The sequence below is a fragment of the Pseudomonas sp. DTU_2021_1001937_2_SI_NGA_ILE_001 genome (assembly GCF_032463525.1).
In the GTDB taxonomy this organism is placed as follows: Bacteria; Pseudomonadota; Gammaproteobacteria; order Pseudomonadales; family Pseudomonadaceae; genus Aquipseudomonas.
Map to the genome: position 1 here is coordinate 5,157,724 of NZ_CP135971.1, position 56,505 is coordinate 5,214,228.

Sequence of the window (56,505 nt, forward strand, 5' to 3'; positions counted from 1 at the left end):
TGGGCGCCGGGACCCTGACCCAGGCGTGCCTGAAGTTCCTGCCGCTGGAAGATGTCGAGGCCATCGAATTGCGCCCTGACGTGCCGCGCCTGGCCATGCAGTACCTGGGACTGGACGACGATCCGCGGCTGTATGTGCGCATCGGTGACGCGGTGACCCTGCTGGACAGCGCCGAGCCCGCCGACCTGATCTTCGTCGACCTGTACACCGACGTGGGGCCTGCACCCGGCCACCTGGCGTGGAATTTCCTGGAAAGCTGCCAGAAGCGCCTGAATCCCGGTGGCTGGCTGGTCATCAACCAGTGGGCCACCGATGACGGTCGCCCGTTGGGCGCCGCGTTGCTGCGGGGCCTCTATCACCGCCATTACTGGGAGCTGCCGGTGAAGGAGGGCAATGTCATCCTGCTGGTCCCTGCCGACCTCGACCAGGTCCTGGATACCGACGGCCTTCTGGATCGCGCCCAGGCGCTGGCACCGCGCCTGGGCTACAGTCTGGAGTCGCTGATCCGGGACATAAGGGCGGCCACCTGACGAGCGGGCGAGACGGAACGTCGCACCCCGGCCAGCGTCGCGACAGAAAATTGTCAGCGAACATGAATCGATTTAGCGGCGATGTCCGCGCAATCGATTGCGCAGTGCACAAAAGTGGCGAAAATGCCGGTTGTTGGGTGTTTGCAGCGAGACATGTTTCATAAAAAAAACCATCACCTGTGCGGTCAATTCCGGTATAGTGCGCGCCGGCCTTTTACAGGGCCGTCGTTCAGAGGGATGCAATTGCCGGAGCCTGCTTCGGTCGCTGGTTCGCAAGCCGAACCATCCTGAACGATCCATTCATTCATTGTTTTCGCAAATCCCCGCCACAAAGCAGCCAGGGTGACTCTTGAGTCGTACACGGCACGCGCAGCTTTGCAGCATGGGTCTTTGCGGATGCACCAGAGGCAGACCCATGACCCAGGAAACCGGCGGCTTCGCCGCTCTCGACCTTCATCCGAATATTGTTGCTGCGGTAATCGCCACCGGCTACGAAGAGCCATCGGCCATCCAGCAGCAATCGATCCCGATCATCCTTGCCGGTCACGACATGATCGGTCAGGCGCAGACCGGTACCGGCAAGACTGCAGCGTTCGCGCTGCCGATCCTCAACCGTATCGATCCGAGCAAGCGTGAGCCCCAGGCCCTGATCCTGGCGCCCACCCGCGAGCTGGCCCTGCAAGTGGCCACTGCCTTCGAAACCTATGCCAAGCAGATGCCGGCGGTGAACGTCGTCGCCGTCTACGGTGGCGCCCCTATGGGCCCACAGCTCAAGGCCATCCGCAACGGCGCACAGATCATCGTCGCCACACCGGGCCGCCTGTGCGACCACCTGCGTCGCGACGAGAAAGTCCTGGCTACCGTCAACCATCTGGTACTCGACGAAGCCGACGAAATGCTCAAGCTGGGCTTCATGGATGACCTCGAAGTGATCTTCGACGCCATGCCGGAAAGCCGCCAGACCGTCCTGTTCTCGGCGACCCTGCCGCCGTCGATCCGTGCCATCGCCGAGCGCCATCTGCGCAACCCGCAGCACGTCAAGATCCAGACCAAGACCCAGACCGTCACCAAGATCGAGCAGGCCCACCTGCTGGTCCACGCCGACCAGAAGACCAACGCGGTCCTGAGCCTGCTGGAAGTCGAAGACTTCGACGCGCTGATCATGTTCGTGCGTACCAAGCAGGCCACCCTGGACCTGGCCAGCGCCCTGGAAGCCAAAGGCTACAAGGCTGCCGCGCTGAACGGCGACATTGCCCAGAACCAGCGTGAGCGGGTCATCGACTCTCTCAAGGATGGTCGCCTGGACATCGTCGTCGCCACCGACGTCGCCGCCCGTGGCCTGGACGTACCGCGTATCACCCACGTGTTCAACGTCGACATGCCGTACGATCCCGAGTCCTACGTGCACCGTATCGGCCGTACCGGCCGTGCCGGTCGTGAAGGTCGTGCCCTGCTGCTGGTGACTCCACGCGAGCGCCGCATGCTGCAGGTCATCGAGCGTGTCACCGGCCAGAAGGTCGCCGAGGTTCGCCTGCCCGATGCGCAGACCATCCTCAGTGCGCGCATCAAGAAGCTCACCAACGGCCTGGCGCCGCTGGTGGCCGATGCCGAAGCCAGCCATGGTGAACTGCTGGATCGCCTGACCACCGACATCGGCTGCTCGCCGCGTGCCCTGGCTGCTGCGTTGCTGCGCAAGGTCACCATGGGTCAATCGCTGACTCTGGCCGACATCGAGCGTGAGCGTCCGCTGGTGCCGAACAGCGCCCCGCGTGCCGATCGTGGCGAGCGTGGTGATCGTCCTGAGCGCGAGCGTCGTGCACCTATGCCGCTGGGCGAAGGCCGTGCGCGCTGCCGTACTGCCCTGGGCGCCCGTGATGGTATCGCCGCCAAGAACCTGCTGGGCGCGATCCTCAACGAGGGTGGCCTGGCACGTGATGCCATCGGCCGCATCCAGATCCGCGACAGCTTCAGCCTGGTGGAACTGCCTGAAGAAGGTCTGGATCGTCTGCTGGCCAAGCTGAAGGACACTCGTGTGGCCGGCAAGCAGCTCAAGCTGCGCCGCTATCGCGAAGACTGATCCGTCAGGTACGAAAAATCCCCGAGCGATCGGGGATTTTTTTTGCCTGTTCGGCAGGTGGCGGTAACGAGCCTGTGCGAGCAGCCTCAACCGAAGCGATAGATGTCCATGCCCAGTGCGCCGAGGGTGAAACCCTGGTGGGCGATGCTGAATGCACCGCCTGCGCCGCGGGCGAAGTACAGAGGCAGCAAGTGCTCGTCGCTGGGGTGATTGCGCTGTGCATGCGGCGCCTGGCGGCGGTAGTCGTGCAGGGCGCTTTCGTCTTCGCTGGCCAGCTTGTCGACCATCCAGTCGCGAAACTCCAGCGCCCAGCCGGTGGCGTTCTCGGGGCCGGCCTGCCAGTCCAGTTCGCGCAGGTTATGGGTGATGCTGCCTGAGCCGACCAGCAGGGTGCCCTGCTCGCGCAGGCTGGCCAGGGCGCGCCCTATACGTGTCTGCAGAGCGGGGCCGTGCTGGCTTGGCAGCGATACCTGGACGATGGGGATGTCGGCCTGCGGATACATCAGGCCGATCGGCACCCACACACCATGATCGAAAGGTCGTCTCGGGTTCAGCCGGGTCGGCAGGCCGTGGGCTTCGAGCAGGCTGGCGACTTCGGCAGACACCTCGGGTGCACCCTGGGCCGGGTACTCTACCGCGTAGAGGGCTGGGGGAAAGCCGCCGAAGTCATGCCAGGTCTCCGGTTGCGGGTTGACGTTCACTTCCAGCTGCTGGCTCTCCCAATGCGCGGAGACGATGACGATGGCGCGCGGGCGTGGCAGGCTGGCCGCCAGGCGTGCCAGGGCCGGACCGCTGGCGCCCGGCTCCAGGGCGAGCATGGGGGAACCGTGGGAGATGAACAGGCTGGGCAACATGAGCGACACTTCCTGAAAAACGTGATGGCTCATCTTCCGGCAAACGACTCATCAAAATCTAATATAAGTTTTTCGGCTTTTTCATCGAATTCATTGGAGGATCCATGGAGCCCGAATTCTGGCACCACCGCTGGGCCATCGAGCAGATCGGCTTTCACCAGCCTTTGCCCAGTGCCCACCTGCAACGCTATTGGCCCGCCCTCGGGCTGCTGCCTGCTAGCCGGGTGCTGGTGCCCTTGTGCGGCAAGAGCCTGGACATGACCTGGCTGGTGGAGCAGGGCTATCAGGTGGTGGGTGTCGAGCTGTCGGACAAGGCGGTACTGGGCTATTTCGCCGAGCGGCAGGTGGAGCCGGTCGTTTCGCGTCGCGGCGCCTTCGACGTGTATGAGGGGGGTGGCTGCCAGCTATGGTGCGGTGACTTTTTCGAGCTGACACCTGAACTGCTCGGCCCTTTGCATGCCCTGTACGATCGTGCGGCGATGGTCGCCTTGCCGCCGGCCATGCGCGAGCGTTATGTGGCTGTGCTGGATCGCTTGCTTGCGTCGAGCTGCCGCGGCCTCTTGGTGGCCCTCGATTATCCGCAGGAGCAACTGGAGGGGCCGCCTTTTGCGGTATCTGCCCAGGAGGTCGGGCAGCTCGCGCGCTGGGGGTGGGAGGTCAGCCTGCTGGAAAGCCTGGATGACCTGCCGAATAACGCCAAGGCGCGCCAGGCTGGGGCGACGCACTTCAACGAGCAGGTCTACCGCCTACAGCGTTGAGCGGGCAAGGCAGCGTGCAAAAGAAAGGGCGACCCGTGGGTCGCCCTTTTTCTGTACGCCTGGCATCAAGCGCGGCGGCGCAGCGCCTCGATACGTTCTTCCAGCGGCGGGTGGCTCATGAACAGGCCAGCCAGGCCATGCTTGAGGCCTGCGTTGATACCGAAGGCGCTCAAGGTCGCCGGCATCTGCACCGGCACGCCCTGTTCGGCCTGCAGGCGCTGCAGGGCGCCAATCATCGCCGGGGTGCCGGCCAGCTGTGCACCGGCTTCGTCGGCACGGTACTCGCGCTTGCGCGAGAACCACATGACGATGGCGCTGGCCAGGAAGCCCAGGACCAGCTCGGCGAAGATGGTGGTGATGTAGAAGGCGATACCCTGGCCGTTTTCGGTCTTGAAGATCACCTTGTCGACGAAGTTGCCGATGATGCGGGCGAAGAACATCACGAAGGTGTTCACCACGCCCTGGACCAATGCCAGGGTGACCATGTCGCCGTTGGCGACGTGGCCGATCTCGTGGGCCAGCACGGCCTTGACTTCATCGGGCGAGAAACGCTCCAGCAGGCCCTGGCTGACTGCGACCAGGGCGTCGTTGCGGTTCCAGCCGGTGGCGAAGGCGTTGGCTTCGTAGGCGGGAAAGATGCCGACCTCCGGCATCTTGATACCGGCCTCGCGGGACAATTGCTCGACGGTCTGCAGCAGCCACTGTTCGTGACGGGTGCGCGGCTGGGTGATGACCTGGGTCCCCGTGCTCATCTTGGCCGACCATTTGGAGATCAGCAGCGAGAACAGCGAACCGGCGAAACCGAACACGGCGCAGAACACCAAGAGCTGATTGAGGTTCAGATCGACCCCGTTGGCCGCCATGAACCCGTTGAAGCCGAACAGGCTCAAGGTGATGCTGGCAATCAGCACTACCGCCAGGTTGGTGGCCAGAAACAGCAAAATGCGCATCATGATCGAAAGGTTCTCCTCGGATAAATATGCAGCGCGATGCCGGGTATATAAGGTGCCGTCTGTTGCTATTCAACAGAGGGACTATTTCAAACTGTGTCGCCCCCTCTCACTCCAGAGTAAAAGCGTCAAGCTGAACGCTGGCTGAGTCAGGCAGCAATGCACGGGGCTGGCTGGCAGATGTGAGGCGTGGTGAGGGTAGGGCGGTCCGATGCGGGGCCGGGCCGCCCTGGCAGGCTTACTGGCGGTAGCCCTTGAGGAAGTTGCCGATGCGGCCGATCGCCTGTTCCAGGTCATCGACGCGAGGCAGGGTGACCACGCGGAAGTGGTCAGGCCACGGCCAGTTGAAGGCGGTACCCTGAACGATCAGCAGCTTTTCCGAGAGCAGCAGGTCGAGCACGAATTTCTCGTCGTTGTGGATCGGGCAGACCTTGGGGTCGATACGCGGGAAGGCGTACAGCGCGCCCATGGGCTTGACGCAGCTGACGCCAGGAATGTCGTTGAGCAGTTCCCAGGTGCGGTTGCGCTGTTCCAGCAGGCGGCCCGGGGGCAGTACCAGGTCATTGATGCTCTGGTAGCCGCCCAGGGCGGTCTGGATGGCATGCTGGCTCGGTACGTTGGCGCACAGGCGCATGTTGGCGAGGATGTCGATACCTTCGATATAGCTTTGCGCGGCCTGCTTGGGGCCGGAGATCGCCAGCCAGCCGGAGCGGAAGCCGGCCACGCGATACGACTTGGACAGGCCGTTGAAGGTCAGGCACAGCACGTCGGGGGCCAGCGAAGCGGTGCTGATGTGTACGGCCTCGTCGTAGAGAATCTTGTCGTAGATCTCGTCGGAGAACACCACCAGGTTGTGCTGGCGGGCCAGTTCGAGCATGCCCAGCAGTACTTCCTTCGGATAGACCGCACCCGTGGGGTTGTTCGGGTTGATGATCACCATGGCCTTGGTGTTCGGCGTGATCTTGGCCTTGATGTCGGCCAGGTCAGGCCACCAGTTGGCCTGCTCGTCGCACAGGTAATGCACCGGGTTGCCGCCGGCCAGGCTCACCGCCGCCGTCCACAGCGGGTAGTCGGGCGCCGGGATCAGCACCTCGTCGCCGTTATTGAGCAGGGCCTGCATCGACATCACGATCAGCTCGGAAACGCCGTTGCCCAGGTAGATGTCTTCGATGCCGACGCCTTCGACCTGCTTCTGCTGGTAATACTGCATGACCGCCTTGCGGGCGCTGAACAGGCCCTTGGAGTCGCTGTAGCCTTGTGCGGTTGGCAGGTTGCGGATGACGTCCTGGAGGATTTCCTCGGGAGCTTCGAAACCGAATGGCGCCGGGTTGCCGATGTTCAGCTTGAGAATGCGGTGGCCTTCTTCTTCCAGGCGTTTGGCGTGCTTGAGCACCGGCCCGCGAATGTCGTAGCAGACGTTGGCGAGCTTGTTCGATTTGCTGAACTGCATGTTGAGGATCCTGAAGATGGACGTGCGGCAACGAAAGACGGCATCGAGGGCCATGAACCCGGCTCGGCGTGCCGGCTGGACAGGCTGGACCCGGGGCCGTGAAAAAATCGGTTTGTCTGCCTGGGATGCGGGTGACAGACTGATGACTGATGAGGCGCAATCATACGTGCCACCTGATCGGTGGAAAAGACACAGATCGGGCTTTTTCGGATCCGGAGGTGTACCCGTGGACAAGTTGCACAAGACCTTTGAAGAGTGGCGGGCGATGCTCGACCCGCAGCAGTACCAGGTTTGCCGGTTGAAGGCGACCGAGCGGCCCTTTACCGGCAAATACAACGACACCAAGACCCCTGGCATCTACAAGTGCATCTGCTGCGGCCTGCCGTTGTTCGACTCCCAGACCAAGTTCGATTCCGGCTGTGGCTGGCCGAGCTTCTACGCGCCGATTGATGGTGCGGCCGTGGTCGAGGTGCGCGATACCAGCCATGGCATGATCCGCACCGAGGTGGTCTGCGCCAAGTGCGATGCACACCTGGGCCACGTGTTCCCGGACGGCCCGCCGCCTACCGGCCTGCGTTATTGCATCAACTCGGTGTGCCTGGACCTGGAGCCGGCCTGAGTATCATCGCTGCTTCCCCTCTGACTTGGAGACCGCCATGTCCCAGAACCTGCTGGATATTCCCTGCACGACCCTCGACGGCCAGCACAAGACCCTCGGCGACTATGCCGGCAAGGCACTTCTGGTGGTCAACACGGCCAGCCAATGTGGTTTTACGCCCCAGTACAAGGGGCTGGAGCAGCTCTGGACGACCTATCGCGAGCGGGGGCTGGTGGTGCTGGGCTTTCCGTGCAACCAGTTCGGCGCCCAGGAGCCTGGCGATGCCGGGCAGATCGCGGCTTTCTGTGAACGCAACTACGGGGTCAGTTTCCCGATGTTCGCCAAGGTCGAGGTCAACGGCAGTGACGCGCATCCGCTGTTCGTCGAACTCAAGCGCCGCGCACCGGGCGTGCTGGGCAGCCAGCGGATCAAATGGAATTTCACCAAGTTCCTGCTCAGCGCCGATGGGCGCCAGGTCCGGCGTTTTTCGCCAATGACCAAGCCCGATGCGTTGCAGAAGGATATCGAGGCTTTTCTAGACTGACGTCTGATGCGCCTGGGCATCGCTGGCCAGTCCCGGCAGCCACTGTTCGAGCAGTCCGAGCAGCTCGGCCTGGCGAAACGGCTTGGCCAGGTAGTCGTCCATGCCGGCAGCACGGCAGCGTTCACGCTCTTCGGGCATGGCATTGGCGGTCAGTGCGATGATGGGCAGGTGGGGCCAGCGGCCACTCTGGCGGATCTGCCGGCTGGCTTCATAGCCGTCCATCACCGGCATGTTGCAATCCATCAGCACCAGGTCGAAGCGCTGGTGTTCGAGGCGTTCCAGCGCTTCGGCACCGTGGCCGCAGATGGTCACCTGGCAGCCGAGGCGAGTGAGCATGCCTTTGGCGACCATCTGGTTCACCGAATTGTCTTCGACCAGCAGGATGCGCGCCCGGTGTGAGGCATCTGTCGTACGCGGCTGCTGCTCTGACATTTCCGGCAGTTCCGGACGCATGACCCGGCGCAGCGTTTGGTACAGGGCGTGGCGCGCCAGCGGCCTGGCCTGTTGCTGCAGCGGAGCCAGGACGCTGACCTGCTCGGCGGGCATGAAGTTGCCATAGGCGGTGACCAGCAGGATCGGAACGCTGGTAACGCGTCGGATCTCGAACAGGCATTCGGGGCAGTCGGTGATCAACAGCTGTGGTGGCTCGCTGCACTCCAGAAAGGTGGGGGCCTCGTCTATGCCATGGCGCTCCATCTCGATGCCCCAGCCCGGCAGCAGGCTCCCCAGCAGCTCGACCAAGCCGCTGCCGGCGGCGCTGATCACGGTGACCCGGCCATTCAGGCGCCCCAGGGCGAGTGCCTGGGTGTGCCAGGGCAGTGGCAGCTCGGCCTGGAAGCGGCTGCCGAAGCCTGGCTGCGAGTCGATGCTCAGCTGACCCTGCATCGCATCGCACAGGTTGTGGGTCAGTGCCAGGCCCAGCCCGGTGCCGCCGAACTGCCGGGTGATTGCCGTTTCGGCCTGGGTGAACGGCTGGATGATCTTGGTCTGGGCTTCGCGGGGGATGCCGATGCCGGTGTCACGCACCTCGATGCACACCCGCTGCTGCTGCGCGCCAGCATCCAGATAATGGCTGAGGCGTACGTCGACGCGCCCGAAACGGGTGAACTTGAGTGCGTTGGACAGCAGATTGCTGACGATCTGTCGCACTCGGGTCGGATCGCCCAGCACCAGTGCCGGGAAGTCCGCAGCGATCAGGCAGGTCAGCTCGACGCTGGGCGCCGCGTTCTGCGACAGCAGGGTCGCGGTTTCCTCGGCCAGGCGGCCGAGGTCGAAGGGGATGCGCTCGAATTCCAGGTGTCCGGCATCGAACTTGGACATGTCGAGGACATCGTTGAGCAATTCCACCAGGACCTTGCCCGAGTCGTGGGCGATCATCAGCTGCTGGCGCTGTTCCGGGCTCAGCGTGCCGTCCAGCGACAGGGCGAGCATGCCCAGCAGTCCGTTGAGCGGAGTACGGATCTCGTGGCTCATGTGGGCGAGGAAAGCAGCCCTCGCCTGAGCCATTTCCAGGGCCGTGCTGCGGGCCTGTTGCAGTTCTTCGTTGTACTGGCTCAGGCGCAGGTTGCTCGCCTCCAGCTCGCGGGTGCGGGTCGAGACGATACCTTCCAGCTCATCCAGATGACGGGTCAGGCGGTTCTCGGCATTGCGGCGCCGGGCAAATTCGTTGGCGACGATCTCGATCTGCAGGTTGAGGGTGTCTACCAGCACGCCGATTTCATCGGTCTCGTGCCCGGATGGGCAGATGAGTTTCTGCTGTTCCCGGCGCCGTGGGTCGTGATAGGTCAGGTCGCGGATCACGCCGACCAAGGGCTTGGTCAGGGTGAGGTAGAACAGGATGCAGAGAATCGCTGCCAGCGCCAGGCTGCGAACGAAACCGCTGATCAGGGTGATTTCCGAACGCTGCAGGAAGGCACTGCCGAAGACGTAGGTGTCGACCGTCAGGCTCAGGGTACCGATCCGTTCGTCCGGAGCGTTGTCCAGCCGCAGCGGCTGACTGAACTGGCGGGTCTCGCCGAACAGGAAATCGCTGAGCAGGCGCAGGCGACCCTGGTTGATCGGGCGTTCGACGCTGGCCAGCACCATGCCGCTGTTATCGGTGAGTCGTGCGCTGATCACGGCGGGGGACTGCAACAGGCCCAGGGTCAGTTCCTGGGCGAGTATGGCGTCGATGTTATAGGCGATTCGTGAGGCCGGATTGTGGCTGATTTCCAGCAGCGAACGAATTTCACGGTCGATGGCCGCGTCTTCGCTGGCATAATCCAGGCCTATCTGCAGCGCACTGAGCAGTGTTCCCAGTATGAAGCCGACCACTACGGCCAGGCGCGCCTGCTTGAACGACAACCTGTTAGTGAAGGCTATATCCATTGCGTACTGCCACTTCCCGTGAGGTGCGCACGTAGCATAGCCGATTGCGAGGCGGGATAAATTGGTTGATACCCAAGGAGATACCGTGGATTCCCGGTTGAATGCTTTTCTCGAACGCGCCGAAGCCGTACTGGCCCGGCTGGAGCCGCTGTTGCCGGCCCTGCGCGAGCCGGTGGACTGGTCGCAGGCCCTGGCGGCGCGCTGGGTGCGCGAAGGCCGCACGGGCTACCTGATGCCGCTGGAAGTGAGCCTGGACATGCGTTTGTTCGACTTGATCGGGGTGGATCAGCAGCGTGACCAACTGGCCCGCAATACCCGCCAGTTCATCGATGGCCTGCCGGCCAACCACGCGCTGTTGTGGGGCTCGCGGGGTACCGGTAAATCCTCTCTGGTGCGCGCGCTGCTCGCCGAATACGCTCAGGCCGGTCTGCGCCTGATCGAGATCGAGCGTGATCACCTCGGCGACCTGCCGCGGGTGGTCGAGCAGCTGCAGGCGCTGCCGCAGCGCTTCGTGCTGTTCTGCGACGACCTGTCGTTCGAAGCCGGGGAGGGCGACTACCGGGTGCTCAAGAGCGTGCTGGATGGCTCGCTGGAGCAGGCCCCGGACAACGTCCTGCTTTACGCCACCTCCAACCGCCGCCACCTGGTGCCGGAGAAGGAAAGCGACAACGCCAACTGGCAACGCGTCGACGGCGAACTGCACCCCAGCGAGGCGGTGGAAGACAAGATCGCCCTGTCGGACCGCTTCGGCCTGTGGCTGTCGTTCTATCCCTTCACTCAGCCGCACTATCTGAATGTCGTCGAGCACTGGATCGGCCAGCTCGCCGCCCAGGCCGGGCTGCAATGGCAGCGCGACGAAGCGCTGGACGTGCTGGCGGTCCGCTGGGCCACCGGGCGCGGCAATCGCAACGGCCGCTGTGCCTATCAGTTCGCCCGTTACTGGGTGGGCCTTCAATTGCTGGAGCAACAACCATGATCGATCTGAACGAGGCGGGCGCGGGCCTGCAGGGTTATGAACTGCTGGCTGCCCAGCTCGAGGCGCTGCTGGCTGGCGAGCGGGACTTCATCGCCAACGCGTCGCAGTTCTCGGCCTTTCTGTATAGCCAGGTGGACGACCTGAACTGGGCGGGTTTCTACCTCAACCGTAACCAAGAGCTGGTGCTCGGCCCGTTTCAGGGGCAGGTGGCCTGCGTGCGCATTCCGTTCGGGCGTGGTGTGTGCGGGGCCGCCGCGCAAAGCCTGCAGACCCAGCGGGTCGAGGATGTGCACGCGTTCCCTGGGCATATCGCCTGTGACAGCGCGTCGAACAGCGAGCTGGTGGTGCCGTTGGTCAAAGCGGGGCGTCTGATCGGGGTGCTGGACCTGGACAGTCCGAAGCTGGCGCGTTTTGGTGTGGAGGATCAGCGGGGTATCGAGCGGCTGGCGGAAATCTTTCTGCAGTCCAGCGACTGCTGAGGCGGGCAGAGCCGGTGCGCAGCCAGGCTGCGCACCGGTGAACGGTCAGTCGTAGATGACCTTCTTCTTCCATTCGGTTTCTTCGGCGTCCGCCTTCAGGCCTTCGGTCAGGGCGTTTTCGTCATTTTCGGTCGGTGCGGTGTTGGTCAGCACGATCGAGTTGACCCGCGCCAGGGATTTCTCCATGGCCGCCAGCTGCGCCTGGTAGGTCACCGGGTCTGGCTGGCTGCGCAGGTACTGTACGCCACGCTCGAATGCCAGACGCGCCTGGCCAGGTTGATCCTGGTTCATGGCTTCCTGGCCGAGGGTGTTGAAGAACTCGATGTGCAACATCACCAGAATATGACGAATCTCGCGGATCCAGTGCTTGGCTTCGCTGGTGTGCAGAAAGCCGTCGTGGGCCGCGCGGGTTACCTGGCCATGCAGGGCTTCGAGCAGAAAACGCACGTCCTTGGCCTTGGCTTCGGTCTGGATCGGGGTGGCCTGGTTGGTCACCGGGATGGCCTCGCCCTTGGCGACCAGCTCCTTGAGTTCCTCGGCGCGGAACTTGAGCTGGGCGTTGGTCTTGTCCAGGTTCAGCATGCGTTGCACGACGTTGAGTTCAAGGCGCGTGAGCAGCAGCTTGAGGGCAGGGGACATCAATTGGCCAGGAAACGTCTCGGAGATTTCCGAACAGCGACGCAAGCGGTCGCTGAGCTCGACCTTGGTGCGGGCCGTATCCAGTTTCTTGTTCTCGGCCACGTGGTTCAGGTAGCCGATTGCTATAAGCAGTGCGATACCGACCAGTATGAGCACCGTGATCATGATAGGTGTCACTGTGCAAACCTCTATAAGTCCAGATGTGATGGGGCGAGTGTAGTGGCTAAGCACTACTGCGCCTAGTAGCTACGCTTGTTTCAGTGCATGTCGCGCCGAGGGCCAGGGCTCCGGCCTGGGGGCGCACCATGCCGACAATGTCTGCATTGAAGTCACGGATGCTCCTTAGTTGAGCTTATCTGCCAATTCCCACAAAACTTGATGGCGACGTCTTACAAACCGACCTACGGTGAGGATTCCTTTGTTTAGGGCGAAGTGGTTGATTTCAATAAATTTTCACTAGGGGCTTGACGCTCTCCCAAAGCATCCCTAGAATGCGCGCCACTTGCAGCGATAAGCCCACAACGCTACGCAGCAGGGAGTGAATGTTGTAGTGTGTCCCCTTCGTCTAGTGGCCTAGGACACCGCCCTTTCACGGCGGTAACAGGGGTTCGAGTCCCCTAGGGGACGCCAATAAGCGGGAATAGCTCAGTTGGTAGAGCACGACCTTGCCAAGGTCGGGGTCGCGAGTTCGAGTCTCGTTTCCCGCTCCAGATTTGGCGTTTGAAGCCTTGCGGCTTCAGGGCAAAGAAGCCCCGAGCATATCGGGGTTTTTTTATGAGCCTTGCGAGGCTCATGAAGGTTCAACGACTCGTCGCTCTCGACGGGTCGTCATAAGCGGGAATAGCTCAGTTGGTAGAGCACGACCTTGCCAAGGTCGGGGTCGCGAGTTCGAGTCTCGTTTCCCGCTCCAAATTCAGGTTTCGCAAGCATCATTCGGCTTGGTAAACCATAGATAAAAGGGACTTCGGTCCCTTTTATCATTTCTGCCTTCCATACAAAGAACCCTTCCTGGCGATGATTCCGGCGCTGCGCGATGCTTTTTCATCCGCGGCTCACGCGCTCGTCCGAGTGCTGATCAAGGTCGACGGTATACGGCGACCGGCCTGGCGGGGCGGGACACCTTCCGGGCGGGCGACGTTGACGTGCGCGGCCAGGCTGCATGCCTGGAAGGCCTGCTCAAGATGTGTTGCGCAGGCGTTCGGTGCGTTTTCGGCCCTGTGCCTCGCATGTTCGCGTTGCAAGCCTTCCTGGTCATGGGGTCGCCTGCCTGCGCAGGTACTTAGAAGTGTGCCTTGAGCAGGAAGCTGATGGCGCTCTGGTCGGTGGCGAAGGCCTGGCTGTCCTTGATGCCGTACTTGTCGCTCCAGTAGTCGTATTCCACGCCCACATAGAACTTCTTGCCCAGCCCGAGGCCCTTGGCCAGGTCGTACTTGATCTGCGGGTTGAAGTGCAGGTTGGCGTGGTAGCTCTTGTCGTTGTCCACCACCCAATCCATGAAGCCGTCGATGACCAGGTCGGAGTTGCCCACGGGAATGGTGTAGCTCCACACCGGGGTGATCTGCCAGACCCCGCTGCCATGGCGCTTGCCATCGGTCTCGCGGTAGTAGGTGTTGAGCTGGAAGTAGTCGAAGCCGGGAATGTTCAGATCCACCGCCGGGCCGAGCAGATAGCTCTCGGTGTCGTCTTCACCGAATTCGTAGGTGGCGGCCAGCAGCACGTCCTTGATCGGGCCGAACGACAGGTCTTTGCCGCTGATCTTGCCGAACGACAGGCGCGGGCTGATCTCGCCGTAGAAGTTCCGGTCATCACCGGCGGCGTTGGTCGCTTCGGTGTTGTAGTGGATGCCGTCGACGAACAGGAACAGGTCGCCGAAGCTCCAGCCGCTGGCGTGTTCGAAGGTCACGGTCTGTTGCCGGGGCGGGTCGACCTTGAAGTCGATGCCGTTGAGGTAGGTCAGGCTGTTGTCCTGCCAAAGCAACAAGTTGCCAGCCAGGCTGTGTCCGGTCATCAGCATGCCGCCGGCCAGCATCAGGGGAGTTGCGTTGCGCATCATAAAGGGGATTCTCGAATCGCGTGGTGAAGTGTGGGTCTTTACAGGTGTCGGGTCGTGCAGGCCGTCTCGGCATGCCGTCTGGCGGGACGGCGCCCGCTCATCGGCGTTGCGGTGCAAGTCGCGTAATGGTTCGAGCACGACGAGTGCGAAGCCGAATGCTGCTGGCCCGCAGCGAGGATGCGCTGCGCTTGGAATGGCATAGGTCGCTATGACGCTCTGTAGCGAATTCGAGACACGTGCCGGTCTTCTGTGGCGGCGTTGTGCGTGAAGGAGAGGCTCGCTCGACCGCAGAATCGGTGTCGCGGTGGTGCGCAGCGCAGCTCGCTGATGTTTGGCGGTGCGCTGGCTGATGCACGAGGTGGCTGGGGTGGTCTGGTGGGAGGAGGGCGGTCTGGGTGACCGCCTCCGGCTTGCGAGAGGGGCGTGGTTTCAGTCGAAGGGCCCTGCAGCGGTGAACGGGCCGCCTTGCAGCAGGGCGGTCGGGTCATCCGCAGCCGATCTGGGTTGCTGTTCCAGCTTCTCGCGGAAGCGCTCGGAACTGTCTTGCGGATTGAATCCCAGGTGCGCGGCATAACGGTTGTTCCACCACAGGTCGCGGTTTGCCGACATCCCGTACACCACGGTGTGGCCGACATGCTCCGCCAGCAGGGCGCGTTCGATCAGGTGAGCCAAGTCGCGGTAGCTCAGCCAGGTGCTGAGCATGCGCAGGTTACGCGGTTCGGGAAACGATGAGCCGATGCGCAGGCTTACGGTCTCGATGCCGTAGCGATGGAAATAAAAGGTCGCCAGGTCTTCGCCGAACGATTTCGACACCCCGTAATAGCAGTCCGGGCGGCGAAGGGAGTGCGCATCGACTGGCTCGTCCTGGCGATAGAAGCCGGTGACGTGGTTGGAGCTGGCGAAGATCACGCGCTTGATGGCGTGTTTGCGGGCCGCTTCATAGATGTGGAAGGTGCCGCGGATATTGGCTTCGAGAATGGCCTCGAAGGCACGTTCGGTGGAAATGCCGCCCATGTGCACGATGGCATCCACACCTTCGGCCAGCGCCAGTACGCCGGCCTTGTCGGCCAGGTCGCAGGGCCGGACCTCTTCGTGTTCACCGGCAGCGGGCGCCAGCGGGCTGATGTCGGAAACCCGCACGATGTCGGCATGTGCCTGCAGCGCCTCGCGCAGTATCTGGCCCAGGCCGCCGGCGGCGCCGGTCAGCAGGAGGCGGTTGAAGGGTTTGCTCGTGGCGGTCTGAGTCATGGCGGAACCTTTGCGCAGTGGCGGGGAAGCGAAACGGTGCCGGGCCACCCTGAGGGCGGCCCGGCGGCGAGGTGTCACAGGAAGTTGTACTGGATGCCGATCCGCCAGCGGGCCTGGCGATCGTCGGTGGTGGAGTTGACCTTGATGTCGCCCACCTCCATGAAGGGCGACCACTGCTTGTTGAGCCTGTACTTGACGATCAGGTTCTGCTCGTAGTCGCTCTTCTTGTTGTCGTAGCGGATGTAGTCTGTCTCGAAATGGATGTACTGGTATTCGAATGCCCATGGGCCCTGGGGCGTATAGCCCAGCCAGCCTTCCAGTCGCGTGGTGTTCTGGTTGTCCTTGGCGCGGTCATCCTTGCTGCGGTCGATCAGGTCGCGGTCGAGACTCCGGGCGTCCTGGCGTACACGTGTGGCGACGTACCAGGTGTCGGAGATCTTGTAGCTGTACTTGAGACCGAACTTGTAGGTGGTGGCGTCCTTGGAGCTGTCCATCTGGAAGGCTGGAGTCAGCGTCGACTGGGGGCTCAACTTGTAGTTGTAGTCCACCGTGAATTCATGGCCGTTGTTGACCATGTTGTCGTACGCGACGTCTTCGCGGTCGCCCGCGGTCTTGTATTTGATCTCGGCGGCGAACCCCAGACCGCTGTCCATGCGGTAGCTGAGCTTGATCCGGTCGGAGTGCATGCTGTCGTCTTCGGTGAAGCCGTGGCGGTAGTTGATGCTCGCGGAATCCGCGCAGGCATAGAAAGACAGGCTGAGGGTGCTGACAGCGATGAGGCTGCGAAGTGTTGTGTTCATGCGATCTTCTTTTTTGTTGTTGTTGAGGACGTTATGAGACAGAGCGGCGAGTCGGGCGGTTGTAGGTCTTCTCCGTGGGAAATTTCGCGATAAGTTATCGTACAACCATGGGGTTGTCTACGATTTCTTGAGATGTTGTCATACCACGTGAAGAATGGCTCTATTTAGCGTGTTTTGTGGGTTTTGTTTGGTTTGGCTGGGACGAGTGACCACTGGTTGGCCACATTTTTGTGCGTGAGAGGGCGTTTTTGAAAAGTTTGCGAGGGGCGCTTTTCAAAAGTTGTATGATGACGTAGGATCCGTCGCAGAGCGTGACACACCCGCCACAAATCCAAGAAAAAGGCTCAATGTCCATGATCATCACTGCTGTGAACGTCCAGATCTTCTCCTACCCCACGCGTCGTGCAGTCGACAGCGCCGGGCATGCCCACCCCGGCGATGTCACCCAGGCCAGGATGGCCCTGCTGCGTATCCGCACCGAATGCGGCAACGAAGGCTACGCACTGGGTGCGCCGGAGCTGATTCGCCCCTACGTGCTGGATAACTTCGTGCGCAAGGTGCTGGTGGGCGCCAATGCCTTCGATCGCGAAAGGATCTGGCACGACCTGGCGCACTGGCAGCGCGGCAGCGCCAGCCAACTGACCGATCGCGCTCTGGCGCTGGTCGAACAAGCCTTGTGGGACTGGGCCGGGCGCAAGCTCAAGCTGCCGGTCTACAAGTTGATCGGGGGCTACCGCGACAAGGTGCCGGCTTACGGTTCGACCATGTGTGGCGACGAGCTGCCCGGTGGTCTGTCGACACCGGAGGAGTACGGCCGCTTCGCCGAGACCCTGGTCAAGCGTGGCTACAAGGCCATCAAGCTGCACACCTGGATGCCGCCGGTGTCCTTCGCGCCGAGCGTCAGCATGGACATCAAGGCCTGCGCCGCCGTGCGTGAAGCCGTGGGCCCGGACATCGCACTGATGATCGATGGTTATCACTGGTACAGCCGCACCGAAGCCCTGACCATCGGCCGGGCCCTGGAGAAGCTGAATTTCGCCTGGTTCGAAGAACCGATGATGGAAGACTCGGCCGAGTCTTACGCCTGGCTGGCCAGCCAGCTGGATATCCCGATCCTTGGTCCGGAAAGCCTGGGCGGCAAGCACCTCAGTCGTGCCAGCTGGGTGAAGAACGACGTCTGTGACATCCTGCGTGCCGGCGTGGCCGGTGTCGGCGGCATCGCTCCGTGCCTGAAGGTCGCGCACATGGCCGAGTCGTTCGGCATGGATTGCGAGATCCACGGCAACGGCGCCGCCAACCTGACAGTGGTCGGTGCGATCAAGAACTGCACCTGGTACGAGCGCGGCCTGTTGCACCCGTTCCTGGACTACGACGAGGTGCCGGCCTACCTGAATCGCCTGGTCGACCCGATGGATGCCGACGGTTTCGTGCACCTGTCCGACCAGCCTGGCCTGGGTGAAGACATCAACTTCAACTACGTCGAAACCAACACCCTGGAAAGCTTCTGATTCGTCCATGGCGACACGCGCCAGATGCGTGTCGCCCGAGAGTCCAATAACTATAAAAAGGCTACTCACATGAACGTTATCCCGAAACTCTGGGCGGGCGCCTTTGCCGCATCGCTGGCGTTGACTTCGCTGCCTGCCGCGTTCGCCAAGACGCCTGCCGACCAGCTCATCGTCGGCATGAGCATGATCAACCTGTTGTCTCTCGACCCGGCCGCGGCCACTGGTCTGGACGTCTCCGAGATCAACGCCAACCTGTACGACATGCTGCTGGTTCAGGACGTCAGGCAGCCAGACACCCTGAAACCCGCACTGGCAGAAAGCTGGCAGGTCAGCGATGACCGCAAGACCCTCACCTTCACGCTGCGCAAGGACGTGAAGTTCCAGTCGGGCAACCCGCTCAGTGCGCAGGATGTGGCCTGGTCGCTGCAACGCGTGCTCAAGCTCAACCTGGCCCTGGCCTCGACCTGGAAGGCCTACGGTTTCACCGCCGCCAACGTCGAACAGCACATGCGCGCCACCGACGACTCCACCTTCGTCGTCGAACTGCCGCGCCCCACCGACCCGATGCTGGTGCTCAACACCCTGGCCACCTCGCCCAGTGCGTTCATCCTCGACCGCAAGGAAGTGCTCAAGCACCAGAAGGGCGATGACCTGGGCGCCGCCTGGCTGACCACCCATGCCGCCGGCAGCGGCCCGTTCATCCTCAACGACTGGCGCGCCAACGACGTGCTGCTGATGAGCCGTTTCGAGGGCTACTGGGGCGGGCCGGCCAAGCTCAAGCGCATCGTCATGCGCAACATGACCGAGTCGCAGTCGCTGCGCCTGATGATCGAACGCGGCGACCTCGACCTGGCCAAGGGCATGGCGGCGCCGGACATCGCCGCCCTGGAGAAATCCGACAAGGTACGCGCCGAGACCGTCCAGCGCGGCACGCTCTACTACGTGGCGCTCAGCGTGAAGAGCAAGCCGTTCGACGATGCCCGGGTGCGCAAGGCGGTGCGTTCGCTGATCGACTACCAGGGCATCAACCAGACGGTGATGCCGCACTATGGCCTGCTCAACCAGCGGCCGCTGCCACTGGGCCTGCCTGCACGCCTGGACGATCCCGGCTATACCCTCAACGTCGCCGAGGCCAGGAAGCTGCTGGCTGAAGCCGGCTACCCCGAGGGCTTCAAGACCACCATCCGGGTGCTCACCGAGCCGCCGTTCGTCAACATCGCTTCCAGCCTGCAGGCGACCCTGGCACAGGCCGGCATTCAGGCCAGCCTCATCACCGGCACCGGCAACCAGATCTACGGCGCCATGCGCGATCGCAGTTTCGACATCCTGGTCGGGCGGGGCGGCGGAGGGGCCGAGCGGCATCCGCATTCGAGCCTGCGTACCCTGGTGTACAACCCGGACAACCGTGACGAAGCCCGCCTGAGCAATTTCCAGGGCTGGCGCACCTCGTTCTACAGCCCGGAACTGAACCAGCTGATCGAAACCGCCGAGGTCGAACCCGACAAGGCCCGGCAACGGGCGCAGTACCAGCAGATCCAGGAAAAGCTCGACGAGCAGGTCGGGGCCATCATGCCGGTGTCGCAGATGACCGACACCGTGATGGTCTACCACGACGTGCAGGACTATCAGGGCCACACGGCGGCCACCACTCGTTACAAAGACGTCTACAAGTCGCGTTGAGCGGGCAGGGGCGTGCGCGCCCCTCACGCCCTGGTGACCGATAACGCTTTTTCAGGAGCCTGTTATGTTTGTTTCGACTGCCTCTGCCCTGGGCACCCGCGTATCCGGGACCGCCCGCCGGGCCAGCACCGTCCTGGTGACCTTGCTGGGCCTCTTGGCGCTGACCTTTTTCATCGGCCGGGTGATGCCGCTGGACCCGGTGCTGGCCGTGGTCGGTCCGGACGCCGACAGCTCCACCTACGAGCAGGTGTACCGCTCGATGGGCCTGGACAAGCCGATCTGGGCACAGTTCGGCCTGTACCTCAACGACCTGGCCCACGGTGACTTCGGCAATGCGCTGCTCACCGGCCATCCTGTGCTGGAGGACATCAAGCGCGTCTTCCCCGCCACCATCGAGCTGGCGACCCTGGCCATTCTCTTCGGCATCCTCATCGGCCTGCCACTGGGCGTCGTAGCGGCCAGCAATCAGGGGCGCATCGGCGATCACGTGGCTCGCGTCATCACCCTGTTCGGCTATTCCACGCCGATCTTCTGGGTGGGCATGATGGGCCTGCTGATCTTCTACGCCTGGCTGGGTTGGGCCGGCGGCGCCGGGCGCATCGACCTGGCCTACGACGGTATGGTGACCGAAGTCACCGGGCTGCTGCTGATCGACACCGCGCTGGCCCGCGACTGGGAGGCTTTCTCCAGCGCCCTGCGGCACATCGTGCTGCCTGCGCTGATCCTGGGCCTGAACTCGGTGGCCTATATCAGCCGCATGACCCGCAGTTTCATGCTCGAACAACTCTCGCAGGAGTACATCATCACCGCCCGGGTCAAGGGCCTGTCGCGGCGCCAGGTGGTGTGGGGGCATGCGTTTCGCAACATCCTCGTGCAACTGCTCACGGTGGTCGCGCTGGCCTACGGCTCGCTGCTCGAAGGCGCGGTATTGATCGAGACGGTGTTTGCCTGGCCCGGTTTCGGCCAGTACCTGACCAGCAGCCTGATGCTCGGCGACATGAACGCGGTGATGGGCTGTGTCCTGCTGATCGGCCTGATCTTCGTCGCCCTCAACCTGATCAGTGACGCGCTCTACAAGGTGTTCGACCCACGGACCCGCTGAGCCCCGCGCCAGCCCGAACACACCAATAACTATAAAAAGAAGGACGACTCCATGAAGACTGTATTCCCCTCCCTGCGCATGAGCCTGTTCGGTGCGATGCTGGCTCTGGGGCCGATGGCTGCCGTACAGGCCAAGACCCCGGCTGACCAACTGATCGTCGGCATGAGCATGGTCAACCTGTTCTCCATTGACCCGGCCAACGCGCCCGGCCTGGATGCTTCCGGGATCAACGCCAACCTCTACGACACGCTGATCAAGCGTGACAACGGCAACCCCGACCGGCACCTGCCACAACTGGCCGAGCGCTGGAGCGTCAGCGAAGACGGTACGCAGATCACCTTTCACCTGCGCAGCGACGTCAAGTTCCACTCCGGCAACCCGCTCACGGCCGAAGACGTGGCCTGGTCGTTGTACCGGGTGATGAAACTCAACTTCGGCCTGGCCACCACCTGGAAGGCCTATGGCTACAGTGCCGAGAACATCCAGGGGCTGATCCGTGCCACCGATGCGCACACGCTGGTGATCGACCTGCCGCAGCCGGTCAACCCGCTGCTGGTGATCGATTCCCTGGCCGTATCACCCAGCGCCGTGGTGGTGGATCGCGTGCTGGCGCTCAAGCACGAGAAAAACGGTGACCTCGGTGCTGCCTGGCTGGTCACCAACGAAGCGGGCAGCGGTCCCTTCACCCTGAGCAAATGGAGCGCCAACGACGCGCTGGTGATGACCCGCTTCGACGGCTACTGGGCCGGCGCGGCGAAGATGAAGCGTGTGCTGGTGCGGCACATGACCGAGTCGCAGTCGCTGCGTCTGATGCTCGAACGCGGTGATCTGGACCTGGCCTATGGCATGGCTGCGCCGGACATCAAGGCCATCGAAGGGTCGGACAAGCTGCAGGTGCAGGCTTTGCAGCGCGGCACCATGTACTACGTGGCGATGAGCATGAAACAGCCGGAGTTCGCCAACCAGAAAGTGCGCGAAGCGGTGCGCAGCCTGATCGACTACCAGGGCATCGACGAGCAGGTGATGCCGCACTACGGCAAGCTCAACCAGCAGCCGATGCAACTGGGCCTGGAGGCGCGCCTGCCCGATCCCGGCTATCGCCTGGACGTCGCCAAGGCCAGGACCCTGCTGGCCGAGGCAGGTTACCCGCAGGGCTTCACCACCACCATCCGCACGCTGTCGGAGCCGCCGTTCATCGACATCGCGGCGCGCATGCAGTCGACCCTGGCCGAGGGTGGCATCAAGGCGAGCATCGTCACCGGCACCGGCAACCAGGTCTATGGCGCGATGCGCGCCCGCAACTTCGAGATGATCGTGGCCCGCGGTGCGGAGCGATACCCGCATCCGTACTTCAGCCTTCGCACCTTCGTCTACAACCCCGACAACAGCGACAACGCCGGGCTGCCCAACTTCCAGGGCTGGCGCGCCTCGTTCTTCGATCGCCAGCTCAACGACCTGATCGACCGCCTGGGCGTGGAGCGTGACGCCGCCAAGCGCCTGACCCTGTACCACGAAGCGCAGCAGCGCTACGACCAGTTGGCCGGACCGATCATGATCATTTCGCAGATGACCGACACCGCGGTGAGCGCCAGAGACGTCAAGGGCTTCACCGGCGATGACGCCGAGGCGACCCGTTACCTGGGCGTGTACAAACAACGCTGAATCCCGCCGGGCGCGCCTGCGGGCGCTTCCGGTGGCCATGATTCCCCATCGAGAGCATGCCGATGATTGCCAACATGTCTTCTTCCGAATCAGCTGCCAAGCACAAGAACGAACACGCACCGTCCTCCAGCATGGAGGCGCTATACAAGAGCAGCCTGCGGGTGTTCAACCACCTGCTGCGCAACCCCATGACCCTGGCCGGGCTGCTGGTGGCGCTGCTGCTGATCGTGGTCGCCACCTTTGCGCCATGGATCGCCACCCACGACCCGGTGGTCCAGAACCTCGGCGCGGCGCTGCAGGCGCCTGGGGCCGCGCACTGGTTCGGCACCGACGAATACGGCCGCGACATCTTCAGCCGCCTGGTGTATGGCGCACGCATCACCCTGTACATCATCGTGCTGGTGACCGTCATCGTCGGCCCTATCGGGTTGTTCATCGGTACGGTCTCGGGGTACTTCGGCGGTTTCGTCGACACGCTGTTCATGCGCATCACCGACATCTTCATCTCGTTCCCCAGCCTGGTCCTGGCCCTGGCCTTCATCGCCGCCCTCGGCCCTGGCCTGGAGCATGCGGTGGTCGCCATCGCGCTGACCTCCTGGCCGCCGATCGCGCGCCTGGCGCGGGCCGAGACCCTGTCGCTGCGCAAGGCCGACTTCGTGGTGGCGGTGGAGCTGCAGGGCGCCTCGTCGACGCGCATCATCCTGCGCCACATCGTGCCGATGTGCCTGTCGTCGGTGATCATCCGCCTGACCATGAACATGGCCGGCATCATCCTCACCGCCGCCGCCCTGGGCTTTCTCGGCCTGGGCGCGCAGGCGCCGCTGCCGGAGTGGGGCGCGATGATCTCCACCGGTCGCCGCTACATGCTCGAATGCTGGTGGCTGGTCGCCGTGCCGGGGGCCGCGATCATGCTGGTCAGCCTGGCGTTCAACCTGCTGGGCGATGGCCTGCGGGACATCCTCGATCCACGTAGCGAATGACCGGAGGCCCCATGTCCAATCCAAAACTGATCGTCGATTCGCTCAACGTGCGCTTCGTCAACGGCAAGAAAGTCATGCATGCGGTGCGTGACGTGTCCTTCACCCTGGGCCGCGAGAAACTCGCCATCGTCGGCGAGTCCGGTTCGGGCAAGTCGACGGTCGGGCGCAGCCTGCTCAAGCTGCACCCGGCCAGTGCGCAGATCACCGCCAACACCCTGCAGTTCGGCGACGTCGACCTGCTGACCGCCAGCGAAAAGGCCATGCAGAAGATCCGCGGCCAGCGCATCTCGATGATCATGCAAGACCCGAAGTACTCGCTGAACCCGGTGGTGCGTGTCGGCGAGCAGATCGCCGAAGCCTACCTGGCCCACCACAAGGCCAGCCGCAGCGAAGCCCGCGAGCGGGTGCTGCTGATGCTGGAGAAAGTGCACATCCGCGACCCCAAGCGGGTCTATGACCTGTACCCGCACGAAGTCAGCGGCGGCATGGGCCAGCGCATCATGATCGCCATGATGGTGATCACCAACCCGGAAGTGATCATCGCCGACGAGCCCACCTCGGCCCTGGACGTTTCGGTGCGCCAGCAGGTGCTCAACGTGCTCGAAGAGCTGGTGGTCGAGCAGCAACTGGGGCTGATCTTCGTCAGCCACGACCTCAACCTGGTGCGCAACTACTGCGACCGCGTGCTGGTGATGTACGCCGGGCGTGTTGTCGAGTCGCTGGCCGCCAGTGACTTGCATCGCGCCGAACATCCCTATACCCGTGGCCTGCTGGCCGCCTTGCCGAGCATGGACAACCGCCGTCCGCGCCTGCCTGTGCTGCAGCGCGACCCGCTCTGGCTCACCTGCTGAGGAAACTGACCATGTCCATGATCCAAGCCCAATCGTTGAACCTGAGCTTTGGTGTCGGCCCGGCGCTGAACCAGGTGCTGCATGACGTCAACCTGAGTGTCGAGGACGGCGAGTCGTTCGGTCTGGTCGGCGAGTCCGGTTCCGGCAAGACCACCGTGCTGCGCTGCCTGGCCGGTCAGTACCGGCACTGGAGCGGGGCACTGAGCATTGCCGGCGTACCGCTGCAGCACAAGATTCCCAAGGAGCACTTTCGCAAGGTGCAGATGGTCTTCCAGGACCCCTACGGTTCGTTGCATCCACGCCACACCATCGATACCGCGCTGCGCGAGCCGCTGGCCATCCACGGCATGGGCGAGCGCGACGAGCGCATCAACGACATCCTGCACAAGGTCGGCCTCAACGACAGCTTCCGCTATCGATACCCGCACCAGTTGTCCGGCGGTCAGCGCCAGCGCGTGGCCATCGCCCGGGCGCTGATCCTCGAACCCCGGGTGCTGCTGCTCGACGAACCCACTTCGGCCCTCGATGTGTCGGTGCAGGCCGAGATCCTCAACCTGCTGTCCGACCTGCGCCAACGCGAGAAGCTCACCTACCTGATGGTCACCCACGACCTGGGGGTGGTCAGCCACCTGTGCGACAAGGTCGCGGTGATGCAGCACGGGCGTATCGTCGAGCGCCTCGACAGCCAGGCCCTGAGCCAGGACCAGGCGAGCCACGAGTACACCCGCATGCTGGTGCAGGCCAGCCGCGACTTCAGCGCCGAGCCGGTGCGCGCCGCCGTCTGAACACCCCTGTCCCTGTGCGGGGATGGCGTCACGCGCCGGCCCCGCCCATCGGCGGATCGATGACGGTCCGCGAGGAAAGCGTATGCCTCATTGCATCATCGAATGCCCCGCCGGCCTGGCCCGGGCGGTGGGCGAGCAGACCCTGCTGAGCACCGTCCACGACGCCATCGACGCCAGTGGGCTGTTCACCCCCGGTGACATCAAGGTCCGTCTGGCCCTGTACGAACACTACCGCTGCGGCGCCACCCAGGACGATTTCGTCCATGTGACCCTGCAGATTCTCTCGGGGCGCAGTGCGGATCAGCGCCGTGCCCTGGCACTGGACACCGTCGGCGCGCTGGTGGCACGCCTGCCGCAGGTGCAGGCGGTATCGATGGACGTGAGGGGAATGCCGCGCGAGACCTTCGTCAACCGCCGTCATTACCTCGCACACGCCGCCGGGCAAGGCTGAAGCGGATTCGGCCCAACCCCGGTGCGATGACTGGCAACCACAAGGAAAACAACAACATGCCGATAGCAACACCCCTCACTGCATTCCTTGCCAGGCGCGGCCTGGCTGGTTCGATCGTCGCCGCCCTGGCCATGGGCAGCAGCCTGCCGCTCTGGGCACTGGAGGCGCCGGCCAGGCTGCAGGTGCCGACCCTGGCCTTCGATGACCGGCAGATCATCCTGGTCTGGGAAAAGCCCGAAGCCCATGCCGATATCCAGGACTACCACGTCTATGCCAACGGCCAGCGGCTGGGCAGTGCCAATGCCAACAACGACCGGGTGTCGCCAGCCAAGCCCTATATCGACCGCTTCTACGAGCAGGACACGCGCGGCTTTCATCACCGCATCGCCATCCACAGCTACACGGCCGAGGGCCTCACGCCTGACACCGAGTACCGCTTCACCGTGCGTTCGGTCGGCCGTGACGGCAAGGAGTCGGCCGACAGCCCGGTGCTGGTGCAGCGCACCACGCCGGTTCCTGCAGTGTTCGACGTCAGGCGCTACGGCGCCAAGGGCGACGGCAGCACCCTGGATACCGCCGCGATCCAGCGCGCCATCGATGCTTGCACACGCGGTTGCAAGGTGCTGCTGCCGGCTGGCACCTACAAGAGCGGTGCGCTGTACCTCAAGAGCAACATGACCCTGGAGATCGCCGAGGGCGCGACCCTGCTCGGGTCGGAGCGTGCCGAGGACTACCCGCGTGAGGGTTACATTCAATACCCGTATTCGACCACCGTGCGCCCGGCCTCGCTGATCAACGCGCTGCCACGTGACCCGCGCAGCCACCAGGCCTTCGAGAACATCCGCATCGTCGGCAAGGGCACCCTCGACGGCAACGGCTGGAAACGCAATGACGACGTGGTCGACGAGCGCGGCCAGCGCCTGCCGTTCTATCTGCCCAGCGACAACAGCCGCTACCTGCACGACGGGATACTGGCCAAGGCCCAGGTCGAACGTGCGGTGGCTGAAGGCATGAACGTCAAGGATGCCTACGGTCAGATGCGCTCTTCGCTGATTACCCTGCGCGATGTGAAGAACGTCTTCTATGGTGGCTTCACCGTGGTCAACCCGGCGTTCCACGGCATCATGAACCTGGAAACCGAAAACGTGGTGCTGGCCAATACCACCCACAAGACCTATGACGCCAACAATGGTGATGGCATCGAGTTCGCCAACAGCCGTGGCGCGATGGTCTTCAACAACTTCTTCGACACCGGTGACGACTGCGTCAACTTCGCCGCTGGCACCGGCGCCGAGGCGGTGAAGCAGAAACCCCAGGAAGATGCCTGGATCTTCAACAACTACTTCCGCAAGGGCCATGGCATGGTGGTCGCCGGCAGCCATACCGGTGCGTGGATCCAGAACATCCTGGCTGAAGACAACGTCTCGGACGGCACCGATGCCGGGCTGCGCATGAAGAGCACCAACTTCATGGGCGGCGGCGCACGCCATGTCACCTTCCGCGACTCGGCAATCCGCAACACGGTCAAGCAGGCGTTCATCTTCACCCTCGACTACCACGACCCCAACGCCAAGCTCGACTACCAGCGCTCGACCATCGCCGGGCAGTTCCGCGACATTCGGGTCAGCGACGTGAGCGTGGAGAATGCGCGTGGCGCGGCCATCGAGGTCAAGGGTGACAGTGCCCACGACGCCTTTCACCAGGGCCTGGTGTTCGAGCGGGTGCGCTTCAGTGGCCCGGCACAGGCGAAAATCGATGGGTTGAAGGACTCGCGCTTCGACGCGGTGCGCTTCAGCGAAACCGGCGATGTGCAGCCCTGGCAGGTGAAGAACAGCCAGGGCCTGAGTTTCAGCCAGGTGGAACCGGCGGCGCCCTGAGCCGTCCGCGGCCTCACTCGTTGTAGAAGGCCTGGCGCTGCTGGGCCTCGCGCAGGCGAGTGCGGCTGTTGCTCAGGTGCAGGAACATGGCCGCGCGCGCTGCATCCACGTGACGGCTGGCGATGGCGTCGAAGATCTGCTGGTGCTCGGCGTTGATGCCTGCCAGGTAGGTGCTGCGATTGCTCTGGCCGATGTAGGCCGAGTTCATCCGCGTACGCGGAATCAGCTTGGTACCCAGGTGCTTCATGATGTCGATCAGGTAATGGTTGCCCGAGGCCTTGGCGATCTGCAGATGGAACTGGAAGTCGGCGTAGGTGGTGCTGCCGGATTTTTCCGGGCCTTCCAGCAGGGCGTGCAGCGCCTGCTCGACTTCTGCCAGGGCTTCAGGCGTAGCGCGCTCGGCGGCCATGCCGGCGGCCTGCACCTCCAGGCTCAGGCGGAACTCCAGCAGGTCGAGGACGTCGGAGAGCTGCACGATGGTCGCCGGTCCCAGGGCGAAGCCTTCCGGGGCGGGCATGTCGAGAATGAAGGTGCCGACGCCGTGGCGGGTCTCGACCAGCCCGGCCGCCTGCATGCGCGACAGCGCGTCACGCACCACCGTGCGGCTGACGCCTTCGTCCTGCATGATGGTGGCTTCGGTCGGCAGCTTGTCGCCACGCTTGAGAGCGCCATCGCGCATGCGCTGGGCAAAGCGTTCGACCAGGGCTTCGGCGAGCCGGCGAGGTTTGTTGGCAGCTGGGGCGGAGAGGTCCGGCATGGGTATGCTCTGGCTGGTTTGGACAAGGATTATAGTGCGAACGGACGCGAAGCTGCGCTTATACTGCTGACAATTTGATATCTCAATGGATCCTTCCCATGGACAGTTCTCCCCCCGAGCGACGCCTGAGCCTGGCCCAGCAGCTGGTCCTCGATCTGTCGCGTCGAATCCTCGCCGGTGAACTGCCTGCTGGCAGCAAGCTGCCCACCGAGCAGGCACTGACCCAGGAACGCGGGGTCAGCCGCACGGTGGTGCGTGAAGCCATGTCGCGGCTCCAGGCCGAGGGGCTGGTGGAAACCCGGCGCGGCATCGGCACCTTCGTGGTCGATACCACCGGCCCCGGCGCGTTTCAGGTCGGGCGTCATGACCGTGATCCGGCCTACGACGAAGTGGCTTTCATCGAGCTGCGCATGAGCCTTGAAGTGGACGCCGCAGCCATCGCCGCACAGCGCGCCAGCGCCGAGCAGCTGCAGACGCTGCGCACCGCGCTGGACGAGGCCAATGCGCTGCCGCGTATCGCTCAGGACAGCATCGCCACGGACTTCCGCTTTCATCTGCTGATCGTGTTGTGTACAGGCAACAGTTTCTTCATCGATGCCATGACCCACATGAGCAATACCCTCAAGGTCGGCGTGACCCCGCCGCCCGAGCTGGCCGAGGCGCATCGCCAGGCGTGTCGTCGCGAGCGCGAGCAGATCTACACCGCCATCTCGCACCGCGACCCCGACGGGGCCCGCGCGGCGATGCGCCTGCACCTGATCAATTGCCTGCAACGCGTGCGGGTGGCTCAGGCGACGACGGGCTGACCCTCTGCCAGGCGCGTGCGGGCCCGTTCGCGGATCTGTGTTGCCAGTTGCTCCTCCAGTGCCGCATAGCCGCCCGCCACATGGTTGCGCGCCAGTTGCAAGGCCCTGGCCAGATGGCGCTCCATGCTCGGCACATCGCCCTGCAACGCGGCGCGCAGGGCGTCGCAACGCGGTGCCAGGGACGGGGCGAACCAGTCCACATCCCGGTTGCGGCCGTAGGCGTCCAGCGCCGAGGCATCCTGGGTGTAGTAGGCGCGGCTGTAGGCCAGGTCGCGCTGCATGATCGCGATGCTGGTGGCCACGGGCAGCAACTGCTTGCTATGGGCGTCAAGCATCGCTTGCAGCTCGCTGTCCAGTTGCTGGATACCCGGCCAGTCTTCAAGTGCTTGCCGGGCATAGATCTGATAGGAGAGGGCGATCAGCGGCATGGGCATCGGCTGTTCGGCCAGTGCCTGAATGTCTTCGACCGGTAGCCGTTCGGCCGGCACGCCAGCGACGTAATGCGCCAGCAGACGGGTGTAGGCCAGGTCGGCGGCGTTTTCGTCCGGCCGCTGCCACCAGGTCAGCAGCTTGAAACCGTCGCTCTGGCTACGCCCCCAGGTCGGCACCAGGTTGGCCAGGCCCATGCCCAGGTTGATCAGCGCGAAGCCCGGCAGCACGCCGATCAGCGAGCCACCCAGCACGGCGAGGATCAGGCACAGGGCGGCGGCGACCAGGTTGGCCAACGGCCCCATGACGACGAACAGCAACAGCGACTCGCGTACCGGTTGGTCCGGACGCTGCGCGGCGAACACGTAGCCGCTCAGTCCCAGGCTTCGCGGCACGCCCTTCAGGCGCACCCGCAAGCCTCGACGCTGGGGCTGGATCGCCAGGTGGAAGACCTGCACCTGCAACACCGGCATCCCGGCCAGGCGCGCTCCCAACCAGTGCCCGGCTTCGTGGATCAGCGTGGCAAGCATGATCAGCACGGTGACCAGCAGCACGCTGACGAACGGTCCATGCCTGAAGATACCGCCCATGCCCATCAGCACGCCGGCCCAGGCGCAGGCGCCGATGAACAGCGCCACCTGGATCAGCACCATCAGGCGGTTCAAGCCGCGCTTTGCAGTATTGCCCATGGCATGTCTCTCGTGAACGATGCCCAGCAGACCATGGTGGGGCGCCTGGGTTCCGGCTTAGCCCTGGCTCGGCCGCACCAGGTCGAGCAGGTTGTCCCGCGACTTGAGGCTTTGCAGGATGATGTCCGAGCGAATGTCGGTGACCCCCTGGCTGGCGTGCAGGCGGTTGACGATGAAATCGGTGTAGTGCGCCAGGTTGCGCGCGCGCACGCGCAGCAGGTAGTTGCTGGAGCCGGTGACGATGAAGGCGTCGGCCACTTCAGGCCAGTGCTGCACGGCTTCGATGAAGCGTTCGTGCCAGCCGTCCATGTCCTGGCGCACGTTGACACTGACCATCGCCTGCACTTCGATGCCCAGCTTGGCGGTGTCCAGGCGCACGCCGTAGCCGGCGATGATGCCTTCACTTTCCAGGTTGCGCAGGCGACGCAGGCAGGCCGAGGGTGACAGCGCGACTTTTTCCGCCAGGTCCTGGTTGCTCATGCGTCCGTCCTGGCTGAGGCAGGCGAGGATGCGCAGATCGATGCTGTCCAGTTTCATCCTTTGCAGACTCCTTCGTTTTTAACTTGTTGATTAGAATAATCTGCGAATAAATGTCACTCCGGCGCTGAGATTGCAAGAAAATTCTTGGCCCTTGCAGATAAGCTTTTCCCTGCCTGCAAGGGAGCAGAACAACAACATGCCAACGCAAACCGCCTGGTGGGACATCAGCCCGCCCTTGAACACCGACACGCCGACCTGGCCCGGCGACACGCCTTTCCAGGAAGAGCGGGTCTGGGCCTATGGCCCGCAATGTCCGGTCAACGTAGGACGCATCACCCTGTCGCCGCACACTGGCGCGCATGTCGATGCGCCCTTGCACTACAGCCCCGACGGCCTGCCCATCGGTGAGGTGTCACTGGACCTGTACATGGGCCCGTGTCGGGTCATCCATTGCCTGGGCAGCGGTGCGCTGGTAGAGCCGACGGATATCGCCGCGCACTTGCACCAGGTGCCCGAGCGCGTGCTGCTGCGCACTTATCGGCAGGCGCCAGTGAGCCACTGGGACTCTGACTTCACCGCCGTCGCGCCAGCGACCATCGAATTGCTGGCTAGCCATGGCGTACGCCTGATCGGCATCGATACGCCGTCGCTCGACCCCCAGGAATCCAAGACCCTGGACGCTCACCGCACGGTGGAGCGCCAGGCCATGGCGATCCTCGAAGGCATCGTGCTGGATGCGGTGCCCGAGGGTGACTACGAACTGATTGCCTTGCCCCTGCGTTTCTCCCACCTCGATGCCAGCCCGGTGCGCGCCGTACTGCGCCCCCTGAAAGGATGAATGACATGTCTGTACAACAAGAACTGCGCGAGCTTGATCTCGCCGACCCGCTGGCGCCGCTGCGCGACGCATTCGCCTTGCCCGAAGGTGTGGTCTACCTCGACGGCAACTCCCTTGGTGCCCGCCCGCACGCCGCGTTGGCGCGGGCCACGCAGATGATCGAGCAGGAGTGGGGCGAAGGGCTGATCCGCAGCTGGAACACCGCGCAGTGGAGCACCCTGTCGACGCGCCTGGGCGACAAGCTGGCCGGGCTGATCGGCGCAGGGCCTGGCGAAGTGGCGATCACCGACACCACCACGGTGAACCTGTTCAAGATCCTCGCCGCCGGCCTGCGCATCCAGGCCCAGCGCGCGCCGCAGCGCAAGGTGATCCTCTCCGAGCTGCACAACTTCCCGGCTGACCTGTACGTCATCGAAGGCCTCGCCGACCTGCTCGACGAAGGCTATGAACTGCGTCTGATCGACAAGCCCGAAGACCTCGCGGCGCAGCTCAGCGACCAGGTGGCGCTGGTGCTGCTCACCCACGTCAACTACAAGAGCGGCCACATGTACGACATGGCCGCAGTCACCGCGCAGATCCACCAGCACGGCGCACTGGCCCTGTGGGACCTGGCGCATTCGGCCGGTGCGGTACCGGTGGACCTCACCGCTGCCGGGGCGGACTACGCCATCGGCTGCACCTACAAGTACCTCAACGGCGGGCCCGGTGCGCCTGCCTTCGTGTGGGTTTCTCCGGCGCTGTGCGACCAGGTCTGGCAGCCGCTGTCGGGCTGGTGGGGCCACGCCCGGCAGTTCGCCATGGAACCGCACTACGCACCGGCCTCCGGTATCCAGCGCTACCTCTGTGGTACCCAGCCGCTGGTGTCGCTGGGCATGGTCGAGTGCGGCCTGGACATCTTCGCCAAGACCGACATGGTCGCGCTGCGGCGCAAATCCCTGGCGCTGACCGACCTGTTCATCCGCCTGGTGGAAGAGCGCTGCCCGGCGCACCCGCTGACCCTGGTCACCCCGCGTGACCACGCCCAGCGCGGCAGCCATGTGAGCTTCGAACACCCTGAAGGCTATGCCGTGGTGCAGGCGCTGATCGCCCGCGGGGTGATCGGCGACTACCGCGAGCCACGTATCATGCGCTTCGGCTTCACCCCGCTGTACACCTCGTTCCAGGACGTCGGCGCGGCCGTGCAGGCGCTGGTCGAAGTGCTCGACGGCGAAGAATGGCGTCAGCCGCAATACCAGACCCGTCACTCCGTGACCTGAGGAGCCTTTCATGAGCCAATGTCCCTATTCCCACGGCAACGCCGAGCAGTGGCATGACGCCAAGCTGGATTTCAGCAACGACATGAGCTACGGCGATTACCTGGACCTCAAGCGCATCCTCAGTGCCCAGCATCCGCTGTCGGAGGACCACAACGAGCTGCTGTTCATCATTCAGCACCAGACCTCCGAGCTGTGGATGAAGCTGATGCTCCACGAGCTGCGCGCGGCCCGCGAACAGCTCAAGCAGGGTGACCTGCCACCGGCGTTCAAGATGCTCGCGCGGGTGTCGCGGATCTTCGATCAGATGGTCCACGCCTGGGCCGTACTGGCAACCATGACACCCAGTGAGTACGTGGCCTTCCGTCCATCGCTGGGACAGTCGTCGGGCTTCCAGTCGTTCCAGTACCGGGAGATCGAATTCATCCTCGGCAACAAGAGCGTGCCGCTGATGCAGCCCCATGCACACCGGCCCGAGCTGCTGGACGGCCTGCAGAAAAGCCTGGAAGAACCGTCGCTGTACGACGAGGCCATCCGCCTGCTGGCCAAGGCCGGCCTGCCGATCGATGCCGAGCGCCTGGAGCAGGTGGCACCGACCCGCACCCTGCGCAACGACTCGGTCGAGGCGGCCTGGAAAGTGGTGTACCAGAACCCCAGCCGGTACTGGGACCTGTACCAGCTGGCCGAGAAGTTCATCGACCTCGAAGACTCGTTCCGCCAGTGGCGCTTCCGCCACGTGACCACCGTGGAGCGCATCATCGGCTTCAAGCAAGGCTCTGGCGGCACCGAGGGCGTGGGTTACCTGCGCAAGATGCTCGACACCGAGCTGTTCCCCGAACTGTGGAGCCTGCGTTCCACCCTCTGATCGAACCGGCGCGCGCTGACCCTGCGCGCGCCGTGCTGCGTGCCTGAACCCCGAACATCGAACAATAACAAGGACAAATCTGATGCCCATCGACGCCACCCCACGACCGTACCCGACTTCCAGACTGCCGTTCTGACGCCCGCCGACGATTGCTTCGCCAGCGGACCAACATGACCTGCATCCACGTCGGTGGCTGCGCATGACTGCGCGCTGAACCTGCGGGGGTGTCTGTTTGATCGAGGTGCATCCATGACTCACGAAACGTCATCGGCCGGCTTGCAGCGCGGCCTCAACAGTCGTCACATTCAGCTCATTGCCCTGGGCGGCGCCATCGGCACCGGGCTGTTCCTCGGTTCGGCCGGGGTCCTCAAAACCGCCGGTCCGGCGATGATCCTGGGCTACGCCATTGCCGGCTTCATTGCCTTCCTGATCATGCGCCAGTTGGGTGAGATGGTGGTCCAGGAGCCAGTGGCCGGCTCTTTCGGCCATTTCGCCAACCGTTACTGGGGGCGCTTCGCCGGGTTCCTGTCGGGCTGGAACTACTGGATCATGTATGCGCTGGTGTGCATGGCCGAGCTGACCGCCGTGGGTAAATACGTGCAGTTCTGGTGGCCGGAGATTCCCATCTGGGTCAGTGCCGCGGCGTTCTTCGTGCTGGTGAATGCAATCAACCTGATCAACGTCAAGGCCTTCGGGGAAACCGAGTTCTGGTTCGCGATCGTCAAGGTCGCGGCGATCATCGGCATGATCCTGCTGGCCAGCTACCTGCTGGTCAGCGGCGAGGGCGGCCCACAGGCGTCGCTGAGCAACCTGTGGAGCCATGGCGGGTTCTTCCCCCACGGGGTCAGCGGGATGTTCATGGCCATGGCCTTCATCCTGTTCGCCTTCGGCGGCATGGAGCTGATCGGCATCGCCGCCGCCGAATCGGATGAGCCTCGGCGGGTGATTCCCAAGGCGATCAACCAGGTGGTGTACCGCATCATCATTTTCTACATCGGTGCCTTGACGCTGTTGCTGGCGCTGTATCCCTGGGACCAGTTGCTCGACAGTCTCGCTGCCAGCCAGGACGCCTACGGTGCCAGCCCCTTCGTGAAGATCTTCGCGCTGATCGGCAGCGACCTGGCGGCCCATGTGCTCAACTTCGTGATCCTCACCGCAGCGTTGTCGGTGTACAACAGCGGCGCCTACTGCATGAGCCGCATGCTGTTCGGCCTGGCCGAGCAGGGCAATGCGCCGAAAGGCTTGCTGCGTGTCAACCGTCGCGGCATTCCGGTGCCGGCGGTGCTGGTCTCGGCGGCGGTGACCGCATTGTGCCTGGTGATCAACTACCTGCTGCCGGGTGAAGCCTTCGAACTGATGATGGCCCTGGCCGTGGCGGCGCTGCTGATCAACTGGATCATGATCAGCCTGACCCACCTGCGCTTTCGTCGCGCCCTCAAGGCTCGCCGTGAAACACCGCACTTCAAGGCGCTGTGGCATCCCATGGGCAATTTCATCTGCCTCGCCTTCATGCTGATGATTCTGGTGGTCATGCTGCTGATTCCCGGCATCCGCATTTCGGTGTTCATCATCCCGGTATGGATTCTGGTCCTCTGGGCCATGTTCCGCTTCAGCAAGCCGCCTGCCGCCGGCGCCGCCCAGCCGGCGCCCAGCGCCGGGCTCTAGGCTGGCAGAAGTCTCAGGTCCGCTGCCTGGCCAGGTCTGTTAGGGTCCGGCTGTCCGCTCCGCCGTGGGGCGGGCAGGGTGCCTGAGGGTGGTCATGGGTGCGGCGGCCAACGATCCGCCAGCACACCGCGTGGTCCAGGTCGCTTCTTCACGCAAGGAGAACCAGCACCATGAGAGCCAGAGAACTGAGAACCGTCGTCGACGATTTCCTCGACCGCCTGTTCGCCGCCTACGCCGCCGGCCAGCCCCGACATGGTCGCGTCATCAATCCCAAGTCCCGCGCCGTCTACCTCAACGAACAGGGGGAGCTGGACGAAGGGCAGATGAACGAAGTGGAGGGCGGCAAGGGCTTTCCCGGCACCACCGCCGGCTACGTGGACCCTGCCGGGCCCGACGATGTGAAAGGTAAGGCGCCGCCGGCAGATGGTCTGATCGCCAGCGGCGGGCACACCGACGCGCGGGTCAAGCTCAACCAGCCCGGCAGCCACTGGCCCAAGCATCCCGTCAAGTCCGGCTCCACGCTGACGGTGGAATGGAACTACTCGATGCCGCACAAGACCCGGCGCTGGACCTACTGGATCACCAAGGACGGCTGGAGCCCCAGCCAGCAGCTGGTGCGCGCGCACCTGGAGGACAAGCCCATCCACGAGGTGGTCAATACCTACCAGCCGTACTGGGGACCGGACGCCGAACAGGAGTTGATGGCCCGCAACCCCACCATCCACCAAGTGCCGCTGCCGCAGCGCAGCGGCCATCATCTGTTGCTGGGGGTGTGGAACGTGGCCGATACCGAGGCCGCGTTCTATCAGGTGATCGACCTGGATTTCGGCGATGGCCAGTCGTGATCAGGCCGCTTCTCGGCTAGACCCAATACTGTTCGCTTGAGCGGCATGTGGCCCGGTGGGAGCGGCTTTAGCCGCGAAAGCGCCAGGAAATTCACTGCATCTGTTGTGAACAGGCGGTCGCTTCGCGGCTGAAGCCTCCTACCCGGCCTAACTGACCAGTATTGCGGCTAGACCTGACCGACCTGTATGAGGTTGAGCATCCGGCGCAGCGGGTCAGGCAGCGCCGCTGCGATTCGCTCAACCTGTCCTCGGGCACAGTGCACCTCGCCCTGTTCCCAGCGATCCCATTGCATGTCGATACGCAGTTCACCCTGGCGCAGAATGGCCCAGGCGTGATCCAGGCCGCCGCCTTTTCCATGGCCCAGCCGGCGTCCACCAGCGCATCGCGCAGGGCCAGCCAGTCGGCTTCGGGGAGGTCAGCGAGGATCAGGGCGTCGGTCATGGTCGTTTGCTCGCAGGGCGGGTGAGCAGTTTCGACCCTGCTCGTCTCAATCGGCAATGGCCAGCAGATCAATCTCCACGGCGGCATTCTTCGGCAACTGATACACCCCGACCGAAGTGCGCGTGTGGACACCCGCTTCACCCAGCACCTGGTGGAAGATCGCCGAGGCGGCGTTGGCCACTTCGCTTTGCTGGCAGAAGTCGCTGGCCGACTGCACGAAGACGTTCATGCGTACCAGACGGCGAATGCGTTCCAGCGAACCCAGATGCGCTTCAAGCAAGGCCAGGCAACGCAAGGCGCTGACCTGCGCGGCGATCTGTGCGTCTGCCAGGCTGACCTCGGCGCCGACCCGGCCGGGGTGGACGACGCTATCGTTGACCCGGGGGATCTGCCCGCTGACGTGCACCTGGTCGGCGTGCTGGATGACCGGTACGTAGTCGCCGCCAATCTTCGGCATTCCCTCGAAGCGGTAGCCCAGCTTCTGCAACGCGGCCTGGTAACGCTGTGTTCTGCTCATCGATGCCTGGCTCCTCATCTGTTCACGACCCGGTTGGCCGCGCACGCAGGTTAGAAAAACCCTCCGCTTGAGCACCAGAAACACTCTGCCTAGAATCCACCGGACTTTACTGCCCGGACGACCCGTACAGATGCAGATCCAGCGCGCTGCCATCGCCAGTATTGCCTACCTGGCGGGTGAACCACGGGGCCGGCAGATCGTCGAGCACATCACCGCCTGCATCACCGATGGCCGCCTGGCACCGGGCGTACGCTTGCCACCGATCCGCGAGCTGAGCGGCCTGCTGCAGGTCAGCAAGTCGACGGTGGTGGAAGCCCTCGACCGGCTGCGTGCTGCCGGGCTGCTCACCGCCCGGCAGGGGGCCGGTTACTACGTGGCTCGCGATGCCCTGGCCAGCGCACGGCCAGAGCCGGTGACCAGCACGGCGCCCGCCCCGGACATTCTCGCCACCCTGCGTCAGGCGCTGCTGCTGGACAACGGTACGCGGCGCCCCGGTTGTGGTTTCCTGCCGGCGGCCTGGCTGCCAGACCAGGAACTGATGAAGGCCATGCGGGGCACGCTGCGCGCCAGCGCCCTGCGCATGGGCGAGTACGGTGCCGTGCCGGGCTACCTGCCGTTGCGCCAGACCTTGCGCCATAAGCTGGCGGCCTTGGGCATCCAGGCCGGGGCGGGGCAGATCGTCACCACCGCCAGCACCGTGCAGGCCGTGGACATGCTCTTGCAACTGCTGCTGCAGCCGGGCGATACCGCGCTGCTGGACGAGCCGGGCTATGTGAATTTTCGCGCCGCGCTGACACTGCGCGGTGCGCGGGTGGTCAGCGTGCCGCGTAGCCGTGACGGCCTGGACTTCGCCGCCCTGGAGCGTCTGCTGGGTAGCGAACGCCCGCGGGTCTACCTGACCAACAGCACGCTGCACAACCCCACCGGCCACAGCTTCAGCGTGCTGCAGGCGCAGCGCTTGTTGGAGCTGTGCCAGCGCTTCGCGGTGCAGGTCATCGAAGACGACATCTACTGCGACCTGCAGCCAGACGCACCGCGCTTGGCTGCCTTGGGTGGCCTGGCCAGGGTCAGCTATGTCTCCGGCTTCTCCAAGACCCTGAGTGCCAACTGCCGAGTCAGCTATGCCGTGGTCGAGGCGCAACTGGCCGAGCGGCTGCAGGCGCTCAAGCTCACCAGCGGCGCGGTAACCTCCGAACTCACCGAGCAGGTCATCCAGCGCATGCTGCTCGAAGGCAGCTACGAACGGCACACCCGACGCCTGGTCGACCGCTTGTATGAGTCGGGTGCCCGGGTTTCCCGCTGGCTCGCAGAGGCCGGCTGCACGCTGCACTCCACGCCCGGGCAGGGACTGTTCATCTGGGCGCGGCTGCCAAGCGGCCAGGAGGCCGTAGCGCTGGCGCGGCGGGGCCTGGCGCAGGGCCTGGTGCTGGCGCCCGGCGCGTTGTTGAGTCAGGCGCCTGACGCTTGCCACTTCATGCGCTTCAATGTCGGGCACAGCGACAGCCAGGTGGTACGCGATGCCTTCCTGCGCCTGCTCGAGGGGCGCTGAGCCTGGCCGGTTGGATGCGCCTGCGCTGCCGGGCGACATATTCTTGCGACGCCTCGACAATCACTGCGCGGGCCGCTGCGGCCTCGGGCACAGGGCTCGATCTGCATCTATTCTGAGTCAATGCCGATACAGGTCTGTCACGCGTTGTGTGCATCCGTAGAGCGGCTTTAGCCGCGAAATAGCCGGAACGATCAGGGCATCTACGGTGACCAACAGGCAGCCCCTCGGCTAAGCCAATGCGGTTCGGTTGGACCAGGCAGGTGCGGCACCCGCGCGAAGCGACCTCATGTTCACCGCCGATGCAGTGAATGTTCTGGCCCTTTCGCGGTTGAAGCCGCTCCTGGCAGCCCCGACCGAGCTGTTTTGGAGCCAACGCCGACCCTGTGCTTCATCCTGCCAGACTGAGCCAAATGCCTTCCTCGATGCGTTTTCTCCATGCCCTTCGCCGCCGCACCCTCCAACTGGGTTGCGCCGTGCTGGCATTGTCTTGCGAGGCTGTGGCGGCGGCCGAGCCCTTGCCGGTGTACATGCTCGAGGCGCCACCGCTGACCATGTCCGGTCCGCCCGGCGAGAACGGCATCCTCGGCGATGCCGCCCTGTTGGCCGGTGCGCTGGCAGATCAGCCGCTGGCGCTGCAGTCGTTGCCATGGAATCGCGCGCAGCGCATGGTCCAGCAGGGTCAGGATCTGTTGATCATTCCCCTGTCGCGCACCCCCGAGCGGGAAAGCAAATACACCTGGATCGCCCCGGTGATGACCATGGAACGCGCCTTCTTCAGTCTCAGCAAACAGGTCGGCAGCTTTGCCGAAGCGCGCCAGACCTATCAGCGCATCGCCGTGGGCATGGGCAGCGCCCAGGAACAGAAACTGCGCGAAGAGGGCTTTTCCGACGAGCAGATCTACCCGTTGAAAATCGGTGAGAACCCGGCGCAGATGCTTCTGCTGGGCCGGGTCGACGCCTGGTTCAACGGCGTACCGGAAACCCAGTACATCTGGAAGGGCGTGTCCAGCAAGCCGCTGTTGATGAGCCCGCCGCTGATGAGCGCCGACCTCTACCTGGCCTGTTCGGCGCAGTGCAGCGAAGCACGGGTGCACAGCCTGCGCCAGGCGGTCGAAACGTTGCGCCGCAACGGCACCCTGAACCGCCTCATCCACCATTACCTGTATGGCCTGCCCAGCGACAGCAGCGTGCCCTGACGTGGCTCAGCGGCCCACCGGTTCCAGGCGTGCCAGGGTGAAGCTGTGGTTATGGAAGTTGTATTCGAACAGTTCGCTGTAACGTCCCCATTCGATGACCACCTTCACCACCCGCAGCGCCTCGTCTTCGTTCATCCACTGCGCCAGGCGCTCCAGCACGGCTGCCCTGGGCAGACTGCCGGCCGGGTCGAGGTGCAGGCGGTCGAGTATGAAGTTCACCAGGGCGATGCGCCCACGGCACTGGCGGGCGAACAGATCCTGGCGGCGCGCCTGGGTGGTGGTCACGTAGTGTCGGCCCTGGCGGTCCAGGCGCAGCTGGCCGTCCTCGATGTGCGCCAGGCCCAGCAAGGCCAGCGCTTCGCACACCGGCAGCAGCTCTTCGTCGGGCAGTTCGGTTTCCTCGGCCAGCTCCGGCAGGCTGGCCTTGCCTTTGAACGGTTCGGCAGCGAGGCGCTCCAGCACGCTTTCCAGACGCGCGATATCCGCTTCCGGCAGGCGGTAGCCCAGCGGCGCGGCCATGTGCGCGCTTTCCTGTGCGGGCACCGGGGTTTCCTGACGCTGGGTCATCAATGCATAGACCTGGGCGACCAGCGCCCGCACGGCTGGCGAATCGGGGTCGCGGGGGCGTGGCAGGTCGACCTGCAACTGGGTACGCACGCGGCCGGGGTCGCTGTCGAGAATGACGATACGGTCGGCCATCATCACGGTTTCCTCGATGTTGTGCGACACCACCAGGATGCAGCGCGTAGCCAGGCGGCGCTCCTGCCACAGTTCGAGAATGTCGTCGCGCAGGTTCTCGCCGGTGAGCACATCCAGCGCCGAGAAGGCTTCATCCATCAGCAGCACTTCCGGGTTGGTCACCAGGGCGCGGGCGATGCCCACGCGCTGGCGCATGCCGCCGGACAGCTCGCGGGGCAGGGCGCCGCTGAAACCGGACAGGCCGATCAGCTCCAGGGCCGCGCTGGCCAGGCGTTCGCGCTCGGCGGGCTTGACGCCCTGGGCCTCCAGGCCCAGTTCGACGTTCTGCTGCACGGTCAGCCAGGGAAACAGCGCGAACGACTGGAACACCATGGCAATGCCGTTCACCGGGCCATGGATCGGCCGCCCGCGATACAGCGCCTGGCCTTCGTCGGCCAGCACCAGGCCGGCGATGATGCGCAGCAGGGTGGATTTACCGGAGCCGGAGCGGCCCAGCAGGGCGACGATCTCGCCTTCCTGCAGGTGCAGGTCGACGCCCTGCAGCACGGTGCGCGAAGTGCCGTCGGCGGCCTTGAAGCCTTTGTCCACGGCCTTGAGTTGAATCAGTGCTTGGGTCTTCATCGCAATCCCCTTAACGACGGGTTTCGGCACGCAGGAACAGGCGGCGCCAGAAGAAACGGTTGAGCAGCATCACGTACAGGCACATCACCCCGATGCCCAGGGCGATGCGGTGGAAGTCGCCAGCATCGGTCATCTGCTTGATATAACTGCCCAGGCCCTGGGCCTGCAGCGTGGTGTCGCCCCAGGTCACGTACTCGGCGACGATACTGGCGTTCCACGAGCCGCCGCTGGCGGTCACCGCGCCGGTAAGAAAGCTCGGAAAAACCGCTGGCAGGTACACCCGCTTCCATTTCAGCCAGCCACTCAGGCCCAGGTTGTCCGCCGCCAGGCGCAGTTCGTAGGGCATGGTCGAGGCGCCGGCCACCACGTTGAACAGGATGTACCACTGGGTGCCGAACACCATCAGCGGGCTGAGCCAGATGTTCGGGTTGAGGTCCAGGCGCACCAGCACCACCACCACCAGCGGAAACAGCAGGTTGACCGGAAACGCGGCGAGGAACTGCGCCACGGCCTGGACTTTCTGCGCGTAGCGCGGGCGCAGGCCGATCCAGATCGACAGCGGTACCCAGACCAGCGAGGCGAGGACGATCAGCACCATCACCCGGGCCAGGGTCAGCAGGCCCAGGCCCAGCACATGCAGGGCTTCGCCCCAGCCGACGTCCTGGTGCACGAACAGCGTCAGTTGCACCAGCGCCGCCAGGCACACCAGCAATAGCAGCGCGTCCCAGGCCCGCGGCCACCAGCTCGGCAGTTGCAGGCTGCGCCGAGGCGGCTGGGTGCCGTCGCCCTGCAGCGGGAAGGCGCCGATGGCGGTCTGTACACGGGCCGACAGACGCAGGCTGGCGGCACGGATCCAGCGGCTGCGCCGCCCCCAGTCGAGCACCCAGGAGCGCTGCGCGGTTTCGCCCTGTGCTTCTTCGAAGCGAAAGCGGTCGGCCCAGGCCAGCAGCGGGCGGAAGAACAGCTGGTCGTAGAACAGGATGCCCAGCAGCATGGCGCCGATCGCCCAGCCGATGGCGCCCAGGTCGCGCTGGTCGATGGCCACGGCAATGTACGAACCGATGCCGGGCAGCTTGATGTCCTGGCCGGCCACCGAAATCGCCTCGGCAGCGACCAGGAAGAACCAGCCGCCAGACATCGACATCATCATGTTCCATAGCAGGCCCGGCATGGCGAAGGGCAGCTCCAGGCGCCAGAAGCGCTGCCAGGCCGAGAGGCGGAAGATCCGCGCCGCTTCATTGAGTTCCGCCGGCAGGGTGCGGAACGACTGATACAGGCTCAGCGCCATGTTCCATGCCTGGGACGTGAAGATGGCGAAGATCGCCGCGCACTCCACGCCCAGCAGGTTGCCAGGAAACAGCGCGATGAAGGGCGCGATGGCGATGGCCTGAAAACCCAGGATCGGCACCGACTGCAGTACGTCCAGCAGCGGGATCATGGCCTTTTCCGCCGCCCGGTAGCGCGCCGCGATGGCGGCGAAAACGAAGGCGAACAGCAGCGAGATGCCCAGCGCGGTGAACATCCGCAGCATGGTGCGCAACAGGTAGTAGGGCAGCTCGCTGGGGTCCAGGGAGATCGGCGTGGGTTCGCCGACGATGAACGGCCGGCTCATCTGCATGGCGCCCCAGGCGGCCAGCACGATGGCGGCCAGCACCAGGGGCAGCAGCGCCCAGTCCCAGCGGTTGGGCGCGGCGCCGCGCAGGCGCGAGGCCTGGTTGCGAAAGGAAATATGCATCGACTTACCTCGGCCCGGACGCGCCGGCAGGTAAGTCGCAGACGAGGCTCAGCCCGGCGTGCGGCTCGACCGACCAGCCCGTGGCGGGCATTGTCGTTTGATTGTCTTGGTCGCTTGCCCGTCCAGCATCAGCGTGGCGGGCCGGCGACTACCGGGATAACTGTCCATGGCTCTCGTCGTTTAATGGCAAGGTGCCTCTGTTGAGACCTGCGCTTTATACGAGCGTGTACGCGACGGGTCAACGAGGTATGGCAAAACTAAATTACATTTCATCTGTTGACAGCATGGCGCAGCTTCGCCGCTTGCCCAGCCATTCCACATAGCCGCTTGGCGACAAGCCCATGACCTGGGCGAAAGCACGCCGGAACGACGACTCGTCGGCGTAGCCGGCCTGCATCGCCACCTGTTTGACCCGCGCCCCCGGGCTTTGCAGCAAGGCGCAGGCGGTCTCGATCCGCACCCGGGTAATGAACGCCTTTGGGGTTTCGTTGAGCAGTTCCTTCAGGCGCCGGTGCAAGGTTCGCTCGCTCAGCCTCAAGCCTTTCGCCAGCGCCTGCGCAGTCAGCCCGGGACCGGCCTGGCGCACCGTCTGTTCGGCTTGCAGCAACAGTGGGCTGGTGGCGTTGATAAAGCCCCGGGGGGCATAGACGGTCTGCGGTAATGCCTGGTTGTCGGTCACGGCCATGCTGGCGGCCAGCCTGGCCACGGTGTCGCCGGCCAGGCGCCGGATGACGTGCAGGGCCAGGTCGATCCACGACAGCGGCCCGCCGCTGCTGATCACCCGGTCGTGTTCTTCCAGGGCTGAACCCCATACCGCATCGGCCTTGGGAAAGCGGCGTTTGAAGATCGGGTGCAGCCACCAGGTGGTGGTGCAGCGTCGGCCATCGAGCAGGCCCGCTTCGCCGAGTACGAAAGCACCGGCGCAGGCCCCGGCGACCAGGCCACCGTGCTGGTGGTAGCGGCGCAACCAGGCCGCTGCCTGGCTCACCGCGGCGCAGCGGGGCGGGCTGCCGTCGGTGTCCAGGGCCATGCCGGCGATCAGCACTGCATCGCAGCCCAAGGCGTCGTCGAAGCGCCCATCGACCTGCACCGTTCGCCCCTGGGCATCCATGACGGCGGCGGCATCCGCGCTGACCACCAGGGTCTCGAAAACCACGCCGGCAGAGCCGCCGTCCGGGGCATTGCGCAGGGCCTGATTGGTAATCCAGAACAGGTCGACGAGGCCCACCACGGCGGAGTGCAGGCAGCCTTCGACGGCAACGATGGCGATACGCATGGGGACCTCGGCAGGTGCTGGCGAACTTTGCTCGGTAAGTGGCAAGCCTGCCATCTGTTGCGTATTCGTACAACGCATAGACTCACCGAAACCCAACGGAGAGCCTCATGAACGTGCCGAGATTCAGCAGTGTGGTGCACGCGGTACTGGCCCGGTTGAAGCCCGGTGGCGTCCGTTGCCTGCTGGCTGCCCTGACTGGAGTGTCCATGACCCTTGCCCTGCTGCCCCCGGCCGCCCAGGCCGATGCGCCGCCCATCCGCAACATCGTGCTGGTGCATGGCGCTTTCGTCGACGGCTCCAGCTGGCAGCGCGTGGTGCCCGAGCTGGCTCGCCTGGGCTATCACGTCACTGCAGTGCAGAACCCGCTGACCTCGCTGGAAGACGACGTACGCGCCACCCAGCGCGTGCTGGAGCGCCAGCACGGCGACGTGCTGCTGGTGGGGCATTCCTGGGGCGGGGCGGTCATCACTCAGGCCGGTAATGCGCCCAACGTCAAGGGCCTGGTGTACCTCTCGGCCCTGGCGCCGGACAGCGGCGAGTCGGTCGATGACCTGCTGCACCGGCTCAAGGCGCCGATGACCGGCCTCACCCCGGATGCCCATGGCCTGGTGTGGCTGGATGATCCCGATGCCTTCCATGAAGTCATGGGCAACGACCTGAGCAAGGAGCTGGCCCACAGCCTGGCCGCGCTGCAGCAACCGATTGCCGTGGCCGCCTTCACCGGCAAGGTGCGCCACGCCGCCTGGCGCGACAAGCCCAGCTGGTACCTGCGCACCGGCCAGGACCACGCCTTGCGGCCCGAGGTGCAGCAGGCCATCGCGCAACACATCAATGCCCAGGTGCGGTCCATCGAATCCAGCCATCTGTCCATGCTTTCGCACCCCAGGGATGTGGTCGTCTTGCTCGATGAAGCCGCCAGGCAGGCGGGCGCGGACCAACGCAGTACCACCCCCAATAGATGAGGTTCAGATGAACATTCTGCATATCGATTCCAGCCTGTCGGGCGATGCCTCCATTACCCGTGAACTGAGCGCCGCCATTCTGGCCGAACTGCTGCGCCTGTACCCGGCTGCGCAGCGCAGCTATCGCGACCTGGTGCAGGACGACATCCCGCACCTGACCGGACCGATCGCTGCCGGTTTCCGCCCTTCGAGCTTCAGCGATTTCGATGCGGCCACGCTGCGCGAACATCAGCGTTCGGCGGAACTGGTCGAGGAGTTCCTGGCTGCCGATGTCCTGGTCATCGGCGCGCCGATGTACAACTTCTCGGTGCCCAGCCAGCTCAAGGCCTGGCTGGATCGCATCGCCCAGGGCGGGCGTACCTTCCGCTATACCGAGCAAGGCCCGGTTGGCCTGTGCGCCGGCAAGCAGGTCATCGTGGCGTCGGCACGCGGCGGCTTCTACGCCGGAACGGCGCTGGAGCGCATGGATTTTCAGGAGGACTACTTGAAGGCGTTCTTCGGCTTCCTCGGCATCAGCGACGTGCGCTTCGTGCATGCCGAGGGTGCCTCCCGTGGCGCCGAGGTGCGCAGCGCGCAGGTTAGCGCCGCGCTGGCGTCGATTGCGGCAGTGGTCAGGCCGCTGCCGGCCTGACCCGCGCCATTAGACGCTGAAGCGCCCGACCACGCTGCGCAGCTGCGCGGCCAGGCCGGCCAGGTCGTCGGCGGTGGTGGCGTTGGCGTTGATGCCACCCATCAGCGTGGCGGTGCCGTTGCGGATATCGGTGACGTTGCGGTTGATGTCCTCCGATACCGCATGTTGCTGCACCGCCGCGCTGGCGATCTGGGTGTTCATGCCGGCGATGCGTTCGACGTTATCGTTGATTTCGTCCAGGCTGCTGGCGGCCTGTTCGGCCGAAACGATGCACTCCTGGGCCTTGCCGGTGCCGACGTTCATCTGCTCGACGGCTTCGGCGGTGGCCTGCTGCAGTTGCTGAATGATGCGGCGGATTTCCTCGGTGGAGGTCTGGGTGCGTGAGGCCAGGGTGCGCACTTCATCGGCGACCACGGCAAAGCCACGACCCTGCTCCCCGGCCCGCGCGGCCTCGATGGCAGCGTTGAGAGCCAGCAGGTTGGTCTGCTCGGCGATGTTGCGGATCACCTCGATGACGCCGCCGATCTCCTGGCTGTGCTGGGCCAGCGCCGCGACCTTGTTGGCGCTGAGTTCCACTTCGCGGGTCAGGGCACCGATGGTCTCCCGGGTGCTCTGCATTACGCTCAGGCCCGTGTTCGACGCACGGGTGGCCTGGGCCGCAGCGCTGGCAGCGCCCTCGGTGTTCTGTGCCACGTCGGCGATGCTGGCGGTCATTTCATTGATGGCCGTGGCGACCTGTTCGGTCTGGCCCTGTTGCGAGTTCATCGAGTGCTTGGCCTGGTCGATGGACTGGCTCAGGTGGCCGGCCGCGTCGGCCACGGAACGTGCACTCTGCTCGACTTCGGTCAGCGAGGTGCCGAACGCCTGCACCATGTCATTGAGGGCATGGCCGACGTGGGCCATTTCATCCTTGCCGCGCACGGTGACGCGCACGCGCAGGTTGCCCTGGGCGACTTCGCGGGTGACGTTCTGTACCTCGTCGATGGCGCTGCGCAGCGAACGGTAGATACCGCTGAACAGGTAGGCCACCAGCAGGCCCATGACAGCGAGACCGATGATCAGAAGCGAGCGCTCATTGGACTTGGCGGTCACGCGCTGGGCGAGGATGTCGCTCAGGGTCGCCTGTGCCGAATCCAGGGCCTTGTACAGGTTGGCGACCACGGCGTTGCCTTTATCCGCCAGGCTCTGCACGTTGCTGGAGCTACCGTCGTAGGCGGCGATCAGGCGTTCCATGTCGCTGCGGAAGCTTTCCAGGTCAGTGAACGATTGATTGAGCGAAGCCAGCAGTTTGTCGGCGGCTTGCGGCGCTTCACGGCGCAGCAGGTCCAGGCTCTGGCGCAGCTCTGCGCGCAGTTGGGTTTCCTGTTTCAGCAGGGCGCGGATGGTGCCGCGTGCTGCGGTGCTGGGCATCTGCCCTTCGCGCAGCGCGCCGGCCTGCCCACGCAGTTGCCCGACGATGTTGATCTGGCGCGGCAGGCGCAGGGTACTCAGGTCGATCAGAAACAGCGAGGCGTAGTCTTCATCGAGCACCATGCCCGAGGTCGCGGAAATGAAATAGATGAAGTTGAGCACCTGCGAGAGCTGATCGTTCCAGTCTTCGAACAGCGCCAGCGGGTTGCTGCTATCGCCGGCACGCTCGATCAATTGCTGGGCACGACTGCGCAGGCGCTGAACCCGGTCGGTGGTTTCCAGCTGGCCGCCCAACTGGCGGTCGATGCTTTCCAGGCGCGCGAAGGCTTCGAGCAGTTTGCTCTGGTTGGCGGCCAGGTCGCCCTGCACGCTGGTGTCGCCGCTTTGTACGCGGAAGGTCAGGGCGCGCTGCAACATCGACAGGCGCAGTATCGGTGTGACATCCAGCAGGTACTGCTGGCCGACCTGTTCGCCACGCAGGGATTCGAGGTTGTCATTGAGCTGGCTGATGGTCCGCCAGCCCAGGAACAGCAGCGGAATGAGGACGATGATCGCCAGCAGGCCGAATTTGGCAGGAAAGCGCAGACGGTTCGTCAGGTGCACGGCGGGGGCCAAGAGGTTCATGGGCGTTCTCACGGTAAGAGCAGATCTGTTTTAGGAGTTATTAGGTGAGAAGGGTCCGTTTTCCCGAGGTGTTCCTGCACTGTGCGTAAAAGTGCCAGGAGCCTTTTTACCTGCAAGTGAAAAAATAGTGGCTATTTGATTTCACCTGATTCCGATCCGACCTGCACACTGTGATGAAGGTTGCATGTCAGCCTGATAAATCTTTATGCGGTTCGTTGAGCACCCGCGGTATGCCGCTCTACTGACGACTGCATTTAGCCGGGTTTTCTGCATGTGTCTGGAACGGACCCGCTTCTGGACGACGCATTGGGCAGGTAAAGCTGTCGAATAAGTAGCCGACATATAGCCATGTGCAGGTAATGCTGGGTTTTATGAGTGGTCGCAGGAACACGTGACGGCAAGAACCGTATTGGCGCGGGCGACTATGCTTGCCATGCAGGCGGGATCATTAGGTCGCTGCCGAGCCTCTTTTTAACCAGGCCGAACCTATGAGACGTTCGCTACGTGTGGTCGCGTTGCTGACTCTGTTATGCGCCGCCTCGGGCAAGGCCGAGCCCTATCAGGTCGTCACCGAAGAGTGGGCGCCCTACAACTATCGGGAAAACGGCCGGCTTACCGGGATGAGCACCGAGATCGTGCAGGCGATCATGGCGCTGACCGGCGACCGGTTCGAAATCACCATGCTGCCCAGCATGCGTGCCAGCCATGTGCTGCGCACGCGACCGCGGATGATCATGTATTCGATGTTCCGCACCCCGGAACGCGAAGCGCTGTACAAGTGGGTGGGGCCGGTGGTCGAAGAGTCCATCCACGCCTACCAGCGCAGCGGTATGCCGCAGATCGACAGCCTGGCACAGCTGCGCCGGGCCGAACGAATCACGACCCGGTCTGACGGGCTGATCCCTGACACGCTGCAGGCCATGGGCCTGAGCAACCTGGACAAAAGCGCGACGGACAACCTGCAGTTGTACCGCATGCTCATGGCCGGTCGTACTGACATCATCGTCGGCGATACCGATGCCGGAGTGGCGTACTACAGCCGTCAACTGAACATGCCTGTGGGCACCCTGCGGCGCATTCCGGTCGAGCTGTACCGTGCTTCGCTGTACATCGCCTTCAGCCTTGACTGCGACGACAGTCTGGTGGACGACTGGCGCCATGCACTGGAGCAATTGCGCGCGACGGGCGAACTGGCGCGCATCCAGCAGCGCTACGAGCAGCTGCCTTGAGGATAGTGCCCACGTTGATCGTCGCTGTCATTCCTCGCAGGAATGACCTAAATGAAAAATGGCGATTTAAGGAGTTTGAATCCGAGGGCTAGAGTGTGGGTTCACACAGGAGCTTGCCCATGACTGCCCCGCCCGTTGACCCCGCTGCCAAATTCGACGCTTCGCGTGCCGCCGAGTACGCCGTACAGAGCCGCATCGCCCTCGCCGGTTATGACGCCTGCCATGAACTGACGGCCTGTGTGCTGGCCGCCAGCCTGGGGGAGCGGGCGGCGGCGCGCATTCTGGTGGTGGGCGTGGGGGGCACCGGCCAGGAGATCATCAGCCTGTCGACCCTGCGTCCGAGCTGGCGCTTCGTCGGCGTGGACCCGGCACCGGCGATGCTGCAAGCCGCTGCAGGGAATTTGCAGGCCCAAGGGCTGCTGGAGCGCACCGAGCTGGTGGAAGGCAGCGTGGACGACCTGCCGGACGAGGCGAGCTTCGACGCGGCCACGCTGATCGGCGTGCTGCACCATGTGCCCGGAGACGAAGCCAAGCAGCGATTGTTGGCGTCCATCGCCCGGCGCCTGCCCAGCGGGGCGCCATTGGTGCTGGCCGGCAATCACTACCGCTATGCCGAGCAGCCGTTCCTGCTCGACGTCTGGGCCGAACGCTGGCGTCAGCAGGGCGCGACGGCGCAAGAGGTGCAGGCCAAGTTGGGCAAGATCCTCCAGGGCGCCGACCCGCCGGCTTCCGAGGAAGCGGTGAAGCAATTGCTGGAGCAGGGAGGCTTCGAACCGGGCCAGCGATTCTTCCAGAGCCTGTTCTGGGGCGCCTGGGTAGCGCATAGAAGCGCTATCTAGACGGGTAGGCGGCTTTATGTGCATACAGGCAGGTTAGGCGCGCTCAAGCTTTTGTTGGAGCTTGCTCGCGATTAGGCCGGCGAAGTCAATGCATCTGCTGTGAACATGCGGTCGCTTCGCGGCTGAAGCCGCTACTACGGCATCTGCCTGTCGCCCTCAGCGTGGGGTCAAGGCGGCATGGGCCTTGAGTTCTTCGGCGATGAACGCAGCGATCATCGCCCGGTATACGTCTTCCACCACATCGGGCGCGGCGCCGGTCTGTTCGGCCAGCGCACGCACCCGGGCGATCACCTGTTCGACCCGCTCCGGAGCACGAACGTCCTGGGTGGTTTTCTTGAAGGCGGCAGCCTGGGTCACCAGTTGGCCACGACGGGCCAGCAGGCTGACCAGTTCATGGTCGATATGGTCGATGCGTTGGCGAACTTCTTCCAGTGAAGTGCAGGGGGCGGTCATGCGTGGCGTCCTTGAAAAGCCAAGTGGCCGCCCACCTTAGCCGCCCCCGACGCGCCGCGCCAAGCCCTGTCTCAGCGTTCGGCACCTGGCGGATGGCCGAAATGCGCCTTGTACGCATGGTTGAAGTTGGCTGGGTTGGCGTAGCCAAGACGGTAGGCGATCTGTGCGACCTGCCATTTGCGCTGGCGCAGCATGGTGCGCGCCAACTCCATGCGCTGTTGGCGCACGTAGTCGAGCATCGACTGGCCGAACACCTGGCCGAAGGCACGGCGCAGGGTGGTCTCGCCGACACCCAGCTGGCGCGCCAGGGCCTGGCTGCCCGGTGGCTCCAGCAACTGCAGGTCCAGTTGCCGGCGCGCCTCGAAGGCCAGGTCGCGTTGACCACGCACCGCCTGCGAGGGGCGCGGGGGCTGGTCCTTGAAGTGCGCGGCCAGCTCCACCAGCACCGCCAGGCTCAGGCTTTCCTGGTTCAGGCGTTCCAGGGCACCCTGGAAGGGCGAGTGATAGAGCCGGGTAAGCAAGCCACCCAAGACCTGGCAGTGTTGCAGCGCGGAGAACTGGATACCGTCGTCAAGCAGGCCCAGCAAGGGTTGCAGGCTGGGGTCTTCCTCGGCCAGTTCGTGCAGGTATTCACCGGCGATGCGCAGCCCGGCCATGCGCGCATGGCTGCCGGCCGGCAGCTGGTCCACGGCTTCCATGCTCTCGCTCAGCCCCAGCAAGTGGGGCGCGCCGGTGGTGTACTGGTTGAGCCGGCCGTCTACGCGGTGCTGCCACTGGCCGTGCAGGACCTGCACGATGCACAGGCTGCCGGGCAGCACTTTGTCGATGCGCAGTGGCTCGGTGAACTGCAGGTTGCAGTCGAAATACTGCAGGTGTGGGCGCACGCTGCGCGCCCGATAGTGCCCGATGGCGCTGCCGTGCAGCTGCCCGGCGGCGCTGTCCAGCACACCGGCCTTGGCCAGGGTGGCGGGCTGGTCGAAGCTGAACTGCGTGTCCAGGTAGGGGTTCCAGCGTTCCATTACAGGTACTTCCATGGAGGCTTGGTCGAACGGCGGCGCATGGTAACGCGAACACCCCGCCAGTTGTGAGAATCGGCCTTTGTGTTGTGCGCGGCGGTCGCGGTGCTTGGCAGGCCGGAGTCAGCACATTTCAATGAGCTACCCTTCTGACAACCAAAGAGCCTGAACGATGCGCAGACTTTTCAAATCGGCCACCTGGCTGGCCGCTACCCTGATTCTCATGACCGGCCTGGCCCACGCCGAAGACCGCCCACCGGTGGCCGACAAGGTACAGGCTTACTCTGGCGAACAGGGTCTCAAGGTTTGGACCCTGCGCATCGGTGAGCGCAGCGAGAACAAGGCGCTGGTGCAGCTCGAAGACGTCGATCACGACTGGAACATGCGTATCCAGAAAATGGACGTGGAAAAGACCTCCCGCGATACCCGCTACTCCACCACCGTCGACGGCAAGAAATTCGTGGTACTGATCCTCCAGGGCAACTGGGGCGAACTCTACCTGTCCGGCCAGGCCAACCCGGTCAATGTCGTCTACAACGCCGGGCTTTCCGAGCAGGGCGACGCCCAGGCATTTCTTACCGACTACCTGAACAAGGCCCAGTGATCACAGGGGCGCAAGGACCTTTGCGCCCACACCTGAACCAAGGACCCGCGCCATGACCAATCCCCCGCACACCGACCCACTCGCTGGTCTTTCCGACTCCCTCAGCGCCGATTACCACGCTTCGCAGAGTGCCCAGCGCGACCGCGAGGTGGCCGAACTCAAGAAACTGATCGAGGCAGTACCGGAACAGACCGAGTTCACCAACTCTCGCCGCTGGAAAACCCTCGGCCCGTTGTTCGTGCTGATCGCCGTGGTTTTTCTTGTCATGGGGCTGAAAAATGGCAGCACAGGCTTGGCCGTGTTCATGCTGGTGCTGGCCCTGTTGTTCATGCTGGTGACCTGGCAGCACCGCGATTCGGGGCAGAAGCCATTCATGAAGCTGACCCGTCGGCAGGTGATCGTCGATACCCTCAGCGCGCCGGTTGAGCTGGTGGACGTGGAAGACATTCTGGTCAAGGACGAAGGCCTGATCACCCTGCAGAAACTCACCTTGCGCCCTGGCGCTAACCTGCCGGTGCACCGCGCCCGCTTCCAGCTGTTTGGCAACCAGGCCATGGCCCTGAAAAAGCCACAGCCGCACATTCGTATCAACTCCGCCGGGCTGATGACCGGCGGTCGCAAGATCGGTTACGAAGAAATGGCTGCCATCCTCAATGCCTACTGGCAGGCCGCTGCCGCCCAGCAGCAGCTCGACGTGCTGCAGCGTCGCGGCTGACGTTCGGGCTCAGAACCGATAGTCGCGCGGGTCGAAACACTCGCGGGTGTCCATGCGCACATTGCGCAGCCGCGCCGTCTGCTGATACTGCTCGTACAGCGGCAGCGCGGCATAGCCGATCAGCAGCGTGCGACGCCGTGCAGCGCTGATATTCAGGCTGCCGGCGTGGACTAGGTCGACGTCGAACACCAGCATGTCCCCGGCGCGGCCGCTCAGCTGCATGGCCGCGGACTCGTCGTCCAGATCGCAGTCCGCACGACGATGGCTGGCCGGTACGAGGCGCGTGGCGCCATTGGCCGGCCCGTAGTCGTCCAGGTAAGCGAGGATGCTGACGCTATCGCCGGGGCGCTGCGTCGACAGATCACGATGCAGACGCTGATGCCCGCCACCGCCCACCGGTTCACGCCCCTCCACCTGGGCCAGAAAGAACCGCTCGCCAATCAATTCCCCCACCGCCGCCAACACCTGTGGCAAGCGGCAGACCTGCTGCACCCTCACGTCGTCGTCCAGCATCGAATGTCGCCAATCTGCGCCACGTGGTACCGGCCACTGCTCGGAAGGGCGGTATCCGGCGTCGAACGTCGCGCGCAAGGCGTCCAGCCACTCGGCGGGGATGGCGTTGCGCAGGAGAAGGTAGCCGTCGTGGTGCAACTGCTTGCGATGGGGCATGGGGATGAGTCCGTTCGTAGGCTGGTAATGCCAGGGATTCCAATAGGAGGTCCGCTCATACATTACAGCCAACTTGATTGTCCTAGGAGAGATTGTCAGAGTTTGACTAGATACTCTGAAGTATCCAGTGCCCCGTAAATGGGGGGCGGATTCACAAAAAATGGTTGTGCACCCAGTTGCTTCTTAATTTTTCTTAAAAACTGCCGAAAGCCATTCAGCAATGGTGTTTACGACATGGCCCTCCGACCTTGCCGTGTTGTTAGTCCATCCAACATCAAGACAAGGAAGCAGCAAATGGCAGTTATCAATGGGACAGCTGGTGCCGATGTCCTCACTGGAACAGCGGAAGACGATCAGATCAATGCCTTGGCTGGTAACGATTTGATCAAGGGGAGTTTGGGGGCAGACAGAATTGATGGTGGTGCCGGATCGGATACCGTCGACTACTCGGCGTCCGCCGAAGCGGTCAACGTGAATGTACGCCAAGGGCTGAGCTTGGCCGGTCGTGGCGGTGATTCCGAAGGGGATATTCTGTATAGCATTGAGGGCGTTATCGGTTCGAATTACGACGATATCATCACTGTCGGTCCCTTCAGTTCCTTCATCGGCTTTCGACTGGAAGGCGGTGCCGGTAACGATGTATACAACATCGGTGTGGGTTATACCCCGGTCATTGTCGAGCAGGCGGGCGGTGGTGACGATGAGGTAAGGGTGTCGGTGATCAATCCCAATAACACCTACTTGGCCGAAAACGTGGAGCGCTTGACCTATGTCGGTGCTGGCAACTTCACGGGCTATGGCAACGGATTGGACAACGTCATTACCGGCGGTTCGGGCAACGACACCCTTTACGGTGGCGCAGGTGCCGATCAATTCATCGGCGGCGCTGGCTACGACACAGCCGGCTACCTCGACAGCAAGGTGGGTGTGACCGTCAATCTCAAGACCGGTGTGCACAGCGGGATTGCAGCTGGCGATACCTTCAGCGAGATTGAGGCGATCGGTGGCTCGAACTACGACGATACGTTTGTGGGCGATGGCAGCGGCATGGACTTCAACGGTGGTGCGGGTTTCGATACCGTTGACTATTCGGGCTCATCGGGGGCCGTGAACGTCTATCTGCGCAATGGTGCCGGTGTACCGAGTACGGGCGGCGACGCTGAGGGTACGATCCTGACGGCTGTCGAACACGTAATCGGTTCGGATTACGACGACACCATCACCGTTGGTCCCTTCAGTGTGGCGATCGGCTTTCGACTGGAAGGCGGTGCCGGTAACGATGTGTACAACATCGGTGTGGGCTACACCCCGGTCATTGTCGAGCAGGCGGGCGGTGGTGACGATGAGGTAAGGGTGTCGGTGATCAATCCCAATAACACCTACTTGGCCGAAAACGTGGAGCGCTTGACCTATGTCGGTGCTGGCAACTTCACGGGCTATGGCAACGGATTGGACAACGTCATTACCGGCGGTTCGGGCAACGACACCCTTTACGGTGGCGCAGGTGCCGATCAATTCATCGGCGGCGCTGGCTACGACACAGCCGGCTACCTCGACAGCAAGGTGGGTGTGACCGTCAATCTCAAGACCGGTGTGCACAGCGGGATTGCAGCTGGCGATACCTTCAGCGAGATTGAGGCGATCGGTGGCTCGAACTACGACGATACGTTTGTGGGCGATGGCAGCGGCATGGACTTCAACGGTGGTGCGGGTTTCGATACCGTTGACTATTCGGGCTCATCGGGGGCCGTGAACGTCTATCTGCGCAATGGTGCCGGTGTACCGAGTACGGGCGGCGACGCTGAGGGTACGATCCTGACGGCTGTCGAACACGTAATCGGTTCGGATTACGACGACACCATCACCGTTGGTCCCTTCAGTGTGGCGATCGGCTTTCGACTGGAAGGCGGTGCCGGTAACGATGTGTACAACATCGGTGTGGGCTACACCCCGGTCATTGTCGAGCAGGCGGGCGGTGGTGACGATGAGGTAAGGGTGTCGGTGATCAATCCCAATAACACCTACCTGGCTGAAAACGTGGAGCGCTTGACCTATGTCGGTGCTGGCAACTTCACGGGCTATGGCAACGGATTGGACAACGTCATTACCGGCGGTTCGGGCAACGACACCCTTTACGGTGGCGCAGGTGCCGATCAATTCATCGGCGGCGCTGGCTACGACACAGCCGGCTACCTCGACAGCAAGGTGGGTGTGACCGTCAATCTCAAGACCGGTGTGCACAGCGGGATTGCAGCTGGCGATACCTTCAGCGAGATTGAGGCGATCGGTGGCTCGAACTACGACGATACGTTTGTGGGCGATGGCAGCGGCATGGACTTCAACGGTGGTGCGGGTTTCGATACCGTTGACTATTCGGGCTCATCGGGGGCCGTGAACGTCTATCTGCGCAATGGTGCCGGTGTACCGAGTACGGGCGGCGACGCTGAGGGTACGATCCTGACGGCTGTCGAACACGTAATCGGTTCGGATTACGACGACACCATCACCGTTGGTCCCTTCAGTGTGGCGATCGGCTTTCGACTGGAAGGCGGTGCCGGTAACGATGTGTACAACATCGGTGTGGGCTACACCCCGGTCATTGTCGAGCAGGCGGGCGGTGGTGACGATGAGGTAAGGGTGTCGGTGATCAATCCCAATAACACCTACCTGGCTGAAAACGTGGAGCGCTTGACCTATGTCGGTGCTGGCAACTTCACGGGCTATGGCAACGGATTGGACAACGTCATTACCGGCGGTTCGGGCAACGACACCCTTTACGGTGGCGCAGGTGCCGATCAATTCATCGGCGGCGCTGGCTACGACACAGCTGGCTACATCGATAGTAAGGAGGCCATGGTTCTTAATCTGAGAACGAATGTTGTCTCAGGAATCGGTACCGGAGATACGTTCACAAGCATCGAGGCTTTCGGCGGATCTAATTTCAACGACGTGTTTTACGGCGGTAGCACGGCCACTGGAATTGATGGTGCGGGTGGCCAGGATATGGTTACGTACGAACTGTCTGAAGAAGCAGTGACTATTGATCTCCTTACTAGTACCGCTAACAAAGGTGATGCCGCAGGCGATACCTATACTCGAGTCGAGATTTTTCAGGGTAGCGGGCTCAATGACACGCTCTTAGGCTCAAATGTGGGAGACACATTTATAGGCGGAGCTGGCGCAGACACCATTGACGGTCGCGCAGGCGTGGACGGCGTTTGGTACATCACCAACTCGACCGCGGTCAGTATCAATTTGCAGACACAGATCAACCAAGGCGGGGATGCCGAGGGCGATGTACTGCTCAATATTGAAAGGGTAGTAGGCAGCCATTTTGACGACGTCTTGATCGGAGACTCGGGCGCCAATTACTTGGAGGGAGGCCTTGGCAACGATCTTATCAACGGGGGCGACGGGAACGACTACATCTATGGTGGCTTGTACTCCCAGATCGCTCCCTTCACGCTCGAAG

49 protein-coding genes, 3 tRNA genes and 2 pseudogenes (2 of these 54 cut by a window edge) are annotated in these 56,505 nt (G+C 63.7%); 34 read left to right on the forward strand and 20 right to left on the reverse strand.

Annotated elements, in window-relative coordinates; all coding sequences use genetic code 11:
- Both RRX38_RS22635 and RRX38_RS22640 read left to right on the forward strand, forming a co-directional pair.
- Positions 1-530, forward strand: the 3' portion of a protein-coding gene (locus tag RRX38_RS22635) for a spermidine synthase (RefSeq protein ID WP_315960734.1). Its footprint begins 226 nt before the window's first position; 530 of the gene's 756 nt are visible here — the last part of the coding sequence; its start codon lies beyond the left edge, outside the window; the stop codon is at positions 528-530.
- Positions 531-912: 382 nt separating this feature from the next.
- Positions 913-2,607, forward strand: a complete 1,695-nt coding sequence (locus RRX38_RS22640) for a DEAD/DEAH box helicase (RefSeq protein ID WP_295478838.1) — start codon at positions 913-915, stop codon at positions 2,605-2,607.
- 86 nt (positions 2,608-2,693) lie between these two features.
- On the opposite strand, the gene RRX38_RS22645 is transcribed toward RRX38_RS22640, so the two are convergent.
- Positions 2,694-3,461, reverse strand: a complete 768-nt coding sequence (locus tag RRX38_RS22645; protein WP_315960735.1) for a class III extradiol ring-cleavage dioxygenase — start codon at positions 3,459-3,461, stop codon at positions 2,694-2,696.
- A 104-nt stretch (positions 3,462-3,565) separates the two neighbouring features.
- On the opposite strand from RRX38_RS22645, the gene RRX38_RS22650 reads away from it, so the two are divergent.
- A complete protein-coding gene (locus tag RRX38_RS22650; protein ID WP_315960736.1) occupies positions 3,566-4,219 on the forward strand; it encodes a thiopurine S-methyltransferase in 654 nt (217 codons plus the stop codon).
- Between the two features lie 65 nt (positions 4,220-4,284).
- Here the strand turns inward: RRX38_RS22650 and htpX are convergent, their stop codons facing one another.
- Positions 4,285-5,172, reverse strand: coding sequence for a protease HtpX (gene htpX, locus RRX38_RS22655; RefSeq protein WP_295478828.1), 888 nt, complete (start codon positions 5,170-5,172; stop codon positions 4,285-4,287).
- Positions 5,173-5,407: 235 nt separating this feature from the next.
- Positions 5,408-6,619 (reverse strand): pyridoxal phosphate-dependent aminotransferase, encoded by a 1,212-nt coding sequence (locus RRX38_RS22660; RefSeq protein ID WP_295478825.1) that lies wholly within the window; start codon positions 6,617-6,619, stop codon positions 5,408-5,410.
- 226 nt (positions 6,620-6,845) lie between these two features.
- On the opposite strand from RRX38_RS22660, the gene msrB reads away from it, so the two are divergent.
- Together msrB and RRX38_RS22670 are read left to right on the forward strand one after the other, a co-directional pair.
- Positions 6,846-7,238, forward strand: coding sequence for a peptide-methionine (R)-S-oxide reductase MsrB (msrB, locus tag RRX38_RS22665; protein ID WP_315960738.1), 393 nt, complete (start codon positions 6,846-6,848; stop codon positions 7,236-7,238).
- 37 nt (positions 7,239-7,275) lie between these two features.
- Entirely contained in the window at positions 7,276-7,761 is a 486-nt protein-coding gene (locus tag RRX38_RS22670; RefSeq protein WP_315960739.1) for a glutathione peroxidase, read from the forward strand.
- Here RRX38_RS22670 and RRX38_RS22675 read toward each other — a convergent pair.
- On the reverse strand, positions 7,753-10,128 hold the full coding sequence (locus RRX38_RS22675; protein ID WP_295478816.1) for a response regulator: 2,376 nt from the start codon (positions 10,126-10,128) through the stop codon (positions 7,753-7,755). The genes RRX38_RS22670 and RRX38_RS22675 overlap by 9 nt on opposite strands.
- Before the next feature lie 85 nt (positions 10,129-10,213).
- Here RRX38_RS22675 and RRX38_RS22680 point away from each other — a divergent pair, with 85 nt between their 5' ends.
- Positions 10,214-11,104 (forward strand): ATP-binding protein, encoded by an 891-nt coding sequence (locus tag RRX38_RS22680; protein ID WP_315960740.1) that lies wholly within the window; start codon positions 10,214-10,216, stop codon positions 11,102-11,104.
- Complete coding sequence (locus RRX38_RS22685; RefSeq protein ID WP_295478810.1) at positions 11,101-11,583, forward strand: GAF domain-containing protein; 483 nt, start codon at positions 11,101-11,103, stop codon at positions 11,581-11,583. The genes RRX38_RS22680 and RRX38_RS22685 overlap by 4 nt, the downstream gene beginning before the upstream one ends.
- 45 nt (positions 11,584-11,628) lie before the next feature.
- Here RRX38_RS22685 and RRX38_RS22690 read toward each other — a convergent pair whose 3' ends face one another.
- Positions 11,629-12,399, reverse strand: coding sequence for a hypothetical protein (locus tag RRX38_RS22690; protein ID WP_410524846.1), 771 nt, complete (start codon positions 12,397-12,399; stop codon positions 11,629-11,631).
- Positions 12,400-12,776: 377 nt separating this feature from the next.
- On the opposite strand from RRX38_RS22690, the gene RRX38_RS22695 reads away from it, so the two are divergent.
- From RRX38_RS22695 to RRX38_RS22705, 3 genes are all read left to right on the forward strand, one after another.
- Positions 12,777-12,852, forward strand: a tRNA-Glu gene (locus RRX38_RS22695).
- A gap of 4 nt (positions 12,853-12,856) precedes the next feature.
- Positions 12,857-12,932: transfer RNA gene (locus RRX38_RS22700), tRNA-Gly, on the forward strand.
- 124 nt (positions 12,933-13,056) lie between these two features.
- Positions 13,057-13,132 (forward strand) — tRNA-Gly (locus RRX38_RS22705).
- Positions 13,133-13,501: 369 nt separating this feature from the next.
- Here RRX38_RS22705 and RRX38_RS22710 read toward each other — a convergent pair.
- The 3 genes from RRX38_RS22710 to RRX38_RS22720 all read right to left on the reverse strand — a co-directional run bounded on the left by RRX38_RS22710 (position 13,502) and on the right by RRX38_RS22720 (position 16,323).
- Positions 13,502-14,272, reverse strand: coding sequence for an outer membrane protein OmpK (locus RRX38_RS22710; protein ID WP_410524930.1), 771 nt, complete (start codon positions 14,270-14,272; stop codon positions 13,502-13,504).
- Between the two features lie 432 nt (positions 14,273-14,704).
- A complete protein-coding gene (locus tag RRX38_RS22715; RefSeq protein ID WP_315960742.1) occupies positions 14,705-15,523 on the reverse strand; it encodes an NAD(P)-dependent oxidoreductase in 819 nt (272 codons plus the stop codon).
- Positions 15,524-15,597: 74 nt separating this feature from the next.
- Positions 15,598-16,323: an oligogalacturonate-specific porin KdgM family protein gene (locus RRX38_RS22720; RefSeq protein ID WP_295470506.1), complete on the reverse strand. Its 726-nt coding sequence runs from the start codon at positions 16,321-16,323 to the stop codon at positions 15,598-15,600.
- 353 nt (positions 16,324-16,676) lie between these two features.
- Between RRX38_RS22720 and RRX38_RS22725 the strand changes: the two genes are divergently transcribed.
- The 9 genes from RRX38_RS22725 (at position 16,677) to RRX38_RS22765 (ending at position 27,219) form a co-directional block, all read left to right on the forward strand.
- Positions 16,677-17,831, forward strand: coding sequence for a mandelate racemase family protein (locus RRX38_RS22725; RefSeq protein WP_295470507.1), 1,155 nt, complete (start codon positions 16,677-16,679; stop codon positions 17,829-17,831).
- Positions 17,832-17,900: 69 nt separating this feature from the next.
- Positions 17,901-19,511, forward strand: a complete 1,611-nt coding sequence (locus RRX38_RS22730) for an ABC transporter substrate-binding protein (RefSeq protein WP_315960743.1) — start codon at positions 17,901-17,903, stop codon at positions 19,509-19,511.
- A 64-nt stretch (positions 19,512-19,575) separates the two neighbouring features.
- Complete coding sequence (locus tag RRX38_RS22735) at positions 19,576-20,613, forward strand: ABC transporter permease (RefSeq protein ID WP_315960744.1); 1,038 nt, start codon at positions 19,576-19,578, stop codon at positions 20,611-20,613.
- Between the two features lie 51 nt (positions 20,614-20,664).
- The gene (locus RRX38_RS22740) at positions 20,665-22,275 is read left to right on the forward strand and encodes an ABC transporter substrate-binding protein (protein WP_315960745.1); all 1,611 of its coding nucleotides are present in this window, start codon (positions 20,665-20,667) and stop codon (positions 22,273-22,275) included.
- A 62-nt stretch (positions 22,276-22,337) separates the two neighbouring features.
- Positions 22,338-23,255: an ABC transporter permease gene (locus RRX38_RS22745; protein WP_295470514.1), complete on the forward strand. Its 918-nt coding sequence runs from the start codon at positions 22,338-22,340 to the stop codon at positions 23,253-23,255.
- 11 nt (positions 23,256-23,266) lie between these two features.
- Positions 23,267-24,106 carry an ABC transporter ATP-binding protein gene (locus RRX38_RS22750; RefSeq protein WP_295470515.1) on the forward strand — a complete coding sequence of 280 codons (840 nt, stop codon included), beginning with the start codon at positions 23,267-23,269 and terminating at the stop codon, positions 24,104-24,106.
- A gap of 11 nt (positions 24,107-24,117) precedes the next feature.
- Positions 24,118-24,891: an ABC transporter ATP-binding protein gene (locus tag RRX38_RS22755; protein WP_295470516.1), complete on the forward strand. Its 774-nt coding sequence runs from the start codon at positions 24,118-24,120 to the stop codon at positions 24,889-24,891.
- An 82-nt stretch (positions 24,892-24,973) separates the two neighbouring features.
- On the forward strand, positions 24,974-25,342 hold the full coding sequence (locus RRX38_RS22760; RefSeq protein ID WP_315960746.1) for a 5-carboxymethyl-2-hydroxymuconate Delta-isomerase: 369 nt from the start codon (positions 24,974-24,976) through the stop codon (positions 25,340-25,342).
- A 56-nt stretch (positions 25,343-25,398) separates the two neighbouring features.
- Positions 25,399-27,219, forward strand: a complete 1,821-nt coding sequence (locus RRX38_RS22765) for a glycosyl hydrolase family 28 protein (protein ID WP_410524847.1) — start codon at positions 25,399-25,401, stop codon at positions 27,217-27,219.
- Positions 27,220-27,232: 13 nt separating this feature from the next.
- Here RRX38_RS22765 and RRX38_RS22770 read toward each other — a convergent pair whose 3' ends face one another.
- Complete coding sequence (locus RRX38_RS22770; protein ID WP_295470519.1) at positions 27,233-27,976, reverse strand: FadR/GntR family transcriptional regulator; 744 nt, start codon at positions 27,974-27,976, stop codon at positions 27,233-27,235.
- 98 nt (positions 27,977-28,074) lie between these two features.
- On the opposite strand from RRX38_RS22770, the gene RRX38_RS22775 reads away from it, so the two are divergent.
- A complete protein-coding gene (locus RRX38_RS22775) occupies positions 28,075-28,782 on the forward strand; it encodes a FadR/GntR family transcriptional regulator (RefSeq protein ID WP_315960747.1) in 708 nt (235 codons plus the stop codon).
- Here RRX38_RS22775 and RRX38_RS22780 read toward each other — a convergent pair.
- A complete protein-coding gene (locus RRX38_RS22780) occupies positions 28,764-29,900 on the reverse strand; it encodes a M50 family metallopeptidase (RefSeq protein ID WP_315960748.1) in 1,137 nt (378 codons plus the stop codon). The genes RRX38_RS22775 and RRX38_RS22780 overlap by 19 nt on opposite strands.
- A 57-nt stretch (positions 29,901-29,957) precedes the next feature.
- Positions 29,958-30,437 carry an Lrp/AsnC family transcriptional regulator gene (locus RRX38_RS22785; RefSeq protein WP_295470524.1) on the reverse strand — a complete coding sequence of 160 codons (480 nt, stop codon included), beginning with the start codon at positions 30,435-30,437 and terminating at the stop codon, positions 29,958-29,960.
- 139 nt (positions 30,438-30,576) lie between these two features.
- Between RRX38_RS22785 and kynB the strand changes: the two genes are divergently transcribed.
- The 5 genes from kynB (at position 30,577) to RRX38_RS22810 (ending at position 35,846) form a co-directional block, all read left to right on the forward strand.
- Positions 30,577-31,218 carry an arylformamidase gene (gene kynB / locus RRX38_RS22790; RefSeq protein ID WP_295470525.1) on the forward strand — a complete coding sequence of 214 codons (642 nt, stop codon included), beginning with the start codon at positions 30,577-30,579 and terminating at the stop codon, positions 31,216-31,218.
- Positions 31,219-31,223: 5 nt separating this feature from the next.
- A complete protein-coding gene (gene kynU, locus RRX38_RS22795; RefSeq protein WP_315960749.1) occupies positions 31,224-32,474 on the forward strand; it encodes a kynureninase in 1,251 nt (416 codons plus the stop codon).
- Positions 32,475-32,484: 10 nt separating this feature from the next.
- The gene (gene kynA / locus RRX38_RS22800; protein ID WP_315960750.1) at positions 32,485-33,336 is read left to right on the forward strand and encodes a tryptophan 2,3-dioxygenase; all 852 of its coding nucleotides are present in this window, start codon (positions 32,485-32,487) and stop codon (positions 33,334-33,336) included.
- Positions 33,337-33,585: 249 nt separating this feature from the next.
- The gene (locus RRX38_RS22805) at positions 33,586-35,001 is read left to right on the forward strand and encodes an amino acid permease (RefSeq protein WP_315960751.1); all 1,416 of its coding nucleotides are present in this window, start codon (positions 33,586-33,588) and stop codon (positions 34,999-35,001) included.
- Positions 35,002-35,171: 170 nt separating this feature from the next.
- Positions 35,172-35,846 (forward strand): lytic polysaccharide monooxygenase auxiliary activity family 9 protein, encoded by a 675-nt coding sequence (locus tag RRX38_RS22810; RefSeq protein WP_295470531.1) that lies wholly within the window; start codon positions 35,172-35,174, stop codon positions 35,844-35,846.
- A 488-nt stretch (positions 35,847-36,334) separates the two neighbouring features.
- Here RRX38_RS22810 and RRX38_RS22815 read toward each other — a convergent pair whose 3' ends face one another.
- The gene (locus tag RRX38_RS22815; RefSeq protein ID WP_315960752.1) at positions 36,335-36,805 is read right to left on the reverse strand and encodes a RidA family protein; all 471 of its coding nucleotides are present in this window, start codon (positions 36,803-36,805) and stop codon (positions 36,335-36,337) included.
- A 130-nt stretch (positions 36,806-36,935) separates the two neighbouring features.
- Between RRX38_RS22815 and RRX38_RS22820 the strand changes: the two genes are divergently transcribed.
- Both RRX38_RS22820 and RRX38_RS22825 read left to right on the forward strand, forming a co-directional pair.
- On the forward strand, positions 36,936-38,354 hold the full coding sequence (locus RRX38_RS22820; RefSeq protein ID WP_315960753.1) for a PLP-dependent aminotransferase family protein: 1,419 nt from the start codon (positions 36,936-36,938) through the stop codon (positions 38,352-38,354).
- 410 nt (positions 38,355-38,764) lie between these two features.
- Complete coding sequence (locus tag RRX38_RS22825) at positions 38,765-39,550, forward strand: transporter substrate-binding domain-containing protein (RefSeq protein WP_315960754.1); 786 nt, start codon at positions 38,765-38,767, stop codon at positions 39,548-39,550.
- A gap of 6 nt (positions 39,551-39,556) precedes the next feature.
- On the opposite strand, the gene RRX38_RS22830 is transcribed toward RRX38_RS22825, so the two are convergent.
- The 3 genes from RRX38_RS22830 to RRX38_RS22840 form a co-directional block, all read right to left on the reverse strand.
- Positions 39,557-40,870: a nitrate/sulfonate/bicarbonate ABC transporter ATP-binding protein gene (locus tag RRX38_RS22830; protein WP_295470539.1), complete on the reverse strand. Its 1,314-nt coding sequence runs from the start codon at positions 40,868-40,870 to the stop codon at positions 39,557-39,559.
- A gap of 10 nt (positions 40,871-40,880) precedes the next feature.
- On the reverse strand, positions 40,881-42,605 hold the full coding sequence (locus tag RRX38_RS22835) for an ABC transporter permease (protein ID WP_315960755.1): 1,725 nt from the start codon (positions 42,603-42,605) through the stop codon (positions 40,881-40,883).
- A 262-nt stretch (positions 42,606-42,867) separates the two neighbouring features.
- Entirely contained in the window at positions 42,868-43,881 is a 1,014-nt protein-coding gene (locus tag RRX38_RS22840; protein WP_315960756.1) for a GlxA family transcriptional regulator, read from the reverse strand.
- A gap of 107 nt (positions 43,882-43,988) precedes the next feature.
- Between RRX38_RS22840 and RRX38_RS22845 the strand changes: the two genes are divergently transcribed.
- A complete protein-coding gene (locus tag RRX38_RS22845) occupies positions 43,989-44,843 on the forward strand; it encodes an alpha/beta hydrolase (protein WP_315960757.1) in 855 nt (284 codons plus the stop codon).
- Positions 44,844-44,850: 7 nt separating this feature from the next.
- On the forward strand, positions 44,851-45,474 hold the full coding sequence (locus RRX38_RS22850; protein WP_315960758.1) for an FMN-dependent NADH-azoreductase: 624 nt from the start codon (positions 44,851-44,853) through the stop codon (positions 45,472-45,474).
- Between the two features lie 9 nt (positions 45,475-45,483).
- On the opposite strand, the pseudogene RRX38_RS25165 reads toward RRX38_RS22850, so the two are convergent.
- Together RRX38_RS25165 and RRX38_RS25170 are read right to left on the reverse strand one after the other, a co-directional pair.
- Positions 45,484-46,020, reverse strand: a pseudogene (locus RRX38_RS25165) (methyl-accepting chemotaxis protein); the annotation flags it as partial.
- A 327-nt stretch (positions 46,021-46,347) separates the two neighbouring features.
- Positions 46,348-47,508 (reverse strand): annotated as a pseudogene (locus RRX38_RS25170) (HAMP domain-containing protein); the annotation flags it as partial.
- A 488-nt stretch (positions 47,509-47,996) separates the two neighbouring features.
- Between RRX38_RS25170 and RRX38_RS22860 the strand changes: the two are divergent.
- Positions 47,997-48,737, forward strand: a complete 741-nt coding sequence (locus RRX38_RS22860; RefSeq protein WP_315960760.1) for a substrate-binding periplasmic protein — start codon at positions 47,997-47,999, stop codon at positions 48,735-48,737.
- 119 nt (positions 48,738-48,856) lie between these two features.
- Entirely contained in the window at positions 48,857-49,576 is a 720-nt protein-coding gene (locus RRX38_RS22865; RefSeq protein WP_315960761.1) for a class I SAM-dependent methyltransferase, read from the forward strand.
- A 156-nt stretch (positions 49,577-49,732) separates the two neighbouring features.
- Here the strand turns inward: RRX38_RS22865 and RRX38_RS22870 are convergent, their stop codons facing one another.
- Positions 49,733-50,029 (reverse strand): chorismate mutase, encoded by a 297-nt coding sequence (locus RRX38_RS22870; RefSeq protein ID WP_315960762.1) that lies wholly within the window; start codon positions 50,027-50,029, stop codon positions 49,733-49,735.
- 71 nt (positions 50,030-50,100) lie between these two features.
- The gene (locus tag RRX38_RS22875) at positions 50,101-51,048 is read right to left on the reverse strand and encodes a helix-turn-helix transcriptional regulator (protein ID WP_295470555.1); all 948 of its coding nucleotides are present in this window, start codon (positions 51,046-51,048) and stop codon (positions 50,101-50,103) included.
- Positions 51,049-51,217: 169 nt separating this feature from the next.
- On the opposite strand from RRX38_RS22875, the gene RRX38_RS22880 reads away from it, so the two are divergent.
- Together RRX38_RS22880 and RRX38_RS22885 are read left to right on the forward strand one after the other, a co-directional pair.
- Complete coding sequence (locus RRX38_RS22880) at positions 51,218-51,649, forward strand: hypothetical protein (protein ID WP_315960763.1); 432 nt, start codon at positions 51,218-51,220, stop codon at positions 51,647-51,649.
- 52 nt (positions 51,650-51,701) lie between these two features.
- Positions 51,702-52,364 (forward strand): hypothetical protein, encoded by a 663-nt coding sequence (locus RRX38_RS22885; RefSeq protein ID WP_315960764.1) that lies wholly within the window; start codon positions 51,702-51,704, stop codon positions 52,362-52,364.
- 9 nt (positions 52,365-52,373) lie between these two features.
- Here the strand turns inward: RRX38_RS22885 and RRX38_RS22890 are convergent, their stop codons facing one another.
- On the reverse strand, positions 52,374-53,033 hold the full coding sequence (locus RRX38_RS22890; RefSeq protein WP_315960765.1) for a phytanoyl-CoA dioxygenase family protein: 660 nt from the start codon (positions 53,031-53,033) through the stop codon (positions 52,374-52,376).
- A gap of 294 nt (positions 53,034-53,327) precedes the next feature.
- Between RRX38_RS22890 and RRX38_RS22895 the strand changes: the two genes are divergently transcribed.
- A protein-coding gene (locus RRX38_RS22895) for a calcium-binding protein (protein WP_315960766.1) crosses the window boundary here: on the forward strand, positions 53,328-56,505 show its 5' portion. It continues 548 nt past the right edge of the window; 3,178 of the gene's 3,726 nt are visible here — the first part of the coding sequence; the start codon lies at positions 53,328-53,330; its stop codon lies off the right edge, out of view.

What these genes read in the sequence shown, in the direction of transcription:
- RRX38_RS22715 (WP_315960742.1), bottom strand. Translation starts at nt 15,523, where the DNA reads ATGACTCAGACCGCCACGAGCAAACCCTTCAACCGCCTCCTGCTGACC.
- RRX38_RS22735 (WP_315960744.1), top strand. Translation starts at nt 19,576, where the DNA reads ATGTTTGTTTCGACTGCCTCTGCCCTGGGCACCCGCGTATCCGGGACC.
- RRX38_RS22860 (WP_315960760.1), top strand. Translation starts at nt 47,997, where the DNA reads ATGAGACGTTCGCTACGTGTGGTCGCGTTGCTGACTCTGTTATGCGCC.
- RRX38_RS22785 (WP_295470524.1), bottom strand. Translation starts at nt 30,437, where the DNA reads ATGAAACTGGACAGCATCGATCTGCGCATCCTCGCCTGCCTCAGCCAG.
- RRX38_RS22775 (WP_315960747.1), top strand. Translation starts at nt 28,075, where the DNA reads ATGGACAGTTCTCCCCCCGAGCGACGCCTGAGCCTGGCCCAGCAGCTG.
- RRX38_RS22750 (WP_295470515.1), top strand. Translation starts at nt 23,267, where the DNA reads ATGTCCAATCCAAAACTGATCGTCGATTCGCTCAACGTGCGCTTCGTC.
- htpX (WP_295478828.1), bottom strand. Translation starts at nt 5,172, where the DNA reads ATGATGCGCATTTTGCTGTTTCTGGCCACCAACCTGGCGGTAGTGCTG.
- kynB (WP_295470525.1), top strand. Translation starts at nt 30,577, where the DNA reads ATGCCAACGCAAACCGCCTGGTGGGACATCAGCCCGCCCTTGAACACC.
- RRX38_RS22645 (WP_315960735.1), bottom strand. Translation starts at nt 3,461, where the DNA reads ATGTTGCCCAGCCTGTTCATCTCCCACGGTTCCCCCATGCTCGCCCTG.
- RRX38_RS22730 (WP_315960743.1), top strand. Translation starts at nt 17,901, where the DNA reads ATGAACGTTATCCCGAAACTCTGGGCGGGCGCCTTTGCCGCATCGCTG.
- RRX38_RS22810 (WP_295470531.1), top strand. Translation starts at nt 35,172, where the DNA reads ATGAGAGCCAGAGAACTGAGAACCGTCGTCGACGATTTCCTCGACCGC.
- RRX38_RS22660 (WP_295478825.1), bottom strand. Translation starts at nt 6,619, where the DNA reads ATGCAGTTCAGCAAATCGAACAAGCTCGCCAACGTCTGCTACGACATT.
- RRX38_RS22845 (WP_315960757.1), top strand. Translation starts at nt 43,989, where the DNA reads ATGAACGTGCCGAGATTCAGCAGTGTGGTGCACGCGGTACTGGCCCGG.
- kynA (WP_315960750.1), top strand. Translation starts at nt 32,485, where the DNA reads ATGAGCCAATGTCCCTATTCCCACGGCAACGCCGAGCAGTGGCATGAC.
- RRX38_RS22725 (WP_295470507.1), top strand. Translation starts at nt 16,677, where the DNA reads ATGATCATCACTGCTGTGAACGTCCAGATCTTCTCCTACCCCACGCGT.
- RRX38_RS22710 (WP_410524930.1), bottom strand. Translation starts at nt 14,272, where the DNA reads ATGCGCAACGCAACTCCCCTGATGCTGGCCGGCGGCATGCTGATGACC.
- RRX38_RS22760 (WP_315960746.1), top strand. Translation starts at nt 24,974, where the DNA reads ATGCCTCATTGCATCATCGAATGCCCCGCCGGCCTGGCCCGGGCGGTG.
- RRX38_RS22745 (WP_295470514.1), top strand. Translation starts at nt 22,338, where the DNA reads ATGATTGCCAACATGTCTTCTTCCGAATCAGCTGCCAAGCACAAGAAC.
- RRX38_RS22650 (WP_315960736.1), top strand. Translation starts at nt 3,566, where the DNA reads ATGGAGCCCGAATTCTGGCACCACCGCTGGGCCATCGAGCAGATCGGC.
- RRX38_RS22870 (WP_315960762.1), bottom strand. Translation starts at nt 50,029, where the DNA reads ATGACCGCCCCCTGCACTTCACTGGAAGAAGTTCGCCAACGCATCGAC.
- RRX38_RS22830 (WP_295470539.1), bottom strand. Translation starts at nt 40,870, where the DNA reads ATGAAGACCCAAGCACTGATTCAACTCAAGGCCGTGGACAAAGGCTTC.
- RRX38_RS22890 (WP_315960765.1), bottom strand. Translation starts at nt 53,033, where the DNA reads ATGCCCCATCGCAAGCAGTTGCACCACGACGGCTACCTTCTCCTGCGC.
- RRX38_RS22825 (WP_315960754.1), top strand. Translation starts at nt 38,765, where the DNA reads ATGCCTTCCTCGATGCGTTTTCTCCATGCCCTTCGCCGCCGCACCCTC.
- RRX38_RS22740 (WP_315960745.1), top strand. Translation starts at nt 20,665, where the DNA reads ATGAAGACTGTATTCCCCTCCCTGCGCATGAGCCTGTTCGGTGCGATG.
- RRX38_RS22640 (WP_295478838.1), top strand. Translation starts at nt 913, where the DNA reads ATGGGTCTTTGCGGATGCACCAGAGGCAGACCCATGACCCAGGAAACC.
- RRX38_RS22835 (WP_315960755.1), bottom strand. Translation starts at nt 42,605, where the DNA reads ATGCATATTTCCTTTCGCAACCAGGCCTCGCGCCTGCGCGGCGCCGCG.
- RRX38_RS22850 (WP_315960758.1), top strand. Translation starts at nt 44,851, where the DNA reads ATGAACATTCTGCATATCGATTCCAGCCTGTCGGGCGATGCCTCCATT.
- RRX38_RS22840 (WP_315960756.1), bottom strand. Translation starts at nt 43,881, where the DNA reads ATGCGTATCGCCATCGTTGCCGTCGAAGGCTGCCTGCACTCCGCCGTG.
- kynU (WP_315960749.1), top strand. Translation starts at nt 31,224, where the DNA reads ATGTCTGTACAACAAGAACTGCGCGAGCTTGATCTCGCCGACCCGCTG.
- RRX38_RS22675 (WP_295478816.1), bottom strand. Translation starts at nt 10,128, where the DNA reads ATGGATATAGCCTTCACTAACAGGTTGTCGTTCAAGCAGGCGCGCCTG.
- RRX38_RS22780 (WP_315960748.1), bottom strand. Translation starts at nt 29,900, where the DNA reads ATGGGCAATACTGCAAAGCGCGGCTTGAACCGCCTGATGGTGCTGATC.
- RRX38_RS22865 (WP_315960761.1), top strand. Translation starts at nt 48,857, where the DNA reads ATGACTGCCCCGCCCGTTGACCCCGCTGCCAAATTCGACGCTTCGCGT.
- RRX38_RS22805 (WP_315960751.1), top strand. Translation starts at nt 33,586, where the DNA reads ATGACTCACGAAACGTCATCGGCCGGCTTGCAGCGCGGCCTCAACAGT.
- RRX38_RS22880 (WP_315960763.1), top strand. Translation starts at nt 51,218, where the DNA reads ATGCGCAGACTTTTCAAATCGGCCACCTGGCTGGCCGCTACCCTGATT.
- RRX38_RS22685 (WP_295478810.1), top strand. Translation starts at nt 11,101, where the DNA reads ATGATCGATCTGAACGAGGCGGGCGCGGGCCTGCAGGGTTATGAACTG.
- RRX38_RS22755 (WP_295470516.1), top strand. Translation starts at nt 24,118, where the DNA reads ATGTCCATGATCCAAGCCCAATCGTTGAACCTGAGCTTTGGTGTCGGC.
- RRX38_RS22720 (WP_295470506.1), bottom strand. Translation starts at nt 16,323, where the DNA reads ATGAACACAACACTTCGCAGCCTCATCGCTGTCAGCACCCTCAGCCTG.
- RRX38_RS22815 (WP_315960752.1), bottom strand. Translation starts at nt 36,805, where the DNA reads ATGAGCAGAACACAGCGTTACCAGGCCGCGTTGCAGAAGCTGGGCTAC.
- RRX38_RS22770 (WP_295470519.1), bottom strand. Translation starts at nt 27,976, where the DNA reads ATGCCGGACCTCTCCGCCCCAGCTGCCAACAAACCTCGCCGGCTCGCC.
- RRX38_RS22820 (WP_315960753.1), top strand. Translation starts at nt 36,936, where the DNA reads ATGCAGATCCAGCGCGCTGCCATCGCCAGTATTGCCTACCTGGCGGGT.
- RRX38_RS22670 (WP_315960739.1), top strand. Translation starts at nt 7,276, where the DNA reads ATGTCCCAGAACCTGCTGGATATTCCCTGCACGACCCTCGACGGCCAG.
- RRX38_RS22885 (WP_315960764.1), top strand. Translation starts at nt 51,702, where the DNA reads ATGACCAATCCCCCGCACACCGACCCACTCGCTGGTCTTTCCGACTCC.
- RRX38_RS22875 (WP_295470555.1), bottom strand. Translation starts at nt 51,048, where the DNA reads ATGGAACGCTGGAACCCCTACCTGGACACGCAGTTCAGCTTCGACCAG.
- RRX38_RS22765 (WP_410524847.1), top strand. Translation starts at nt 25,399, where the DNA reads ATGCCGATAGCAACACCCCTCACTGCATTCCTTGCCAGGCGCGGCCTG.